Genomic DNA, 57671 nt, shown 5'->3' on the forward strand with positions numbered 1-57671 from the left:
CAAAATTGCGTCCGGCATAATTCACCAGCTCCAGCTCCAGCGGCGACAGCCCCTCTGTCTCCACCCACACTGCTGTAACACGGCCATCATTCTCATAGAGGGGAAGCCAGAGATAACCCTCATGAATGACCGGCAGTTCCTGATCCTTATCCGTACCTATGCCAAAAAGTGAAGCGGAATGCTGTCTCCCCAGCTGCTTGATTCCGGTCCTCTTTCCGGTGAGTTGCTCCAATTTTTGACGCAAACCCTCACTATCCATCATCACCATTCTCCACCACTTTTGCTTTTTTCGCTTATTTTATCATATTTTGCTGTAAAATGCGGAATTTGCGCTTATGAGCATACTTGTATCATGTATCAAAATACAAAAAAGGCCACCACCCTAAAGTGATGACCGTTTGACTTAAGATGAGCCATGAAGGACTCGAACCTTCGACACCCTGATTAAAAGTCAGGTGCTCTACCAACTGAGCTAATGGCTCCTAAAAAGGGATGGAGGCTGATGGATTCGAACCACCGAACACGTACGTGAGCAGATTTACAGTCTGATGCGTTTGGCCACTTCGCTAAGCCTCCATGATGGTGGCGCGGGAGGGAATCGAACCCCCGACACAAGGATTTTCAGTCCTTTGCTCTACCGACTGAGCTACCGAGCCATAAAAAAAACCTAAAAAACAAAAAAATGGCGGAACAGGGCGGGATACTCTTCACTCCGTTACGAGATTGCGAAGTATTCCTTACGATGCCTATGCTTCAACGAACCCAGGGAATTCTCATCCCTTAAGCCATTAAAAATGGCGGAACCGACGGGATTCGAACCCGCGATCTCCTGCGTGACAGGCAGGCATGTTAGGCCAACTACACCACGGTTCCACAATTTATTGTAAAAAATGGTGCCGGCGAGAGGACTTGAACCCCCAACCTACTGATTACAAGTCAGTTGCTCTACCAGTTGAGCTACACCGGCACGGTGTAAGGCAATACAATTCGAACATAAAAATGGTGGAGGCTGAGGGGTTCGAACCCCCGACCCTCTGCTTGTAAGGCAGATGCTCTCCCAGCTGAGCTAAGCCTCCGGGTATGTATGGTAGCGGCAGAGGGGATCGAACCCCCGACCTCACGGGTATGAACCGTACGCTCTAGCCAGCTGAGCTACGCCGCCACACTACAAGTATTGGATTTATAATGGCGGAGAGAGAGGGATTCGAACCCTCGCACCGCTTACGCAGTCTAACCCCTTAGCAGAGGGTCCCCTTATAGCCACTTGGGTATCTCTCCAAATTAATGGTAGCCATGTAAATCCGCACAGGAAATTGATTCCTGAAAACTGAATCCGAAACGAATCTGCGTTGTAGCATTTTTGGATAAGCCCTCGACCGATTAGTATTGGTCAGCTCCATGCATTGCTGCACTTCCACCTCCAACCTATCTACCTCGTCGTCTTCAAGGGGTCTTACTAATTGGGAAATCTCATCTTGAGGGGGGCTTCACGCTTAGATGCTTTCAGCGCTTATCCCGTCCGTACGTAGCTACTCAGCCATGCTCCTGGCGGAACAACTGATGCACCAGCGGTACGTCCATCCCGGTCCTCTCGTACTAAGGACAGCTCCTCTCAAATTTCCTGCGCCCACGACAGATAGGGACCGAACTGTCTCACGACGTTCTGAACCCAGCTCGCGTACCGCTTTAATGGGCGAACAGCCCAACCCTTGGGACCTACTTCAGCCCCAGGATGCGATGAGCCGACATCGAGGTGCCAAACCTCCCCGTCGATGTGGACTCTTGGGGGAGATAAGCCTGTTATCCCCAGGGTAGCTTTTATCCGTTGAGCGATGGCCCTTCCATGCGGTACCACCGGATCACTAAGTCCGACTTTCGTCCCTGCTCGACTTGTAGGTCTCGCAGTCAAGCTCCCTTATGCCTTTGCACTCTGCGAATGATTTCCAACCATTCTGAGGGAACCTTTGAACGCCTCCGTTACTCTTTAGGAGGCGACCGCCCCAGTCAAACTGCCCGCCTGACACGGTCCCCGTACCCGCTAAGGGCACTAGGTTAGAACCTAGATACGATCAGGGTGGTATCCCAACGGCGCCTCCGCAGAAGCTTGCGCTCCTGCCTCACCGGCTCCCACCTATCCTGTACAGATCGTACCCAAATTCAATATCAAGCTGCAGTAAAGCTCCATGGGGTCTTTCCGTCTTGTCGCGGGTAACCTGCATCTTCACAGGTATTAAAATTTCACCGGATCTCTCGTTGAGACAGCGCCCAAGTCGTTACGCCATTCGTGCGGGTCAGAATTTACCTGACAAGGAATTTCGCTACCTTAGGACCGTTATAGTTACGGCCGCCGTTTACTGGGGCTTCGGTTCACAGCTTCGGGTTACCCCTAACCGCTCCCCTTAACCTTCCAGCACCGGGCAGGCGTCAGCCCGTATACTTCGCCTTGCGGCTTCGCACAGACCTGTGTTTTTGCTAAACAGTCGCTTGGGCCTTTTCACTGCGGCCCCCTCGGGCTATTCACCCTACCGAGGCACCCCTTCTCCCGAAGTTACGGGGTCATTTTGCCGAGTTCCTTAACGAGAGTTCTTCCGCGCGCCTTAGAATTCTCTTCTCGCCTACCTGTGTCGGTTTGCGGTACGGGCACCTTCTCCTGACTAGAGGCTTTTCTTGGCAGTGTGAGATCATGACCTTCGCTACTATAATTTTCGCTCCCCATCACAGCCCAGCCTTACGATGTGCGGATTTGCCTACACACCAGCCTCACTGCTTAGACGGACATCCATCAGTCCGCGTCACTACCCTCCTGCGTCACCCCATCGCTCATAGCGGATTACGGTGGTACAGTAATTTCAAACTGTTGTCCTTCGACTACGCCTGTCGGCCTCGCCTTAGGTCCCGACTTACCCTGAGCGGACGAGCCTTCCTCAGGAAACCTTGGGCTTTCGGCGGATCAGATTCTCACTGATCTTTTCGTTACTCATACCGGCATTCTCACTTGTATACTCTCCAGCGCTCCTTACGGTACACCTTCAACGTATATACAACGCTCCCCTACCCCAGATACATACGTATCTAGCCATAGCTTCGGTGGTGTGTTTAGCCCCGTTACATTTTCGGCGCAGAGTCACTCGACCAGTGAGCTATTACGCACTCTTTCAATGGTGGCTGCTTCTAAGCCAACATCCTGGTTGTCTGTGCAACTCCACATCCTTTCCCACTTAACACACACTTGGGGACCTTAGCTGATGGTCTGGGCTGTTTCCCTTTTGACAATGGATCTTAGCACTCACTGTCTGACTCCCGGCAAGAAGTAAATGGCATTCGGAGTTTGACTGAGCTTGGTAACCCTTGCGGGCCCCGCACCCAATCAGTGCTCTACCTCCACCACTCCATTCACCGAGGCTAGCCCTAAAGCTATTTCGGGGAGAACCAGCTATCTCCGAGTTCGATTGGAATTTCTCCGCTACCCCCACCTCATCCCCGCATTTTTCAACATGCGTGGGTTCGGGCCTCCAGTGCGTGTTACCGCACCTTCACCCTGGACAGGGGTAGATCACACGGTTTCGGGTCTACGTCCACATACTCAGTCGCCCTATTCAGACTCGCTTTCGCTGCGGCTCCGGCTTCTCACCTTAACCTTGCATGTTAAACGTAACTCGCCGGTTCATTCTACAAAAGGCACGCCATCACCCATAAAGAGGGCTCTGACTTTTTGTAAGCACACGGTTTCAGGTTCTATTTCACTCCCCTTCCGGGGTGCTTTTCACCTTTCCCTCACGGTACTGTTTCACTATCGGTCGCCAGGTAGTATTTAGCCTTAGCAGATGGTCCTGCTGGATTCATACGGGGTTTCACGTGCCCCGCACTACTCGGGATCCGTCTCGGAGAGAACACAGTTTGGGCTACAGGGCTTTTACCTCTATCGCGGGCCTTTCCAGACCTCTTCACCTACTCTATTCCTTTGTAACTCCATGTGAGACGTCCCACAACCCCAAGAGGCAAGCCCCTTGGTTTAGGCTGTTCCGCGTTCGCTCGCCGCTACTGACGGAATCACTATTGTTTTCTCTTCCTCAGGGTACTTAGATGTTTCAGTTCCCCTGGTCTGCCTCTGCGTATCCTATGTATTCAGATACGAGTAACTGCGAATTACCACAGCTGGGTTTCCCCATTCGGACACCCCCGGATCAAAGCTTGCTTACAGCTCCCCGAGGCAGTTTCGTTGTTCGCCACGTCCTTCGTCGGCTCCTGGCGCCTAGGCATCCTCCGTGTGCTCTTAGTAGCTTAACCAATGCGTTTTCCCTAAGGAAAACCGCTTAGCATCGCCATTAATTCAAAACTTGTTTACACAAGTTCAGCTTAAAGGAATGTTCTAAAACGCAAATTCGTTTCGGTATCCAGTTTTCAAGGATCAAGTTGCTGTTATTATGAAACAATCACGACTGTGATGTTCGGAATAACAGACGATGTGCATATACTGTTGTAAAGAAGTTTTGGTGGAGCCAAGCGGGATCGAACCGCTGACCTCCTGCTTGCAAGGCAGGCGCTCTCCCAGCTGAGCTATGGCCCCATATAATCACCCCAAAAAGTGAGGTGTAGCTTCGAGGTTAATTCCGATTACTTTTCGGGGACCCCGGTACTTACTATTCAATTTCAGATTGTTATATGGTGGGCCTTGGTGGACTCGAACCACCGACCTCACCCTTATCAGAGGTGCGCTCTAACCAACTGAGCTAAAAGCCCATATAACAAAACTTACAGTAGTGAAGCAATCAATGAATTGATTGTCCGCTTGGCGGCGTCCTACTCTCCCAGGACCCTTCGGTCCAAGTACCATCGGCGCTGGAGGGCTTAACGGTCGTGTTCGGGATGGGTACGTGTGGAACCCCTCCGCTATCGCCACCAAACGCATACGAAAGAGACTTGCTCTTTCAAAACTGAACACGAGTGAGTGTCCGAACCCGAAGGTTCTATTGTGGAAGCGAAGCTTCCGATTTGAATGTCCTCATTGCAGAAGACGATTCTCCATAGAAAGGAGGTGATCCAGCCGCACCTTCCGATACGGCTACCTTGTTACGACTTCACCCCAATCATCTACCCCACCTTCGGCGGCTGGCTCCCTTGCGGGTTACCCCACCGACTTCGGGTGTTGTAAACTCTCGTGGTGTGACGGGCGGTGTGTACAAGACCCGGGAACGTATTCACCGCGGCATGCTGATCCGCGATTACTAGCAATTCCGACTTCATGCAGGCGAGTTGCAGCCTGCAATCCGAACTGAGACCGGCTTTGCTGGGATTGGCTCCACCTCGCGGCTTCGCTTCCCGTTGTACCGGCCATTGTAGTACGTGTGTAGCCCAGGTCATAAGGGGCATGATGATTTGACGTCATCCCCACCTTCCTCCGGTTTGTCACCGGCAGTCACTCTAGAGTGCCCAGCCTTACCTGCTGGCAACTAAAGTCAAGGGTTGCGCTCGTTGCGGGACTTAACCCAACATCTCACGACACGAGCTGACGACAACCATGCACCACCTGTCTCAACTTTCCCCGAAGGGCACCTGATGCATCTCTGCTTCGTTAGTTGGATGTCAAGACCTGGTAAGGTTCTTCGCGTTGCTTCGAATTAAACCACATACTCCACTGCTTGTGCGGGTCCCCGTCAATTCCTTTGAGTTTCAGTCTTGCGACCGTACTCCCCAGGCGGAGTGCTTACTGTGTTAACTTCGGCACCAAGGGTATCGAAACCCCTAACACCTAGCACTCATCGTTTACGGCGTGGACTACCAGGGTATCTAATCCTGTTTGCTCCCCACGCTTTCGCGCCTCAGCGTCAGTTACAGCCCAGAAAGTCGCCTTCGCCACTGGTGTTCCTCCACATATCTACGCATTTCACCGCTACACGTGGAATTCCACTTTCCTCTTCTGTACTCAAGTCACCCAGTTTCCAGTGCGACCTCAGGTTGAGCCCAAGGTTTAAACACCAGACTTAAATAACCGCCTGCGCGCGCTTTACGCCCAATAATTCCGGACAACGCTTGCCCCCTACGTATTACCGCGGCTGCTGGCACGTAGTTAGCCGGGGCTTTCTTCTCAGGTACCGTCACTCCGGTAGCAGTTACTCTACCGGACGTTCTTCCCTGGCAACAGAGCTTTACGATCCGAAAACCTTCATCACTCACGCGGCGTTGCTCCGTCAGGCTTGCGCCCATTGCGGAAGATTCCCTACTGCTGCCTCCCGTAGGAGTCTGGGCCGTGTCTCAGTCCCAGTGTGGCCGTTCACCCTCTCAGGTCGGCTACGCATCGTCGCCTTGGTGGGCCGTTACCCCACCAACTAGCTAATGCGCCGCAGGCCCATCCCCAAGCAGCAGATTGCTCCGCCTTTCATTCTCTCCTCAGGAGAAGAAAGAAATTATCCGGTATTAGCTACCGTTTCCGGTAGTTATCCCAGGCTTGAGGGCAGGTTGCCTACGTGTTACTCACCCGTCCGCCGCTAAGTTTGAAAGAAAGCAAGCTTCCTTTCAAACTCCGCTCGACTTGCATGTATTAGGCACGCCGCCAGCGTTCGTCCTGAGCCAGGATCAAACTCTCCAAATTGGTATTTAGAAAGAGCGATTGCTCATTTTGAAACATCTGACGAGAATTTACATTCTCTCATTTTGGATCTCACCGAAGTGATTTCCCACTCACTCGTTGTTCAGTTTTCAAAGATCAATGTCTCATCTTTTGTCGTTGATGTTTGTCTCAGCAGCGACCTTTATAATATATCACAGCACCCTTGTTTCAGTCAAGCGTTTTTTTAATTTCTTTTTTCGCTTTAGCTTCCAGCAAGTGATCCGAAGATCTCCTGTCCAAAGGGCCGAGACTTAATGTATCATGAATCAGGAGCCTTCGTCAACCTCTAAAACAAAGTTAATTTTAATCCCAATAACAGCGCCACTCCCGGCAGCCCAAGAATGGTTACAGCACCTATGGTTGTAGGGTTAAGCGGAATGTGCAGATCACTTACAACTCCTGAGAAATTAACGATATAAATCCCGAGCGCCGCCAATATAAGATGGGTTCCAAATACGCTCAGCCATGCCCAGCCCAGTCTTTTCCTGAATACAATCAGGACCAGCAGCGCTGCAGATATAATCAGCACACCCATTGCAACAGTTCTTAGCATCGTTCTCCTCCTCGCTGACTCAGTCTGTTCATACTTGCAGCTGGCTCCGGTTAAGCCCCAGCCGCTTGGCATCCTTAAGGTGTATCTGATATTTACGCTCAGCCGCCTCCAGGATATAGATCGCATAGTCAATCTGATCCTGGCCGAGAGCCTCATCAAACATCAGATAGGCCCGCTCCCATTCAGACTGGGCTTTACGCACCTCATGGTACACCGCGCCCCATTCCTCTTCCATCTCCACTGCCTTTTCCTTCCCCGTATTTCCGCTCAGCCATTTGGCACTCCACCAACCCATTGCAATCCCTCCCAAGAGATATGAATAACTGCAGATGCAACCGGTGATTCACACCCGTTAATCTCATACATATCGGAATAGGGACAAACTTAGAACCGGGAGAGGGGACTTAGCACAACTTTTAGCAGAATATCAGCGGCTCTCCGGGAAACAAAAAAGGAGCCCGAGGGCTCCCTACACTTATAATACAACAACACAACACTCAGAACAGCTCACGACGGCCTTCCAGCGCCTTCGACAGGGTTACCTCATCCGCATACTCAAGATCGCCGCCTACAGGCAAGCCATGGGCTATCCTGGTGATCTTGATCTCAAAGGGACGGACAAGACGCGAGATATACATGGCGGTGGCTTCCCCTTCAATGTTGGGGTTGGTAGCCATAATCAGCTCCTTCACCCGCTCATCGCTGAGTCTGGTCAGCAGCTCCTTCAGCCTTATATCATCCGGCCCTATGCCTTCCATAGGCGAAATTGCACCCTGGAGCACATGATAATAGCCGTCAAATTCCTTGGTTCGTTCGATAGCCACCAGATCCTTCGAGTCCTGAACCACACAGATTACCGAAGCATCGCGGGTTTTGTCCTGGCAGATCCGGCACGGGTCGGTATCCGTTATATTGCAGCAGACCGAGCAATAATGAAGATTACGCTTGACGCTGACCAGGGCTTTGGCGAAATCAATCACCTCGTCCTCCTTCATGTTCAGTACATGAAAGGCCAGCCGGGCAGCTGTCTTCGGACCAATCCCGGGCAAACGTGTAAAAGCTTCTATTAGCTTGGCTAGCGGTTCTGGATAATACAAAGTATCGGTTCTCCTTTGGCAGGGAGTGGAGTAAGCCTAGAACAAGCCAGGAATCTTCATTCCGCCTGTGAATTTACCCATATCGTTGTTCGCCAACTCTTCTGCCTGGGTAAGAGCATCATTAACAGCAGTAATCACCAGATCCTGCAGCATTTCGATATCCTCCGGATCAACAACCTCCGGTTTAATCTGAATGGACAGCAATTTCTTGTGTCCGTTCACCTGAACGGTAACCACGCCGCCGCCGGAAGAACCTTCAATCGTCTTGCTGCCCAGCTCTTCCTGGGCTTTGAGCATCTGCTCCTGCATTTTTTTAACCTGCTTCATCATTTGGTTCATATTATTCATAGATCATCTCTCCTTTGGGATGCGCTTGTTCGCGCTGATAGCTGAATCCTTATTCTTTTATGACAACAAGGTCTTCTCCAAAGAGCTGGATCGCCTCATCAATCCATGGTTCGGACTTGCCTTCGCCGCTCTCGTGCTCATGCTCCAGACGCAGCTCCTCTGTTCCGGCCGAAGCCGCGGATTTCGTCGCAGCTTCATTCCAGTCGCGCATCATCATCGTTACCAGCCGGAATGGCTTACCCAGCTTGGCATTCATTACGTTCTCGATGACCTGCCGGTTCGCAGGCTTCTCGGTAGTATCCCGGTGAATGGTATTCTTGAAGGCAACCAGCACGGCATCTTCCATCACCGCCACCGGCTCACCGTCCACAAACCACGCATGTACCGTGACCTTCTCTTCCTTCACACCCTGAAGAACAAGACTCCACTGCTTATAGACCGCGTTAAAATCAGGACTGTCCTTACCCGCAATAAACTTATCCAGCTGCGGGGGAAGCTTAGAGGCCGAGGATACGCGCGGAGCGCTTGGCGGGGCAGTGCGCTGCGGCGCCTGCTCCCGTCCGCCGCCGGCAACCCCGCCAGCTTGAATAGCCTGCTCCAGCTTCTTCTCCAGCGCGGTAATCTGCGCTCTGAGCTGATCCAGCTCACCAGACTGTACCTGCGGAGAACCATTCGCAGCTGCAGGTGCGGCTGCATTCACTGCCGGATCGCCTACAGACGGAGCAGCAGCCTCCTGCGGACCGCTGCACAGCTTCATCAGCGCTACCTCGAATATGGTCTGCGGATGTGTAGCATACTTCATCTCTCCCAGATAACGGCTCAGCGTCTCCACAATCAGGAATAAGCGGTCTCGGGTAAAGGCCTTAGCCATATCGCGGAAATCTGCCGGATTCAGCACGCGGTCCGTTAGCTGATCCGCTCCAGGCACCATCTTGATCATCAGTAAATCGCGGAAGTAATACAAAAGATTCTCAAGGCACTTATCTGCGCTCTTACCCTCATGCATCATCTGCTCCACAAGCTCCAGCAGCTGCCCCATGTCACTCTCAAGAATAGCGTTCGCCAGACGCGCGAACTGCTCGGAGGGGATGCCCCCGGTCATTCCCAGCACCTGCTGATAGGTCACATTCCCATCTGTAAAGGATGAGATCTGATCCAGGATGCTGAGCGCATCCCGCATTCCCCCGTCAGACAGGCGGGCGATATACTGGAGAGCATCTGCATCTGCTGTAATGCCTTCCTTCTGGCAGATCTCGGTCAGGCGGCCCGTCTGTTCCTCCAGTGAGACCCGGCGGAAGTCAAACCGCTGGCAACGCGAGATAATCGTAGCCGGCAGCTTGTGCGGCTCGGTAGTCGCCAGTATAAACATCACATGCTGCGGAGGCTCTTCGAGCGTCTTCAGCAGGGCATTGAAAGCCTCTGTTGTCAGCATATGCACTTCATCAATAATATACACTTTACGGCGTACTTCGGTAGGTGCATATTTCACCTTATCCCGCAGATCGCGAATCTCTTCAACGCCCCGGTTGGATGCCGCATCTATCTCCTGAACGTCCATGATGTTGCCTGCCGTAATCCGCAGGCAGGACGGACACTCATTGCAGGGCTCAGGACCCGGGCCCCGCTCGCAGTTGACTGCCTTGGCCAATACCTTGGCCGCACTCGTCTTACCGGTTCCCCGCGGTCCGCTGAACAGATAGGCATGCGAAACCCGCTGTTCACGGATCGCATTCTGCAGCGTCTGGATAATATGCTGCTGCCCTACCATATCTTGAAACGACTGCGGCCGCCAGGCACGGTACAGCGCGATATGTTCCACTATGCATTACCCTCTCTCAGGCTGCCGCTTTCCGGCATTTGTCGCTAATTTATTATACTATATTCCCAAGTCTTTGACCAAGCAGAAGCGGCTCACCGTCCGAAAGGTGAGGATATGAGCCAGAGCGGGAATAATATCTCATTGCCTGGGATACGCAGAAAAACAAAAAGCATCTTTGCTTGTAGCAAAGACGCTATCATCATCCTTATTTAAACCGTGCACCTGTTATTGATGGCTGCGATCCAAGCGGTAACCCTACAAAACTGCTCGGGCTAGGCCACCCTCCGGCACAAGAGCAAACTCGCTTATGGCTGCTTCCTTCCGGACCTGACCAGGTTCACAAGCACTCATTGCGGAGGACCCAACCGTCAACACAGCCCATAGGAACCAAGGCCTCACATCGACAGCACCTCTAACAGGAATTCAACCTCGCTACAGCGGATTGCGAGTTACAGGGCACCGCTACCTCCCCGTCTAGCACGGCGAAGATAAGTATAGCTTACGGACAGGCAAAAATCAACTATGCAATATTAGACACCGTATTTCTTCTTGAATCTGTCCACACGGCCGCCGGCATCCAGGAACTTCTGCTTACCGGTGAAGAACGGGTGACAGCTTGAGCAAATTTCGACGCGAAGCTCCTGAACTGTCGAACCGGCTTCAAACGTGTTGCCGCAAGCGCAGGTTACCTTCGTTACATTGTACTTGGGTTGAATGGTTGTTTGCATATGAAATCTCACCTCTCACGCCCTAAGCCTCATGCGGGCCTAGAGTTATATGATTACGCAAGCTACATTCTAGCATGTGAAGCCCAGGCTCTGCAATAGGCCAGCCGTTCTTAAAAAACCTAAGGCCTAGAGCTGCACTCCGCGCCGCTTGGCACGGGCAAGCTCAGCAGGGGGAACATGGGTGAAGGAGCCGATCACAACCTCCGGAAGCTCCTCACGGAAGATCTCGAGCATGGTCTTCATGCCAAGGATCTCTCCCCGTGCAGGGGGAATAAGCTCTAGATAGCTCTCCGGGTCAATATTGAGATTACGCATCTGAATGAGCTTAAGATCTGTACGTCTCACGAACTCCACCATTGCTTCAATCTCTTCCTCACGGTCTGTAACCCCCGGGAAAATCAAATAGTTAATGGAGGTGTATACGCCTTGTGAGGCAGCGTACTTCAGCGACTTCTCCACGTTAGCCAGCGTATACCCGCGAGGCTTGTAATAGGCGTTATAATGGTCATCCAGTGCGCTGATGGTGCTAACCCGCATCAGATCAAGACCGGCATCGACAATGCCGCGGATATGATCGCTTAAGCCGGCATTGGTGTTGATATTGATATAGCCCATATCGGTAATGGACCGGACCTCACGGATAGATTCAATAATCAGCTTCGCCTGCGTAGAAGGCTCACCTTCACAGCCCTGTCCAAAGCTGACAATGGATTCCGGCGTCTTCAGGTGCTCCAGCATCACTTGCGATACTTCGTTCACTGCCGGACGGAAGTTCATCCGTGTCTGCGGGGACACAAACCCGCTGTCATCGGGCTGTTCAGAGATACAACCGAAGCAACCGGCGTTGCAGGAGTAGGAGACAGGAACAGCGCCTTCCCAGCGGCCGAGGAAGGTATTGGACGAGGTTAAGCATTCATACTCCAGCGCGCAGTTGGACAAGTGATTATACAGACGGTTCTCCGGGTACTTGGCAGTCAGTTCGCCCACACCGGTCTTCACATCGTCCCGGTCACAGTTAAGCGGGTTCCACTGCTCCGGATCATCCGTAAGATCAGCCGCCACATAGAATCCGCCGTCCTTCCATACTACAGCGGAATATCCGAAGAGCGGAAGCTTGTAGGTCTTGTCTGTCTTGACGTAACCGGGAAGGCACAGGCGGGTGTATCCCTGCGGCAGCAAGGCTCCGACAGCCTGCGAACCTGCCGGCAGGGGCAGCATCTCGCCGGTCTCCGGATTCATCCCAATCGCCCGGGTGCTCGGGAGCCCGACCAGCGTGGCCCCCTCAGGCAGCGGAACCAGCTCTTCCTCCAGTATCTCAACGATCATATCGCCACTGCGGGCCAGGGCATACAGCTCGGGATGATCATATACGTTTCCTTGTTCGTCGGCATATACCAAATACATGTTATTCTCCTCTTGTTATCTATTCTCAGGTAGTCGGCACAGAAGGCGCCTTGGGACGCGTGGTGCGGCGGGCGGACGAGCCGCTGTTCGAGGTGCCGCCTTTGCTGGCCGTACCGCTTGCTGACGAGGAATCCTTGCCTCCGGCTACATCGAAGGAGGCCAGGAACTCCGCATTCGTCTTGCTGTCACGCAGCTTCTTCAGGAATCCTTCGACGAAGTCATAGGATTCATTCATATTTTTACGGATCGACCAGATGGTATCCAGCTCTTCCTTACTAAGCAATACTTCTTCACGGCGTGTACCCGAACGGCGGATATCAATTGCCGGGAAGATCCGGCGTTCAGCCAGCTTACGGTCCAGATGGAGCTCCATGTTCCCTGTACCCTTGAATTCCTCATAAATAATATCATCCATCCGTGATCCGGTATCAATCAGTGCGGTAGCAAGAATCGTTAAGCTGCCGCCCTCCTCCACGTTACGTGCGGAACCGAAGAAACGCTTAGGCCGATGGAACGCAGCAGGGTCAATCCCTCCGCTAAGTGTCCGGCCGGATGGCGGAACTACGAGATTGTAGGCGCGGGCAAGACGGGTGATACTGTCCAGCAGAATAACGACATCCTTCTTGTGCTCTACCAGACGCAGCGCGCGCTGCAAGACAAGCTCTGCCACTTTAATATGGTTCTCCGGCAGCTCGTCAAATGTCGAAGCCACTACCTCACCTTTAACCGAACGCTGCATATCCGTTACTTCCTCGGGACGTTCATCGATCAGCAGAACAAACAGTGCAATCTCGGGATTGTTCGTAGAGATACTGTTGGCAATTTCTTTGAGGAGGAGCGTCTTCCCTGCTTTGGGAGGTGCTACAATCAAACCGCGCTGCCCCAGTCCTACAGGAGCAAGCAAATCCATGATACGGGTCGATAAATGGGTTGGGGATGTTTCGAGCGGCAGCTTATCTTGCGGATAAAGCGGCGTAAGCGCCGGAAAATGTAACCGTTCAGCTGCAGTTGCCGGATTCTCGCCGTTGACGGCATTCACCTGCAAGAGTCCGAAATAGCGTTCGTTCTCCTTCGGCGTCCGGCATTTCCCGGAGACCAGGTCACCGCTTCTAAGGTCGAACTTGCGGATCTGCGATGCGGAGATATAGATATCCTCTGCACTAGGCAAGTAGTTAATCGGCCGAAGGAAGCCATAGCCTTCCGGCAGAATCTCAAGCACGCCTTCCATAAACATTAGACCGCTCTGCTCTGCCTGTGCTCTAAGAATAGCGAAGATTAACTCCCGCTTCTTAAGCGTTCCGTAATAAGGAATCTGGTATTTCTTGGCAAGCTTATACAGATCGGTAAGCTTCATTTCTTCCAGATCGGAAATTTGAAGATCCATGTGCTATAACCACCTATTCAATTTGTGTATGATGAGTTCTAAACTATGAGTCTATGAAAATGCTTATTAGGATAGGATTACCCGAATTGGAAGGAGATATGCATTTAACAGCCAATTTCTGCCCTTGCCAATCCGGGTATTCTCATTATTCGTTCTCGCGCCAGACATCGGCTCCCAAACTGCGAAGATTACTTACGAGGTTGTCATAACCGCGGTCAATATACTCTACACCTGTCACTTCGGTGATGCCTTCTTCAACAGTCAGACCGGCAATCACCAGCGCTGCGCCTGCACGGAGGTCGGCAGCCTTCACCTTAGCTGCATTGAGCGGGCCGCCTTCAATGATTGCGGAACGTCCCTCTACACGAATCTTAGCGCCCATGCGGACCAATTCAGGAACATGCTTGAACCGGTTGCTGTAGACGAAATCGCTCAGGACGCTAACGCCTTCAGCCTGAGTCAGCATGCTCGTCATTGGCGATTGCAGATCAGTCGCGAAACCGGGATAGATCAGCGCCTTGACATCCGCGTGCTGGTACTTGGCCTTGCCGATCACCCGGATACTCTCATCCAGTTCTTCTATGTCAACTCCCATTTCCAGCAGCTTGGCAGTGAGCGCCTCCAGATGCTTGGGAATCACGTTATCAATTAAGACATTGCCCCGCGTAGCCGCTGCGGCAATCATGTAAGTTCCAGCCTGAATACGGTCAGGAATGATCGAATGGCGGCAGCCGTGCATTTCGTCTACGCCTTCAATCCGGATTGTTTCGGTTCCGGCACCCTTAATAACAGCGCCCATGGAGTTGAGTAGGGTAGCTACATCTATAATCTCAGGCTCTTTAGCCGCATTTTCAATAATTGTAGAGCCTTTGGCACGGGAGGCCGCGAGCATAATGTTAATAGTGGCGCCGACACTGGATACATCCAGATAGATCTTGGCACCGCGCAGTTCTTTGGCATACAGGTGAATCGAGCCATGGTCATTGGTAACAGTCGCACCAAGCGCCTCAAAGCCTTTGATATGCTGGTCAATCGGACGGGGCTCAAAATTACAGCCGCCGGGTAATCCAATGGTCGCTTCCTTAAACCGGCCCAAAAGTGCGCCCATCATATAATAAGAGGCCCGGAGCTTCTTCACCGGTCCGTTAGGCATGGGAATGGATACGATACGGGAGGGATTAATTCTCATTTGGCTGCCTGTCCAAGACACGCTCGCGCCAAGCTCCTCCAGAATTTCGGAGTAAACGGCAACATCACTAAGCGCAGGCAAATTATCCAGCACAACTTCAGACTCCGCCAAAATTGCTGCAGGAATAAGCGCAATGGCGCTATTCTTTGCTCCGCTGATGGTAACAACGCCCTCTAGCGGACGTCCGCCGCCAATCATTAATTTTTCCATAAATTTATCTGGTTCCCCCTACGTGTATTGCAGCTTGTTGTGGCAATACCAGTTGTGGCTTAAGGTGACATAAGGACTGCTTGTGATTGGTGATTAGAAGAAGAAACGGCTGCGCCGTCCTTACCTGAAGGACGGCACCCGTTTCTGAGGAAAACGAAATAGCTTGTGCGGAAAAAACGTTATGCGGCAGGGTAATAATTAGGCTTTGTTGCTGGATCCGAATTCGCGGATTTTGCCGATAACAGTCTGCTTGATAGCATCGCGGCCTGGTGCGATGAATGTACGCGGATCGTAAGCATCCGGCTTAGCAGCAAGAACTTCGCGGACAACCTTAGCGAACGCGATTTGGTTCTCAGTGTTAACGTTGATCTTGGAAGTACCCAGGGAGATGGATTTCTGAATGTCATGTACCGGGATACCAGTTCCGCCGTGAAGTACAAGCGGAAGGTTAACTGCATCGCGGATTTCTTCCATTTCCTTGAATCCAAGGTTTGGTTCGCCCAGGTAAGGACCGTGTACGGAACCCAGTGCAGGAGCCAGAGTGTCAATGCCTGTTTCTTTAACAATGCGTACGCATTCGTTAAGGTCAGCGTATTGGATGCCGCCGATAACGTCATCTTCCTGTCCGCCTACAGTACCAACTTCTGCTTCTACAGAAACACCTTTAGCGTGAGCATAGTCAACAACCTTCTTGGTCATCTCAATGTTATGATCAATCGGGTGGTGGGAGCCGTCGATCATTACGGAAGTAAATCCGGCATCGATAGCTTCTTTACATTTGTCAAAGCTTGAACCGTGGTCCAAGTGGATGGCTACAGGAACGGTGATTTTCATGTCATGAATAAGACCTTCAACCATCTTAACTACTGTGTAAAAGCCGCCCATGTGACGGGCTGCGCCTTCGGATACGCCAAGGATTACCGGTGACTTCTCTTCTTCTGCTGCACCAAGAATCGCTTGCGTCCACTCCAGGTTATTGATGTTGAACTGGCCAACTGCATATTTTCCTTCAAGTGCTTTGGTCAACATGTCTGTCATAGATACTAATGGCATGGTTTCAATCCTCCTAAAATATTGGGTTGCTTATATAAGCCGACATCACATACAGGCCTATTATAGCACATCCTGTGTTAAATACTAAATAGGATACACAAAAAAATGTCCCGGTGGGACGATATTCAGCCAACCCTTTGCCGGCGGACTATTTTCTCATTTAGCGTATCCATAACAGGACGTCCCCAAACTATAAACTTCTAAGCTAGCTGCATTGGTCAATCGACTTGTTGTGCAGATGCATATTGACGGCAACGCGCATCTCATCAATATCAAACGGCTTGGTAAAATGCATCAGGGCCCCCAGCTTGGTCGCTTCCTTAATCATGTCCAGCTCTCCGTAGGCCGTCATCATAATGACCTTGATCGCCGGATTAAGCTCCTTCAGATGCTTGAGAATCTCGAGTCCGTCCATCCCCGGAATTTTCATATCCAGCAAAACCATATCCGGCGATTCGTTCCTGACAATGTCCAGCGCCAATTTCCCGTTAGCTGCCTGAAAGGTGGCATAACCTTCACTATTGAATACTTCCATGAGAAGAATCCGGATTCCATTCTGATCGTCGACGATTAACACTTTTTTCTTTTCCATACGTTACCCTCCCAGAGTTTAAGGCAGATTGTCCATACCGCGCCCTCTCAACAGCTAACGGCCCCGCTTCAACTTAGTCTATACGAAACCTATTATTCGTGCTTTGCAGCCAAAATCCTGCTAATTGGCTAAAATGCGTAAATCTATGCCATATAAAGGAGGAATTCCGGTGAAAAAGCGGGAATACAGTCCCCTTGCATTCCGGGAGCTATTGTGCAAAGGAGGTTTTGTCAAAAAGAAAGCCCCCGAACCGGGAGCTCCCACAGGCCTGTCTGGCCTATTCATTCTATAGTTACATTTGCTCGGAATGTGTAAGCGAGGCTTTGACAAATTCACGGAACAGCGGCTGCGGACGGTTCGGACGGGAGGTGAATTCCGGGTGAAATTGCACGGACAGGAACCACGGGTGACCCGGCAGCTCGACAATCTCCACCAGACGACCGTCAGGGGAGGTTCCGGAAATAACCAGACCTGCCTTCTCCATCTCATCACGGTAAGCATTGTTGAACTCATACCGGTGACGGTGACGCTCATAGACCAGCTCATCGTCATAGCAGGACATAGCCAGGGAATCCGGCAAAAGCTTGCAAGGATACAGGCCGAGGCGCATCGTGCCGCCCATATCTTCGATATCCTTCTGCTCTGGCAGAAGGTCAATCAGCGGATGCGGAGTCGCAGGATCGATCTCGGAGCTGTTCGCTCCTGCCAGTCCCAGCATGGAACGGCCGTACTCGATGACAGACACCTGCATTCCCAGGCAAATGCCGAAGAACGGAATGGACTGCTCCCGCGCATAGCGGATGGCCGAGATCTTGCCTTCGATTCCCCGGTCACCGAAACCGCCTGGAACCAGAATGCCCCCGATGCCGCCCAGCAGCTCATCCACATTCTCATCCGTCACCAGCTCTGCATCGACCCACCGGAGCTTCACTTCGGCATTGGAGGCAAATCCGGCATGGGACAAGGATTCGACCACGCTCAGGTAAGCATCGTGCAGCGCCACATACTTGCCGACGATGGCAATCTCAACGGTACGCTCCAGCTTCTGAATCCGCTCCAGCATGCTCTCCCATTCGCGCATATCCGGTGCAGGAGTGGTCAGCTTCAAATGATTGACGACAATCTCATCCAGACCTTCGTCGCGCAGATTCAGCGGCACTTCATAGAGCGTCGCGGCATCGCGGCATTCCACAACGGCGTTCGCATCGATATCACAGAACAGAGCCAGCTTGGCTTTCATATCGTCGGTGAGCGGATATTCCGTACGGCATACGATCACATTGGGCTGAATCCCGATGCTGCGCAGCTCCTTGACACTGTGCTGGGTCGGCTTTGTTTTCACTTCTCCGGCTGCTTTGATATAAGGAATCAGGGTTACGTGAATGTACATGACATTCTCCCGGCCGATGTCGCTCTTGATCTGGCGGATGGCTTCCATGAACGGCAGACTCTCGATGTCGCCCACGGTGCCGCCGATTTCGGTAATGACTACATCGGAGCCGGTCTCACGGCCTGCACGGAAGACGCGTTCCTTGATTTCGTTCGTAATATGCGGGATAACCTGTACAGTTCCCCCTAAGTATTCCCCGCGGCGTTCTTTGCTGATGACCGAGGAATAGATTTTGCCTGTGGTTACGTTGCTGTTCTTGGACAGGTTAATGTCAATAAACCGCTCGTAATGCCCAAGATCGAGGTCGGTCTCCGCACCGTCATCGGTTACGAATACTTCCCCGTGCTGATAAGGACTCATTGTTCCCGGGTCCACGTTAATGTAAGGATCGAATTTCTGGATCGTTACCTTGAGACCTCTGTTCTTGAGCAGTCTGCCCAGCGAAGCAGCGGTAATGCCTTTGCCAAGGGAAGACACAACGCCACCCGTTACGAAAATATACTTTGTCACTCTAAAACCCTCCTAAATAAAGTCCAGAAATTCAGGGGACGCTTGATGCTTATCGTATCCCTTTTTTCCATCATCCAACCGGGGAACCCGAAAGTTGCTTCCACCCGCCAAAATTCAAGGCCGGCAGCCTGGGAATTGCGGAAAACCGCAGCTTCTTGGCATACAAATGAAGCGAAGCCTATTCCTTCTTATCTTGTAAAAAAACAAAAAAGTGACACCCGTAGACCCGGGGCACTTTTTATTTTCGAAAACAATATTAACTTTCATTATAAGCCCATGCAATAGTTTACTCTGAGCGTCCCGCCCCTGTCAAGGGAGGAATTGCGCGCTGCAAAGACTGTTCTAATATTTATCTTCCTCGTCCTCATCGTCGGCATCGTCTTCTTCGCCGTCTTCGGAATCTTCATCATCCGATTCGTCTTCGTCAATGTCGTCTTCATCGATGACTACATCTTCGTCAACTTCCTCTTCGCTGTCGTCGTCGGAATAGAGGTCGTCGCGATCTTCGTCAATCGCATCGAAATCCTCTTCCTCGGCAGCATAATTCTCTTCTTCATCGGTGAAGTCGTCATCTTCCAGATCGTCGTCTTCGTCGTTGATAATCCGCACCCGCTTGGTGTTGCCGACAGGGTCATCGGAGCGTTCGAGCGGGTACCAGCGCTTCAACCCCCACAGGTTGGTTCCGACACAGGCAAAACGTCCGTCAATATTAATCTCGGTATATAGCTGGGCGATCGTATCTTGGCTCTCTTGATCGGTCAACCCGCGCAGCTTGGCAACCTCCACCATCAGATCACGGTAATAGTAAGGCGTATTGGCTGCCTTAAGCACCAGGAAGGCCAGGTCTACCATCGGCATTTCTTTTACTTTCTCAGGGTCCAGCTTTAAATTGAGTGGCGTACTCACTAAAGGACACTTCCTCTCACGCATTGTTCACATTCAATCATGCTTCATTCATGATATCCATTAACAAAACTAAGTAAAACCTATTTGCGGGTAAATTGCAAGTCTATTGCAGCAAGATCAGGGAAACAGGATTGGCGGTGCTTCCGCATGAAGAAGGCTTGTCCACCTGGACAGGGCAATAAATGGGATGAGCATGGACGGGCTTTTCATTCCAAAAAGGCGGAGGGGTTACCCCTCCGCGCATGACTGTATCCACGCCAAGGATCGGCTCCTTACGGGATGTTGCAGGGCGCCTCGCGGTTCCCTCTGTTTATTTTATGTAAACTCCAGCCTTTTGACACGATGGGCAGCCTATTTCGTTAAAAAAGGGCAAGTTCCCATTCGGACGCCATCCCCCTTTCATACAATATGGCAGCACGGCACCGAGGAGGGGACGGCGTAACCTATGGATTATTACGGATTTTGGCAGATGCTGCTTGAAGAAATGAAGGCTGCCTCCAAAAGTGCACCACGGCACATTGTGACCTTCAACGACCCCCGCATGTATGCCGGCGCATTGTCGCAGTGGAAATCTCTGAAGAGTAAAAAGCCTGGCCTGAGGCAGGTTCAGGTCTCTACGCTGATCCGGGCTTTTTTCGTGCCCGCCGCCGGAGCAGAGCGGCTGATGGACCGTTATGCGGATTCCCTCTGTATAGAAGAAGACCACCGGATTAAGGTTCACTCGCCCCTGGCGGACAAAAGCGGTTCCGCCCTGATGCCCTGGGGGATCAGGGCCATCCGCGCTCCGCAGGCCTGGTCCAGATCGACCGGCGTTCATGTGAAGATCGGCGTCATCGATACGGGCGTTGATTTCCGCCATCCTGATCTCAGGCATTCCCTGGCCTCCGGGGTCAACCTGCTGAACCGCGGCATGATGCCGCTGGATGACAACGGCCACGGCACGCATATTGCCGGCACCCTGGCGGCGGCCGGGGGCGCGCGCAACATGATGGGCGTAGCCCCCCGGGCGCTGCTCTATCCGGTCAAGGCCTTCGACCACAACGGCTCCGCTTATGTGTCGGATATTGTCCTTGGCATCGATTGGTGCGTGCAGAACAAAATCGATATCATTAACATGAGCTTCGGGATGAGGAACCGGAGCAAGGCTCTGCATGATGTGGTAATCAAGGCCTACCGGGCCGGGATTGCCATCATCGCTTCCGCCGGCAACGACGGCAAGCGCGGCGGGGATTACCCCGCGCGCTATCCGGAGACGATTGCCGTAGGCGCTCTTGACAGAAGGCAGCGCGTCGCGGCCTTCAGCAACCGCGGACCGTACATCGATGTGTACGGTCCGGGCGAGGGCATCCCCTCCTGCTGGCTGCGGGAGGGGTACAAGGAAATGAGCGGCACCTCCATGGCGACCTCCCATGTCACCGGTGCCGCGGCCCTGCTGCTCGCGCTGCGGCCGGGGCTGTCGCCCCGCGAGCTGAAGCTGCTCTTGCGCCGCACCGCCTCGCCGGTGCGGCTGCGCAAGGGCCAGCGCCGCGCATCGCTGGGCGGCGGTGCGGCCGATGCGCTGCGGCTGCTGCGCGTAGGCATCCGGGCCCGGCGCGCCAGCAGCGGGGCTGGCGGCAGCGCAGCCGGTGGCAGCGGCGCTGGCAGCGGAAGCAGCAGCGGGGCGAAGGCCGCTGCGGCGGCAAAGGCGTAAGGTACAGCGGCATGGCAAGACCAAAAAACGCCGCCCCCAGAAAATAGGGGCGGCGCTTTCCAAGTATAGTTACATCCGGTCCGGTGCGGTAACACCAACCAGCCGCAGGACATTGGCAATGGCCGTCCGTGCAGCGCCCAGCAGGGCAAGGCGGGCTACCGTCTGAGCAGCATCCTCAGTGATTACGCGCTCTGCCTTGTAGTAGCTGTGGAACAGCGAAGCCAGGTCGTATACATAGCGGACCAGCCGGTGCGGCGCATAGCCCTCGGCGGCAATGGTAATCTCCGCAGGCAGTTCACCGATTTTGCGGAGCAGATCATATTCATGTGCGGCAGTCAGCTTGCTGTAATCAATCTGGGCTGCATCCGGCACTACAATCCCCTGCTCCTCCGCTTGGCGGAATATGCTGCAAATCCGCGCATGTGCGTACTGTACATAGAATACAGGGTTCTCATTGGATGTCGAAATCGCCAGATCCATGTCAAAGTCCAGATGCGAATCCATGCTGCGCATGGTGAAGAAGTAACGGATCGCGTCGATTCCGACTTCCTCCATCAGGTCTTCCATCGTCACGGCTTTGCCGGTACGCTTGGACATCTTGACCTTCTCGCCATCCTGGAACAGGCTGACCATCTGGGCGATCAGCACCACGAGCTTCTCGGGATCATTGCCGAGCGCCGCCATAGCCGCCTTCATCCGTGGAATATAGCCGTGGTGGTCGGCTCCCCAGATGTTGATCATCGTGTCGTAGCCGCGGCCGTATTTGTCGCTGTGATAGGCGATGTCCGGTGTGAGGTACGTATACGTGCCATCGTTCTTTATCAGCACGCGGTCTTTATCATCGCCGTATTTGGTGGTCGCAAGCCAGGTGGCGCCTTCCTTCTCATAGACTTCTCCGCGCTCGCGGAGCTCATCCAGCGAACGCAGCACTTCTCCGTTCTCATAGAGGGAGGTTTCACTGAACCAGATATCGAAGTTGACCCGGAACCGGCTGAGGTCACGTTTGATTTTGTCGAGCTCCTTGGCAAGCCCGTAGGTACGGAAGAATGCCGCCCGGTCGCCCGGTGTCATAGCCAGCAGAGAGTCGCCCTTCTCCGCCACCAGCTCCTTGGCGAAGCCCTTGATATCCTCTCCATGATAACCGTCCTCCGGCATCTCGGCCGGCTGGCCCAGCTCCTGCAGGTACCGGGTCTCGATGGATAAGCACAGATTGGCGACCTGGTTGCCGGCATCATTAATGTAGTATTCCCGGGTCACGTTGTAACCGGCATAATCCAGCACGTTGCACAGGGCATCGCCGACCGCAGCGCCGCGGGCATGTCCCAGATGAAGGCTGCCGGTAGGGTTTGCGCTTACGAACTCCATTTCCACACGCTTGCCCTGGCCTATGTTCACACGGCCATAACCTTCACCCTGCTCGGCCACAAGTGCGATCACGGGGTAGAGATAGCTTTTGGACAAAGTGAAGTTAATGAAGCCCGGTCCGGCAATCTCCGCCTTCTCAATAGAAGCGCGGCCCGTATCCAGATGCTCTATAATCGCCTCGGCGATCTGCCGGGGGTTACGCTTAGCAATCTTGGTCAGCTGCATCGCAGCATTCGTGGCCATATCTCCATGGGCCTTGTCCTTCGGTACTTCCAGCACAATGGCCGGCAGCTCTTCGCGGGACACCAGACCTGCGGCTACTACCGCATCGGCGATGGCCTCCTTCACCCGTTCATGGGCAAGCTGGAGCGGATTTAAAGATTGTGTCATGATTGTGGTTCCTCCTGTATATTCAAACTTATAGCGAACTGTCCTGATATTTCCCCGTATACGTAGAGATCATATTCCCATGAAACGGCAAGCGATCTTCCTTCGCGCTTGATGTCCAGTGTCTTCGTGTCTGTGGTGAGATTGAACTGTGTATAAGGCGAGCGGTAGAATCCGGGCAGCGGTTGCCCCGGCTCAAAGGACTGCTCCGACTGGACAGCGCCATGGCGGATCAGCTTGATTCTGCCCTCTGAAATCTTCAGTGTGTTGCGTACCACAACTGCTGCGCCTTCGGGTGCGGTCTGCTGCTCTTCATAAATGATGTACAGCGACTGCCCCTTGGCAATAGCCTCTCCTGCAGCATGTACCACACTGCGCTCTGTGCCCTGCACACTCTCCAGCGTTACCGAAACGCCGTATTTGCCTTGCGGTCCTTCAGTCATCACACGTTCCCCGCTTATTCGTACTTGTAATCATAGAGGTCATATTCGCTTTCCCATTGTACACTATATCCAGATCAGGAGGGCATTTCAATCGCTTTTTCATCTGCCCTGGCCCTCACAGCGGCAATAACGCCACACGCTCCCTGCTGCGAAGCTGGCTGATCATCGATGTCCAGGCTTCCGGCTTGCCCTCCAGCACGGCGTAATAACGGGTCAGGAAATCGGCCACCAGCGGCGCCGCGATGCTCTCCTGCTCCTCATCTCCGGGCATGAAGCAGAGGTCCAGACCGGACACCGCCTCGCCATCTCCCTGCCAGGAAGGGTGGACGTAGGGAATATCTATCCTTTTATAGCCCAAATGCGACAGAACTTCACGGCGGACGTACGGGTCCATCGGCTTAATTCCGCCAAAATCATACCCCACACGGTACGGATCATAGATCTCAGCGAACATCCCCAGCAGCTCCGTGTGATTCTCAGCCGCCAGCTTCTCCAGGTCCTTCAAGCGTTGACGCGCCAGAAAACGGCCAATGCCCAGCCCTTCCCGGCCAATGATGGTGAAATCAGTCATCGCTACATTCCAGTCGGCATAGTAACGGTATTCCGTAGTGCCTACAACCTTCCCTTCATGCACCGCAGCGAACACGCGTATTCCAGGATCGGCAAGCGGCTCCTTCCACAAACTGTATTCCAGCACTTCCTCAGGCGGAAATACATCCGACAACAGCTGATGCACCTCTCTGAACAACGGGTCGGCAATATCTGTAATTCTTCTATATTCCATAGTCAAGGGATCTCCTCCAAGCGATAGGCTGTATTCATTTATTGAAAAGGATTCCGCCATTCCATCAGCGCTGCGTAATTCCCTGATTCCTCGTCCTCCAGATAACCCGCGACCACACGAACCGGAGACCGGCCGCACCGCAGCAGAAAAGTAATCACCGGATCAGACCAGCTTCCGGCGATAACCCCGGCCAGATACTCTTCCGCTGTCATCTGCCCGGCCACCCGGTGATAGCCCGGCATCCGGCCCGCTCCCAGCAGCCGCTCCAGCTTCTGCTGCACGACCACATGGTATAACGACTGGACCAGCTCCTTGCCCAGACCCAGCTTGCGGTACCCGGGACGGACACACAAATCCGCGATATACAGTGTGTTCCCGCCCGGCTGATGCGTAGTGAGATAACCGTCTGCCGTAACCTCTGACCACGTATGATGATGCGCCTGCGCCTCCGGGTCGAAATTCATCAGAAGTCCGGTAACCGATCCGGCCAGCTCCCCGGCCACCTCTACACATAAGGCCCCTTCCGGAAAAAGTGTCACGTGATTCAGCAGCTGCTCCCGGTTCCACCACAGCTCCGCAGGATAAGGCGGCGGGAACGCCTCGGACTGAATCGTGATCAGCTCGGTGAAGTCAGCTTCCGTATAGGAACGGATTACCGCAGGCACCGGCGTCTTGCCGTCCAGAGCGTAGAACTTCTTATAATACATCCGTTAGTCTCCCCCTTACGTCCAGTCGGTGTACAGATCGGTGCGGCGGTCACGCCACGTAGTTACAGACCCGTGTTCCCGGACGCGGTACAGCAGCTCCAGATCCAGATCGGCGGTGATGATCATATCGTTGTTGATCTCTCCTTCGGCCAGCAGACCCTGCGGAGGGAACGGAATATCATTGGGTGTGATAATCGCCGCCTGGCCGAAGTTGGCCCGCATCAGATCAACCGTAGGCAGTGAGCCTACGGTGCCGGTCAGCACCACGTAGACTTGATTCTCGATAGCCCGCGCGTGGCTTGTATACCGTACCCGGTGGAAGCCGTGGCGGTCATCCGTGCAGGACGGGCAGAAGATCACATCTGCACCCTTGGCCCGGGCCATGCGCACAATCTCAGGGAATTCAATGTCATAGCAGGTCAGCATGGCAATGGTTCCATGGTCTGTCTGGAATACCTGAAGCTCCTCACCCGCCCCCATATTCCAGCCCTCTACCTCAGCAGGGGTAATATGCAGCTTGGCCTGCTCGGCAATTCTTCCGTCCGGATAAAACAGATGGGCCACATTATACAGCTTGCCGCCGCGCCGCAGCACATGGGTCCCCCCAATAATATGTACCGCATACTTCCCCGCGTACCCGGAGAACATCTCCAGGTAACGGTCTGTGAACTGCGGCAGATCCTCTATCCCCAGCGCCTCCCCGTCCTCGCCTCCAATCGACATCAGCTGTGTCGTAAGAAATTCAGGGAAGAGGATAAATTCGGCCCCGTACTCTCCGGCCGTCTTGATATAGTGCTCACACTCGGCAGCAAACTCCCCGAAGGAAGAGATGGTGTGCAGATGATATTGTACAGCAGATACGCGAAAAGCCATGGCGGCAGTCCTCCCGGGCATGATAGTTACATGCATTTTCATAAGTATCTAAAATTTTACCATAACCGTTCACAAAATCACACAAGTCGCAGCGGGCGCATACTCCCCGGTATCCCGCCGGGTCGGGCAAGTTCCGCTTTCTCTGATAATGGTGAATATCTCCTCTCATCCTTTCCCATAATGAGGAATACAAGCCGCGGCAGCCCTCATGGGGCCAGCCTGTGTTACTGCTTGAATTCGAAGGAGCCTGATACCATGACGCGCGATTCTGCCACACCCAAAGTCCGCAAACGCCGCTTCCGCCTGCTCTTTCGGCTGCTGGCCGTCTCCGCCCTGCTGTTCCTGCTGGCAGCCGGCGCTCTGCTTGGATACCTATATCAGAAGCCGCTCCCCCCGCTCGGGGATGATGTCCGCTCCAGACTGCTTGACGCCAGGGGCAATGTGATGACCACCTTCACTACAGACGGCCGCAGCCGCGAGCCTGTTGAGCTTAACCGGATCTCCCCGCTGCTCATCAAGGCCACGCTGGCTGTGGAGGACCGGAAATTCTATAATCATATCGGCTTTGATCTGAAAGGTATGGGGAGAGCGGTACTCGCCAATCTGGAGGCGGGCAGACGCACGCAAGGGGCCAGCACCTTAACCCAGCAGCTCGCCCGCAATCTGTACCTGACCCATGAGAAGACCTGGACCCGCAAGGCCAAGGAAGCGCTATATACTCTGCAGCTGGAAATGAAATATTCTAAGGATGAAATTCTGAATATGTATTTAAATGAAATCTACTACGGACACGGGGCTTACGGAATCGAGGCTGCGGCCCGGATGTATTTCGGTAAAGCTGCCGCAGATCTGGATCTGGCGGAGAGCGCCCTGCTTGCCGGAGTGCCCAAGGGACCCACCTATTATTCTCCTTATAATCATCTGGACAGCGCCTTGAAGCGTCAAGGCATTATCCTGGCCGCCATGGTTGATACGGGGGATATTACCGAGTCGCAGGCACAGGAGGCTGCTAAGGAGCAGCTGAAGCTGAGTCCTCAGGGTCAAAAGGATACCACGGTGGCTGCACCCTATTTCCGCGATTATGTGCGCAGTCTTGTGATCGACAGCCTGCATATCAGCAGTGACGAGCTGGACCGGGGCGGGCTGAATGTCTATACAACGCTTGACCCGGATATGCAGCAGGCTGCGGAAGCGGCGGTGGATCAGGGGATGGACCACAGCAGCGAGCTGGAGACGGCCCTGGTCTCCGTTGATCCCCGCACCGGCTATGTGAAGGCTATGGTCGGGGGCACGAATTACCGGACCAGCTCCTTCAACCATGCGCTGGCGAAGACGCGCCAGCCCGGCTCTTCCTTTAAGCCGATTATGTATTTGGCGGCGCTGTCGACCAAAGAAATGACCGGCTTGTCCGTCTTCAACAGCCAGCCGACGCTGTTCCATTATGATAACAACCGCAAGACGTACCAGCCCCGGAATTTCGGGGATAAATATCTGGGAGAGATTAATATGCGGCAGGCCATTGCCGCGTCCGACAATATCTATGCAGTGAATACTATTATGAAGATCGGGGCAGATAAGGTCGCCGCTATGGCGGCCGCCATGGGGATTAACAGCCCGCTGCAGAGCGTTCCTTCGCTGGCGCTGGGAACCTCGCCTGTCAGCCCGCTGGAGATGGCCTCAGCCTTCGCAGTGATTGCCAGTGGCGGAGTGAAGCAGCCGGTCACTGCGGTCCTGAAGATCACGGATGCGGGCGGACATCTTCTATATGAAGCTCCGCAGCCAGAGGGTCAGCCCGTGGTTGAGCCGGCAGCGGCTTATGTGTTAACCCGGCTGATGGAGGGGGTCTTCGAGAGCGGAGGCACCGGGAACCGGGTGGCCTCGATGATCAAGCGTCCGGTTGCCGGCAAGACCGGCACCACAGATACCGACGGATGGATGGTCGGCTTCACGCCTGAGCTCTCAACCGCCGTCTGGGTCGGATACGATAAGGGCCGCGATATTGCGACCACCGACGGCAGACGGGCAGCACCTATCTTCGCCGGATTCACGGAAAAAGCACTGGAGAATGTGCCGCCGAAGATTTTCCCCATTCCCGATGGCGTAGTCAGCGTATATGTCGATCCGCTGTCCGGCATGCTGGCTACAGCAGACTGTCCGGAGAAAAAGCTGGAGACCTTCATCAGCGGCACAGAGCCAACCGGATATTGTGACCAGCATAGCTCCGGTGAACCCGGTGCTTCCGGAAGCACCGATCCTTCCGCTCCAGCCGATCCGGTCAAGGAAGATCATTCCCTATGGAACAATATCAAGCGCTGGTGGATGAACTAACTAACCGGGGATTGCCGCTCCCCGCTGTCTGCGTTACGATGGGGAGACTGGCAGAGGCGTACGCCCGCCTAACTCCGCCGCAGGAAGGTGTGTCATCCATTCATGAAGCCGAATCATTCCGGCAGCCTTGAGCCGGACGCGCCACAGCTGCTGCAGCCTGAGCTCTATAAGCTCGCGGCAGTTGAAGCAGCGCCGCGCCTTCTTGGCCAGCATCTGGTCCGCCGCACAGAAGACGGGGACATCCGCTGCCGTATTGTGGAGACAGAGAGCTATGGAGGCGCTGAGGATAAAGGCAGCCATGCGTATGGCAGCCGCCGGACCGCCCGTACAGAGGTCATGTTCAGCGCCGGAGGCGCAGTGTATATATACCTGATCTACGGCATGTACCATTGCCTGAATGTCGTAACTGCTGCACAGGACGAGCCTCATGCCGTTCTGATCCGGGCAGTAGAGCCGCTTACGGAGAGGGATGCCGAGCTTATGACGGCATACAGGGGAGTTGCCGTGAGGAAGCCCTCGGACCTCTCCGGCGGGCCGGGCAAGCTGTGCCGGGCGCTGCGGATTGACAAGAGCCTTAACCATTCCAGATTCGATCTGCCGGAAGGCCCGCTGAGCATCGAGCAGGGGGAAGAGCCGGCGTTCCTGGATATTGTCCAGGCCCCGCGCATCAATATTCCTTATGCGGGAGAGTATGCCGGGCTCCCCTGGCGCTTCTATCTCCGGGGCAATCCTTATGTATCGGTCAGCGATCCGCAGGCGCAGCCCCACAGGCTGGCCTAAAGGCCTATAGCGCTGTTTCGGCTGTGGTATATTGGGTATTAATAAGAGAACCCTAATCAGCCTCTCCCTTGGACTTTCCAGGCGGAGAGGTTTTTTGTGTGATCTTGTCCTCTTCATTTTAAAACGCCATAAAATGATAAAACCTCCCATAAAATGACAATAAATAGCCCAATTTGTATACGCTTCCCCCGTTCTCTTAGCTTACAATTACTGTTATAATCATATATATCTACAAAAAATATAAAGATGTAAATGAGGGACATGGGATGAAAGATACAGGCATGATCCGAAGCTTGGACAGTCTCGGAAGAATTGTGGTTCCCGTAGAAATCCGCATGACACGTAATATTGACATTGGGGATCCTATCGAATTTTTTATACTGGATGAGGATATCATCGTCCTCCGAAAGTACACCTCCACAGAATGCACTTTTTGCAGAAGTCTTGATCATGTGACCTACTATAAGGATCAGTTCATTTGCAACACCTGTCTGAAGGAGCTTAGTGACCCCGACCGCGGATCAGAACCCATCCATGTCTCCCCAAGTTCAGCAGAAGAGCATCCCGAGCCAGCCCGCGGGGGCCGGAGAAGCAAGACCGAAGAAATGAGTCTGCGTCTTATGAAAGCGATCGAAGATCATCCCTATGCCAACCAGAAGGAGCTTGCCGAGGTTCTCGGCATCAGCCAAGCCAGAGTCAGCCAACTCAAGCGCAAGCTGAACACTCCCGGCAGAACAGATCCGCAGTAACCGTTATCCATTCATCCCTGCTTAGACATCAGATAAGGCTTGGCCCCGACGGGGCCAAGCCTTAATTTTTGGGCGAAGCATATAACCTGATCTTCTATTCCGATAGCGCAGCTTTCAGCTCCTCAGGCGAAGCGGCCCACCACTCTTCATTATGGGCCATCAGCAGTGATTTCAGCGCTGCCCGCTCAGTGCTTCCAAGTCCATCCAGAATAAGCTTGCGCTTCAAGGCCGCATCCAGCTTATTGACATGATCCGCAAGAATCTTCCAGCCGCGGCGCGCTTCGGTGTCAATCCACATCTCACAGGCGGTAATCCCGCCGTAGAACTGTCCCTCCGGGGTACGGTCCACAGCCACCCATACGACCCATACCTGTCTTCCCGCCGGAACATCCTCACGGTTCATAGAGAACTTGATTCCCTTCTCCACTTTGCTCTTGGCATGCATGGCACCGATATCGATAACGGCGATACCCTGATCAATAATGACAGGCGATACATTGTTCAGATCAATCGAGCCTGCACCGAAGCCCTTATGCTTGGCTCTGGCGTTCACAATATTCAAGGCAATTTGTTTTTTGCCCTCCGGTTGTACGTTATCCACATGTGCACATCCTTTCCATTCACTAATTATTTAATTTTAGCTAATAATGCGGCGATTGCAAACATATACATCCCGTAGATGCTTGTCACGGGAGGAATCATAGTATGAAGCCACATTCATTAAGGTATACCCTCATCTTCGCAGTCCTGGCTGTCCTCACCTTGCTTGGAGGCGGAATATGGTTTCTGTCAGGGCATAGCCCTGCCGTATGGACTGCCTCTGTTCCAAAAGAGGCCAAGTCCCCCGCCATTATCCCCCGTCAGCAGCCCGTGCAGTCCGATCTTTCAGATACGATCTACACATCGGAGACAGAGGCTTTAAGCCAGCGCGTGGTTGAATATCACATGGATGTGGAGCTCCTGCCGGGTGCGGAGACCCTGGTCGCCTCCGAGACGCTGACCTGGACCCATCCGGGCGCAAAGCCGGTCCAGGAGCTCTACTTTCATCTGTATCCCAATGCATTCTCATCCGCCGGCACCACCTTCATGAAGGAATCCGGGGGCACGCTTCGCGGTGATACCATGCCTGCAGGGGGTTACGGGAGCATTACCCTGACAGATTTGCGGACCTCCGAGGGCATTTCGCTGATGCAGCGCACCCAATATGTGCAGCCGGACGACGGCAATGTCAATGACAGAACACTGCTCAAGGTCCATCTGCCGCAGCCGGTGAACGGCGGTGAGAGCGTTACGGTACGGCTTAAATTCGAGGTCAAGCTGCCGAAAATTTTCGCCCGGATGGGAACCGCTGACGACTTCGTGATGGCCGGACAGTGGTTTCCGAAGATTAGCGTCTATGAGCCTGCCGGCAGAAGAGGACTGAAGGAAGAAGGCTGGAACCTGCATCAATATCACGGCAACTCCGAGTTCTACAGTGATTTTGGAATTTACAATGTATCGATTTCTGTCCCGCCCGAGTATAAGGTCGCCGCAACCGGGTTTCCGGTGAGAGACGCCAAGGTTGTCAAGGGGCGCAAGATCTATCAGTTCTATGCAGATGACGTCCACGACTTCGCCTGGGCGGCCTCGCCTGATTTCGTGGTTGCCGAGAAGGCCTTCTCCGCGCCGCAGGTGCCCGGGGTGAAGATTAAGCTCTATCTGGACCCGCTGCATAAGCATCTCCAGGAGCGTTACTTCCAGGCGGCTGAGGCTGCACTGATGGCATTCAGCAAGTGGTATGGCCCTTATCCCTACTCCACCTTATCAATTGTTGTCCCGCCGGAGTCCGGCAACGGGGCCGGAGGCATGGAGTATCCGACCCTGATTACCGCCTTCGGTGCCACGGACACTTCACCGGGCACCTCCCTGGAGCGCACGATCATCCACGAGATCGGGCACCAATATTTCTACGGCCTGGTGGCCAGCAATGAATTCGAAGAAGCCTGGCTGGATGAGAGCTTCACCTCTTATGCCGAAGACCGGCTGATGGAACAGGAATACGGTGTGGTCTCCAGCCTCCCGCTGCAGTCCAGCCTGGTCTCCTCTTCACAGCCGCTTAAGCTGGAGACCTGGAAATACACCGGAGATGATGCCTACACGCGCAATGTATACATCCGGGGCAAGCTGGTGCTGAAGGATATCGAACGCATCGCCGGGACCAAGAATATGGACGCCATCCTCGCCGCCTATGCCCGCAAATACCGCTTCCAGCATCCAACCACCGCCGACTTCCAGAAGGTTGTGGAGAAAGTGACCAAGCAATCCTGGCAGACGTATTTTGAGCGGTATGTCTATAGCGGGGGGGCACCCGACTTCGCAGTTGACGATATCAGGCTTACGGTTAAACAGGACAACAGCGACAGCGGGGGGAGCCGCTATAGCGCTGTGGTCGATGTAAGCAATAAGGGCAGCCTGTACCCCGATGTTCCCGTGAAATTCACCTTCGCAGACGGGTACACGGTGCAGCAATACTGGAATGGCGAGGGTAAGGCTACCTCCTTTGAATTAACGTATAAAGCGCCGCTGGTCTCCGCAGAGATCGATCCGGGGCATTCCATTCTGCTGGAGAGCAGGCATCTTAATAATTTCAGAATGGCGGAGCTTGAGCCGCGTACACTCTCCCGCTGGACGCTTAGTGCATCAACTCTGCTTGAAACCCTGCTCGGAACTCTTGTCTGGTGAGGTGAAGGAATGGTGAAAAGCTCAATTGCCCGCGGTTGGATCAGCATGAAAGAGCAGTTCTATATATTGATCCTGCTATTTATCTACCGGCTGTTCTGGGGATATTTCCTGTACAAATTCATTAAAAGCGCGGTTGTCCCCGTCCTGCTCCGCTACCCGGATGCGAACGCCGGCGGCAGCGGAATAGGCAGGCTGCTGTATTATATCGAGGGGCAGACCGCGCTGCGCACCGACCCCGCCGTCCAGCACTGGCTGTGGATGCTGCTTGCGCTGACAGTGCTAAGGCTGCTGGTGACTCCCTTTATCCGTGCAGGGCTGCTGCACGAGCTTCACCAGGAGCGCGCCGGAGCGCGGGGACTGTTCTTTTTTCCCGGAATGAGAAAATATGGGCTGCCGGTGCTGGTGTTCAGCCTCGTTGAATGGGCGCTAACCCTCCTGCCGCTCTATTGGCTGCTTCCGCGTATGTACCGTCATCTGCTCAGCGGCGTTCTCGATGTACAGCTCCTGCTCAAGCTGGTGCCTTATGTACTGGGCTGGCTGCTCTATCTCTTCCTTGTCCGGAAGCTTCTGCTCTATATGCAGTTCGGCTATACCGCAGGTACCGGTATGTTCTCCTCGCTGCTGATCTGCCTGAAGGTGCTGCTGCCTTCCATTGGTATATCCATCGTTCTGGGGGCGGGAAGCCTGGCCGTCATTCTGCTCTGCAGCGCCTCTGCTCTGTTCTATCCCGGTTTGCCGGCCCTTATGCTCCGCCAGGCAGCTCCGCTGCCCTCCACGCTGTTCAATATGTGGGGGATCGCTGCCCAGTACCACCTCTGGTCCAGTAAATCATTTCCACAATAATAAGCTGCTGAAGCGGCATACTAAAGAGAGTCACAGCCCCTCTATCCGGGAGCAGGACTCTTTTTTGCTTGAACGGAGGACAAAAGCATTTGCAAAAGGCTAAATCCTCTGATACAATGATGGCTGTACCAGTAGTAACAAAGTTGTAATCTTTCAAGCAAAATCTTCCGTAACTATTGCAATTTAAGCTATGCCGATAAGTCACTGTTCTGGTGCACAAAACGCCGAATTCCCTGCACCGGGAAGTGGGGGAACCATATTTTGGGTGAATTGATCTCGCTTTAGAGGGGTCATAGGGGAACCTTCTACCGAATCCTTAAGCTAACCTCGCAGGCCCTGGAAGGAGTACATCTTTTGATTAGTCAGAATTTCAAGAAAAAATGCACCGCAGCAGCGCTGGGTCTTGTGATGGTATTCACACTCGGAGCGGGCAGTGCCTTCGCAGATTCCAAAATGGATACTGTGATTTCAAAAACCATTGGAACGTCGTATAAAACCGGGGGCACAACCACCAGCGGCTTCGACTGTTCCGGATTTACCAAGTATGTGTTCAAGAATGTCGGGCTTACCTTGCCCCGCACCTCCAAAGCACAGTACAAAGTTGGAACAAGTGTATCCAAGAGCAATCTGCGTTCAGGTGATCTCGTGTTCTTCAATACTCTGGGTAACGGAGTGTCACATGTCGGTATTTATGTTGGAAACGGGAAGTTCGCACAGTCCTCAAGTTCACGTGGTGTAACCATCAGTTCGATGAGCCAGTCCTACTGGGCCAACCGCTACGTTGGCGCCAAACGAGTAATGAGCACAACAGCCTACCAAGCTGTCGCTTACGATTGAACCCTTGAAGCATACCCCGAATATTTCAGCCTCTAACAACTAAATGTAACTTATACGAGCCCGGGATGATTATTGCCGTAATCATTTCCGGGTTTTTCCTTTTCCTTATTCTACCTTTTACACCGAATCCGCCGCCTTGAAACAGCATTTTCTTGCAAAAATAAAGAAATTATCATATAAATTAACCCCTGCGCATAGATATGAGTCTTTCGAAAGGGCTATAACTCTAAAAAACAGCAAAAAAGATGCATTAATATGTTATAAGTGATTGCCAAGCGCCTTAGTCTTTGTTACAATTATCGCAGTGATCTTTTAGTAACATTTTTGTAATTATTGAATCGCTTTTAACAAAGGTTTTGTCATGTATTGAATGAACCGCTAATCCTAATCAACAGTCGTGCCGAGTTCCCTAATGAATTAGGGAAACGGGGGAACCACTTTGGGTGAATTGACCTCCTATTCTAAGAGGGGTCATAGGGGACCTTCAACCGAACCCTTAAGCTAACCTCGTAGGCATTGGAAGGGGTATTTACTTTTGAAGAAGAAGCTAGCAGCCGCAGTACTAAGCTTGTCCATTATCTTCACCATCGGAGCAGGAAGCGCTTTCGCGGATTCCAAAATGGATAAAGTGATCGACAAAGCCATCGGAACCAAATACGTGTCCGGCGGTACATCAACTAACGGGTTTGATTGCTCCGGATTTACAATGTATGTTTTTGATAAGATCGGCATTAACCTGCCCCATCAATCCGGCTCCCAATATCAGATGGGCTCTGCTGTATCCCGTGACGAGATGAGACCGGGCGATCTTGTATTCTTCAATACAAGCGGTAAGGGCGTATCCCATGTCGGTATTTATGTTGGTGACGGCGAATTCGCCCATGCCTCTTCCTCACGTGGTGTAACCATCAGTTCGCTGAGTGACAGTTATTACGTCAACCGCTACGTTGGCGCCAAGCGAATCATGAGTACAGATGCCTACAAGACTGTAGCTTCGGATTCCCAAGACAACGATGATGTACAATAATCCTTTGTAACCTAACGCTCTTTTCCGAGATTTTTGCCGAAATCTTGGAGAAGGGCTTTTTTTGTCTATAAAATTACTTACCCGTCTCTATATTTGTAAAACACCGATTCTGCACTTTCGGAAAATATATTTTGGCGTTTGTCAAGTTTCTGTATTTCCGCAAGGAATGTGCGTCGAAACTCGCTGTTTTTGTATATAATTAATATAAAGAATGATAAGAATAAATTGAATTCCCCTGGAAGGAGGCCTCCCCTAATGATTAGCTCCCCGCTAACCTTTTACGTGGTGCCTATGGAGCCGCAGCATGCCGCTGAGATCTGTGAGTGGAGCTACAAGCCTCCGTATAATATTTACGGCTGGATGTCCTGGGAGCAGATGCAGGCGCTGGGCGTGGAGTTCGGAGACCCGCAGCTGCGCAGCGAGCAATATGTGTCGGTAGTGAACGGACAGGGCGTTCTGTGCGGCTTCGCCCAGCTCTTTCCGATGGAGGGGGTAGTCCGGCTTGGAGTCGGAATGCGGCCCGATCTGTGCGGTCATGGAATGGGGCATCTGTTCATGAAGGCTATTGTGCAGGCAGCACAGGCCCGTTACCCGGAACGCGAGATCGATCTGGAGGTGCTGACCTGGAACCAGCGCGCCATCCGCGCCTATCAGAAATGCGGGTTCACCATAACAGATACCTATGAGCGCCGTACCCCGACGGGCAATAAGCCTTTTTATTGCATGGTCTATGAGGAATAGCACCGGAGAATGAGGTGTTTTCAAAAAAATGGATCATTTGTGTTCATTTTTTTGACACACATACTATGATAACGCTTCACCATCCGCTATAATGGAGTCAGCAGCTTACATGGAGGGACGGATGCAGATGCAGAAATGGATCATGAGCGGTTTGTTTTTTGCCGCCTGTGCCTTTGCAGTAATCTTAATGTTTACCTTACCCGGGAAATCCGAGGTGGCGGAACAGAACAAACCGACCATGCCGGAGGTTGTGCTGGACGCTGCGGGCGCAGAAGCCACAGTGAAGGCCAATTGTATCTCCTGCCACGGTGACCAGCTTCAGGGCGGGGCGGGGCCCAGCCTGCAGCAGGAAGGCGCTTCGCATGACGCAGCTCAGATCTACAGCATAGTCACCAAGGGCCGCGGACAGATGCCCCCCTTCAAAGACAGGCTGGCCCCTGAAGAGATTGCGAATGTAGCCCTATGGCTGGCCGAGAAGAAATAATCCGCAACCTGTACTCACACCATGCTCCTTATTCTAAATGTATAATGCCCGTGACGAGGATAACGAATGATCCTTGCACGGGCATTTTCTATTGATCAGATATTCCTGTTGTCTCCATAGGGGCCTTGTCCTCTAGCGGGTCTTCTCGAATGCCTCATTAAATTCATGCGCCTGGCGGAGATCAAGCTTCTCCACATCTGCAGCCAGCCGCAGAACAACCGTCTTGTAATCAATGGTGATATGCGGGTGATGGTCAAAGGCCTCCGAAATTGCCGCTACCTCATCCACAAAGGCAATTCCCTTCATATATTCACTGAACATATATTTGCGCACCAGCCTATCCCTCTCCAGCTTCCAGCCCTCAAGCTTGCCGATCTGCTCCTGCAGTTGTTCCTCAGTTAATTGCAATTCGTTTCCTCCCTTGCTAAGTTAACGGTTCCTTCAGCCTGCTCTTCTTCTTCAAATAAAACATCCCTCAGCTTCTGAAAGTCCAAGGGATGTGCCAGGCCAAAGATTTTTGATTAAATGTATTCTGACATCCCGGAAATTAGTACTCCACTTCCAATTTTAACATGGCCGGATGCCCGGGACAAACCCGCTGCCGCATTTTCCCCCTGCTTTATACAAGAACGACCGAAGCCAGATCCTCATCACCCAGCAGAATATTAATGCGGTGTGTTTCTTTATCGTACATCACAACTCCGCTGCCCACCTGAATGACCGGCTCGTTGCCCAGCGCGTAGAACAGGTCTTCCGCAAGCGCCTCCCAGACCTCCTGCCTCGATTCCTCCGGCAGATTCGTCCACTCTTCAGGCTCCATTTCAAAAAAAATGTACCCGTCTGCAATCCGTCCAACGGCTCCTGTCAGTTCAACCAGAATTTCACCGTAATCCCTGCCATGCTTAACTCCCACATCAATCACTCCGTTTTCTTCGCTGATGAATAATAACCTACCTTATCTATTATAGCCGAAAAAATCACTTCACAAAAAAGGGAATGATGTCGATAAAGAAGAATATACGTGATTTGGTTACGAACAGAGTGTTCTCCCGCGGTTCAAGGACGAATTAGCGGTTAGTCGATCACTTCTTAATTCTCATGGACGAGGTGCATAAATGGAAATCTCAACAATTCTAGGCCTGGTGTTTGGTCTGATCGCAGTAATCTGGGGGATGATACTCAAGCATGCTCCGCTTGCAAGCTTGAACAACCCCGCTGCCTATGTCATTATTTTTCTTGGCACGGCTGCCTCTATCTTCATGGCCTTTCCGATGTCGGAAGTCAAGAATTTCCCTAAGCTGTTGAAGATCCTGTTTACGAAGAAAAAGATGGTCGGTAAGCCCGAACTGATTACCATGTTCATGGAATGGGCATCCATTACCCGCCGCGAAGGGCTGCTCGCTCTGGAGTCCAATGTCGATGAAATTGAAGATAACTTCCTCCGTAACGGCATGCGGATGATTATTGACGGCAATGATCAGGAGTTCGTCCGTGATGTATTAATGGAAGATATTCATGCCACTGAAGACAGACATAAAGCCGGAGCCTTGATCTTCTCCCAGGCCGGGATGTATGCCCCTACACTAGGGGTTCTCGGGGCTGTTATCGGGCTGATCGCCGCCTTGGGGGATATGAGTAACATGGACGTCCTGGCCCACGCGATTGCCGGTGCCTTCATTGCAACCCTGCTCGGGATATTCACCGGTTATGTCATGTGGCATCCTATGGCGAACAAGCTGAAGCGGATATCCAAACGCGAGATTGAAGTCCGCCTGATGATGGTCGAGGGTCTGCTCTCCATTCAGTCCGGGGTGTCTACCATTGCCATTAACCAGAAGCTGTCCGTCTTCCTGACTCCGTCCGAGCGTGCCAAGCTGAGCGAGAAGGAGGGGGCTTCCAGTGAGCAAAAAGACTAGGCATGAGGAACATGAAGAGCATGCCGATGAATCCTGGCTGCTTCCCTATTCTGATCTGATGACCCTGCTTGTTGCTCTGTTCCTGGTTATGTACGCCATGAGCGCTACGGACGCCGTGAAGTTCCAGCAAATGGCTGAAGCCTTTAATTCAGCGCTCAGCGGCGGCGGCGGCGTCCTGGAGTACCGGTCGGATTCCCCGACCAGCACCCAGCTGGACCAGGGCAAGCAGGATAAAATGAACAATGTGATTGCCAAGAACACCGGCACCTCCGATCTGTCCAAGCTCCGTGCCAAGGAGCAGGAGGATCTGGAGAAGCTGAAGAAGCAGTTCGACCAGTACATCAAGAACAACGGGATGACTGACTTGCTTAGCACGAAGCTGAATCAGTCCCAGCTGATGATTACGATTAGTGACAATGCCCTGTTCGCTTCGGGACAGGCTATAGTGAAGGACGAATCCCGCCAGCTGGCCAAGTCGATCTCTAACATGCTGCAGCAATTTCCCGATTATGAAGTATTGGTGCAGGGGCATACCGATAATGTTCCGATCTCCAACAGCACGTACTCCTCGAACTGGGATCTTAGCGTAGATCGCGCCCTTGAGTTCATGAAGATTCTACTGCTCAATCCCAACCTGGACCCGACGAAGTTCAGCCCGACCGGCTCTGGCGAATACCACCCCATCGCTACCAATGCTACGGCTGCCGGGCGGGCCAAGAACCGCCGGGTAGAAGTATCCATCCTGCGTAAATATAAGAACGCTGCTGCGGAGACCACGGATGTCTCTAATGTAACAGCTCCCTGAATAGTAATGAAACAAATAAGAGCTGCTTCGAACGGCCCTACCAGGGTCTATCGGAGCAGCTCTTATTATAGGTATGGGCATTATAAGCTTATTGCAGCTGATAGTTCAGCATAGCCCCCAGCTCTTGCTTCTCTTCCTGGGACAGCTCCCGCCATTCTCCGGTCTTCAGTGCGCCAAGTCGGATATTCATGACCCGGATGCGCTGCAGCCGCCGGACTTCATAACCGAAGGCGCTGCACATGCGGCGAATTTGCCGGTTCTTGCCCTCAGTCAGCACGATACGGAATACCCGCTCACTAATACGCGTAATTTCACAGGGAAGTGTCTTGCTGCCCAGAATTTTCACGCCGGTTGACATACCGGTCAGAAAAGAAGGCGTGACGGGTCGATCTACTGTGACCACATATTCCTTCTCATGCTTGCCTTCTGCGCGTAATATTTTGTTAACAATGTCACCGTCATTGGTCAGCAGAATCAATCCCTCTGAATCCTTGTCGAGCCGCCCGATCGGGAATATCCGCTCCTCATGCCCTATGAAATCGACAATATTGCCTTGAATATGCGCTTCTGTAGTAGAGGTAATGCCAACCGGCTTATGAAGCGCAATATACACGATCCTGCTGCCCGTCTGAAGCGGCTGGCCGTCAATCAGTACAATGTCCCCGGCCTCGGCTTGGCTGCCCAGCATAGCAGGCTCACCGTTGATGGTGACCCGCCCTCCCTCGACCAGCTTGTCTGCTTCACGGCGTGAACAATAGCCTGTCTCACTGATGAATTTATTGATTCTCATGTTCGTCTTCACTCCGTTCTATATTCATAACGGCCGGTGGCACTGGCTCCTTCGCTTCAGGCAGCTTGATAATTACCTGTGCCCCCCGGCCATACTCGCTTCTTATCTCCAGGCTGCCCTTATGGGCTTGAATAATCCGCTGGCTGACCATCAAGCCGAGACCGGTTCCGGACTCTTTGTTCGTAAAGAACGGCTCTCCCAGCTTGGGCAGCATATCCTCAGGGACGCCTCCGCCCTCATCCGTGATCACAACAACCACAGAATCATCCTGCTCCTGCTGCTCCACGGTAATCGTCCCCCCGTCCGGCATCGCTTCGATCGCATTTTTGATTACATTGATAAATACCTGCTTCAGCTGATTCTCCTCACAGTGCACCATGGCGGGTAATCCCGAGAAATGCGTTGTGAATTCAATGCCGAACAGGTGGGCCTGACTGTCCAGCAGGGAGATGACATCGCCGACAATATGCCGCAGATCCCTTTGCTGGAAATGAACAGCCTGCGGCTTCGCCAGAATCAGGAACTCACTGACAATCATATTGATCCGGTCCAGCTCCGAGAGCATCAGATCAATATGCAGCGGAACGAGAACCTTCTTCTCCTGCTGAAGCTGCAGGAAGCCCCGCAGGGTGGTCAAGGGATTACGGATCTCATGGGCAACGCCTGCGGCAAGCTGGCCGACTGTAGTCAGCTTCTCCGAGCGTCTGAGCAGCTCCTCGATCCGGTTCCGCTCGGTCATGTCACGGGATACATGGACAACCGACTGCGGCTGGCCCTCTTCATCCCGGATAACCGAGCTGCTGACGCTGACCTCTACCAGGGAGCCGTCACGCTTCAGCCTGACGGTCTCCACAGGCGGCAGAGATACCCCATCCTTAAGCTGTTGCAATCGTATACTCTCCTGCTCCTGCACAGTGGCCGGAACCAGATAAGGCGGCTTGACCAGAGCATCCGCAGCGCCCCATCCATAGAGATCCTCGAACGCTCTGTTCGTACTGATGATCCGCCCCTCCATATCCACCGTGTGGATGGCATCCGAAGTGCCGTTAATGACCGACTCCAGATGCTCCTTAACCGCACGGTTCTCCTCCAGTGTCTGCCCCAGCCGGTTCGTGTGCTGCAGCAGATGTGAGGTCATCGCATTGATGCGCTGGGCCAGCTGTCCAAGCTCATCGCGGCTGGATACATTAAGCGGGGGCTCGAACTTGCCCTTGGCCACATCATTGACCTTAGCCAGTATATCCTGAATCGGACGTGTAACTACACCGGCCAGCACATAACTGGCCAGAAGAAAGATAATAAGCAGCAGCACCGAGGTGGTGATATTATTGAACAGCTGCTCGCGGATGACTGAGGAGATCGCCTGATAGTCCATGACTACACTGATCACATAATCTGCGGCTCCCGGCCGCTCAATCGGAATGAAGCTTTTGAGCACTCTTTTACCCAATGCCTTCGTATCCAGCGTTACCGGCTCGCCCTTGTTCAATGCTTCACGGATTGCCGCCTTGTCCTCTGCAATATTGCCGTAGGAATAAGTACCGTACTGAATAGGGCGGTTCCGCAGCTTCGTGTTCTTGGGATCTGCACCGTCAGGCAGCATGCTTGAGGCCCCGAAGGTCTTCGGATTGATTCCCGTAATCTCCAGAATTCCGGGATTTACAGCTTTGGATTCCTGGATGATCTCATCGGGACTCATAATTTTGACATAATCGCTTACCGCTGTGCTCCGGACGAACGGATCTATGATATAATTGCGGGCCCCGTCATAATAATAGCCCCATTTATCAATATACTCCGGATTGGAGGTTGAATATTCAAACGGCCCGGACCAAAAATTCTCCAGGGACTGCCCCTGATCGACAGATACCCGCTGGCCTGCAAACAGCTCCAGAAAAGCCACATACCAAAAACCCATGCCTCTGGTCGAAAGTCCAATCTCTGCAGGATCTGAAGATTTGGCTACGATAATATCATCCGCAGTCTTCACCAGCAGCGAGATATTCGACACCCCCAGCTTGGTGGATAGCGCCTTCAATTGTTGATTGGTAATATTCCTGATATCCGGGTCCAGCTCATAGGACGCCAGAATGGCGGTCAAGCGCAGGTTCTGGGCAATTTTATCCTGCACGTAATTCGAGCTGTAGCCGCTCTGCTCCACCGATACGGCAACCTGCTTCGCAGTGATCTTCATGTTGCTTACACTCTCATTACGCAGATTATTCCGGGCAGCATACAGATTGAGTGTAAGATTAAGCATCAAGATTAGGAGCACCGAGCCAAATATAATCGCTGATAATTTCGTTTTTATGGACAAGCGTATTGTTCACCTCTTATCCGCTGGTAAATCCTAGCGGGCATTCAACATAATCATACCTTTTGCCCTCCCATTTGAAAAGGCCTTTCCCCACAGCCGGGTGCTGGCAGATATTGAATTATCGGGGCAGTTTCTCTACAATAGGTAAGAAACCATCCACAGGTTATGCACATATAAACATTTTGCCAAATCGCGATGTGCACAATTTTGTGTATAAGTCGGTCGTTATCCACAGAGTTGTCCACAATTTGTTAAGAACGAATATTTGTTCGTTGTACAATGGGCATAGAAGAAGGGAAGATGCATTTGAATACCAGGCTTGAAGAACTGCCGGCGGAGGAGCGGGCCATTCATGAACATTGGATGACAGAAGCGATAGGAGAAGCCCGCAAGGCCGAGGCCTTGGGCGAAGTGCCGATTGGTGCCGTGGTCGTCCACGAAGGCCAAATTATAGGCCGCGGATATAATCTGCGTGAGACGACACTTGACTCCACTGCCCATGCGGAGATGGTAGCGATCCGGGAAGCCAGTACAGCCCTGGGCTCCTGGCGTTTGCTCGATTGCCAGCTCTATGTTACTCTGGAGCCTTGTCCTATGTGTGCAGGAGCGATGGTACAGTCCAGGGTGCCGCTCACCGTGTATGGCACTCCAGACCCCAAGGCCGGCTGTGCAGGAACCTTGATGAACCTGCTGGAGGAATCTCGCTTTAATCACCGTACAGAGGTCATCCAGGGCGTGCTGCAGGAGGAATGCGCGGAGCTGCTAACCTCCTTCTTCCGCAAGCTGCGGAAGCGGCCTGCGAAGCTCTGAACGCCCATCAACACTTATTATGCTCATAAGGAGAATGCCAGATGTCCTACAAGCTGTATAACAACGCACAGGGGATCTATCTCTCGCTGCTGGAGCTTACGGATGCTGAGGAGCTGCTATGCCTCCGTCTGCGTAACCGCATCGCCCACCAGCAATTCGAACCCCTGCGCAGTGAAGACTACTTCACCCTGGAGAGCCAGCGGCAGCTGATTAACCAGCGTATCCTGGATGCGCAGCAGGACAGCGCGTATATGTTCGGGATTTATCTGCTCAGCGGCGAGCTGATCGGCCAGATTACGATCTCCAATGTAGTGCGGGGAGTCGGACAATTCTGCGATATCGGCTATATGATCGATCATGAGCAGCAGGGGCAAGGCTATACCAGTGCCGCCGTACACCTGATCCTCGGGTATGCCTTCCGCTCTCTGGGCCTTCACCGGGTACAGGCTGCCATCCTGCCTCATAATACCGGTTCACGCAGAGTGCTGGAAAAGAACGGCTTCCAGGCCGAAGGACTCGCGCGCCGTTTCATCCGGATCAACGGCGAATGGCAGGATCACCGTACCTACGCCATTCTGGCTGAGGAGTTCCTGCCAGAGGGACAGGAATCCCCTTAAACTTCATATGTCCACACAAAAACCCGTATGAGCGCAATTTGCTCATACGGGTTTTTGGCTTGCGGAACTATGGTATTAATAAGTACCCGTACCTGTGCTTCCGAACTGCTGCTGCAGCTCTTCCAGAGTGATGACATCATCGCCTTGCGGAATGCCGATCTTGAAGGTCTGCTTCTCATTGATCTTGCTGTATTGGTTGCTTGCATTCATAGATAAGGTAACATTCTCACCCTTGTCAGGATCATTAACCTTGATGTTCATGAGCATATCCTGATATACCGGATAATCATCTTTGTTGACTGCGGTATTCAGATGGAACTGGTTAATAGTGAGATACTTGTTCAGATCAGCCAGGCTCTTGTCGAACTCTGCACGGGCTTCACTGGATTGAAGCTGTTCCTTGGCTTCGGCCAGCTTGGCAGGCTCAATCTGCAGCAGATCCTTGTATTCTTCTTTGCCCAGAATATCAATAATCTTAGGCATAGCGTTGTTCACCAGAATGGTGAGTGCCTCTTTGACGTTATCGTTGGTAACCTGGAACTGAACTACCTGCTTGGCTTCTACGCCTTCAGGCAGGCCGGCATCCTTCGGTTTGATATTATTGAAGTACTTGGCTTCATCATATTCACCCAGCAAGGTATTCATCACTTCATTCGACAGCTTCTGCACCTTCTGTGCATCCATCTGTGCAGGATTGAATTCAGCACCCTGCTCTTCCGCCAGCTGCTTCAGATCCAGCTCTACGAATTTGTTCACGATCGTCTCAGGAATCGGCAGGAACGGAATTGAAGGTACTTTGACATACAGCTTCTGTCCGGTCATTACCATTGGAACCGTGAAGGACATGGCCATGTCCCCCTTCAGATTCAGAACGGTTGTCATTTCTGTCTGCATTGGCTCTGCCTGGTAGACTCCATCGATGGTAAGCTCGGCGTTCTTAAGCATGCTGAGCATCTGTCCCGTTGAAGCATCCGCTTCATTGGTGCCTGTGTCTATCGACAGATCATTAATAACTAATTTGGTCTTCATTTCGTAAGATGTCATAGCTGTAGCTTTGGCTGCAGCTGAAGTCAGAGCCTCCTTCGGCTCCTCTTTCTTTGCACATCCCGGCAGAATTACTGCAGCAGTTAATAGTAACGCGGCAGCGGATAACCCCCACTTTTTGTTCATTATTTTTCTCCTCTCCCATGTAAAAAACTTTTTCCCCTCCCTAATGATAAACCATTTGGCAATTATGAGAAACATTTCTCAGTAATTTCGTTCCATTAGCCTATCAGCCCTGAGGATTATTGTGGTCCACATGGTTGGCCTGTTTCACCTTTTTAGACCCGGACAACGGCTCAGGACCCGATGAATGATGCTCCTTGCGGGGCTCCTGATTATCCTGCTGTACGCCGGGTACAGGCATGCTCTTGGGTTTGCTCACTTCGATTACCTCCTATGGATTAGTTAAGCCCTGAAGGGCCTGTGCGCACTCATGAATCTGTCTCGTATACTGCTGCGCCAACAGCTGAACAGCATCTAACTGCTCATCCGCGTGTACCCCGGCCTGTTCGGCGTCAAGCAAATCTACTGCAACCTCGCGGCTATCCACATAGGTGCAGCGGAAATCCAGAGAATACCCCTGCCGTCCCGCTGCATTGAAATGGATGAGCAGACTGTTCTGGTTCGCCGCATCCCCCTGCACACTGAAGCTGTCCCCATTGTCCATCAGTTCCGGCAGCCGCTCCTGCCAGGCAGACACCAGACTCTGCTGATCTACTTGCAATTGTCGGTCCATCTTTATTATCAGCCTCCTTCTCTAATACATTGCGGAGAAAGCCGGCTTTTTATTCCCGCTTAAACAGCTTCTGTGAAAAAGAGGCCTTAGCAAGTGGAAACGGCATTGCCGTCCTTTACAAGGACGGTACCGTTTCGGCGAGAAATAGAAGGATAATTTATAGCGTGAGACATATAAATTCTTATATTTCAAACAAAAAAACCGCCCTCCTGAGAGAACGGCTTCTATCTGCACTTATTTAGATGTAAAGGAATGGCGGAGAGGATGGGATTCGAACCCATGTGGGCTTGCACCCTAACGGTTTTCAAGACCGCCCCGTTATGACCGCTTCGGTACCTCTCCAATGCATCGAAATTTCACATGCATTAGGAATTATACCACGCCCCACAAATAATATGCAACTATTATTATTGAGCTGTTTTGGCGGAAATGGATTTCACATTACGCATATACGGCTGCAGGCATTCCGGAATCAGCACACTTCCGTCCTCCTGCTGGTAATTCTCCAGAATAGCTGCTACCGTACGTCCTACAGCCAGGGCAGAGCCATTCAGCGTATGCACGAATTCAGGCTTCGCCTTCGGCTCCTTGCGGTAACGGATATTGGCCCGGCGCGCCTGGAAGTCCTCAGTGTTGGAGCATGAGGAGATCTCGCGGTACATGCCGCTCTCAGGCAGCCACACCTCAAGGTCATACGTCTTGGCAGAGGTGAAGCCCATATCTGCCGTACAGAGCAGCAGGACGCGGTAGGGCAGTCCCAGAAGCTGCAGGACGCGCTCAGCATCGGCTGTCATCTTCTCCAGCTCCTCATAGGAGCTCTCCGGGCTGGCCAGCTTCACCAGTTCCACCTTGTTGAACTGATGCTGACGGATCAGACCACGGGTATCGCGTCCGGCAGAACCGGCTTCCGAGCGGAAGCAAGAGCTATAGGCCACATGATACTTCGGCAGATCGCCAGCCGTCATAATCTCTTCACGGTAATAGTTCGTCACAGGCACTTCCGCCGTAGGAATCAGATAATACTCTGTATCCCGCAGCTTGAACAGATCCTCTTCGAATTTGGGCAGCTGTCCCGTTCCATAGAGGCTGTCCTTATTAACAATATAAGGCGGCAGCATCTCTTCATAGTTATGCTCCCCGCTGTGCAGGTCCATCATGAAATTGATCAGGGCACGTTCCAGTCTGGCACCTAGTCCTTTATAGAAGACAAACCGGGAACCCGTAACCTTCGCCGCTGCCTCAAAATCAATGATATCCAGCTGCTGCGCCAGCTCCCAGTGGGATTTCGGAGTGAAACCAAGCTCTGTAGGCTCTGACCAGCGGCGCACTTCGACATTGTCTGCCTCAGAGGTACCTACCGGCACCGATTCATGCGGAATATTTGGGATGCTCATCGTCAGCTCGTCAATCTTGACCTCAAGCTCACGCACCTCGTCATCCAATTCCTTAATCCGGTCAGATACCGTGCGCATTTCTGCGATCAGATCATCAGCCGGTTCCCCGTTCTTCTTCTTCTTGGCTACGTCTCCGGATACAGTGTTCCGGCGGTTCTTGAGCCCTTCCGTTTCCTGAAGCAGCTCACGGCGGCGCTGATCCAGCGCCGGGAAGCCGGCAATCAAATCCAGCGACTTTCCTCTTTTATTCAGTGCCTCTTCTACTCTTGCATAATCGCTACGCAATACTTTAACATCTAACACAAAGTTTCCCTCCTGAAAACAGCCCAAACTCTTTCAAAATGCTGTTTTGTTTGCAGCTTTGAAAGAGTCAAAGTGTCCTTATATGCGGTTCTATAGATTGGCTGCCATACTGTCCTCTACCATGCCGGCAAAATATTGATGCAGCCTGTAATCATCAGTCAATTCCGGGTGAAACGAGCAGGCCAGCAGATTACCCTGGCGCGCGGTTACAATCTCATCCTTATAGAGCGTAAGCACCTCAACATCAGGACCCACCTCTTCAATAAGCGGAGCGCGGATAAATACCGCCCGCACAGGCTCAGCAATCCCCTTAACCTCCAGATCACATTCAAAGCTTTCCCGCTGGCGGCCAAAGGCATTCCTGGCCACGGTAATATCCATCAGCTCCAGATGACCGGCTTCGTCTCCGGCAATCCGCTTCGCCAGCACGATCATACCGGCGCATGTGCCGAAAATAGGCTTGTCTTGAACCGCGAACTCACGAACAGCCTCAATAAAGCCGTATTTGCGCATCAATTTGCCAATCGTCGTACTCTCACCGCCGGGAATGATCAGACCATCTACCCCGTCTAGCTCCTCTATACGCTTAATAGGCAGGCCCTGTGCGCCAGTCTTCTCAATACTGATAATATGCTCTGTAACAGCGCCTTGAAGCGCTAACACTCCAATTCTCATCCGGAAGCCTTCTCTCTATTATCGGCCGCGTTCCGACATGCGTTCAGCCGGGGACAATGTGGCGATATCAATCCCCTTCATCGGAGCGCCCAGATTCTTGGATACTTCAGCAATCAGCTTGTAGTCCGTGAAGTGGGTTGTTGCTTCGACGATGGCACGGGCGAACTTCTCAGGATTGTCCGATTTGAAAATCCCGGAGCCGACAAACACCCCATCAGCACCCAGATGCATCATGAGCGCGGCATCGGAAGGCGTAGCTACACCACCGGCAGCGAAGTTAACGACAGGCAGCTTGCCCAGCTCGTGAACCTCCAGCAGCAGCTCATACGGAACACCCAGCGTCTTCGCTTCATGATATAGCTCATCAAGCGAGAGGCCGGTCACCTTACGGATCTGGCTGTTGATATGGCGCATATGGCGGACAGCCTCCACGATGTTGCCGGTACCCGGCTCACCCTTGGTGCGGATCATGGAGGCTCCTTCGCTAATCCGGCGCAGCGCTTCCCCCAGATCCTTGGCTCCGCATACAAAAGGAACCGTGAATTCGCGTTTGTTGATATGGAACACTTCATCGGCAGGAGTTAGTACTTCGCTCTCATCGAGATAGTCTACACCCAGAGATTCAAGAACCTTGGCTTCCACATAGTGACCGATCCGCGCTTTGGCCATTACAGGGATACTCACTACCTTGATAACCTCTTCTACAATAGTAGGATCAGCCATACGTGCGACACCACCCGCTGCGCGGATATCGGAAGGTACACGCTCCAGGGCCATTACGGCTACTGCGCCTGCGGCCTCGGCAATTTTCGCCTGCTCTGCATTCATGACGTCCATAATGACGCCGCCTTTTTGCATTTCTGCCATGCCTCTTTTGACTCGCGAAGTTCCTGTTTCCATATCTACGCCTCCCGTTAGATCTAACCTAATCTAACATTTAATTCTACCGTAAGGCTGTAATATATACAACCTATTTACTGGGATTTTGCCGTGAAGCTAGTACCTGTGCACCTGTTAAGGTTAGAACAGATTTTTAATTCCTTTGAACAGATCACCGAAAAAATCACCGATAGCTCTCAGCAGCAGCTTGAACCAGCCCGCCTTCTCTGCTTCCTCGGCAGTAATCAGGTTCACCGTCTTCTCTTGCGTCTGATTCATTCCTTCAATCTTATAGGAATACGTGACCTTACCTACCTTGCTGGCTCCGGCAATCGGTGCGACCAGCGTAGCCGGATCATTCGTGACCACAGTGGTCTTGATCTGCGGCGATACAGTACCCTTAGGAACCATGAACGTTACTCCGGCTTCGGTAACCACGGGCACTTCTTTATTCTTGCCCTTCAGCACAGGCACGGTTTCAGTTCCCTCAATCACGGCCTTAGGTGCAACTACCTGCTTAATCTCGAAATTATTGAAGCCAAAATCCAGCACCTTCTTCGTTTCAGTGAAACGGTGGGCCTCAGAGTCCGCTCCCATAACTACGCTGATTAGACGCATGCCGTCACGCACCGCAGTACCCGTAAAGCAATTACCGGCGTTAGTGGTATGTCCTGTCTTCAGTCCGTCCAGGCCCGGATAAGCGTATGCCTTGAAATTGGGGATATTCTTGTTGGCTTCCAGCATCCAGTTGTAGTTAATCATCGGCTTCGAATCACGCTCGCGGAATTTATACGACTGAATTGTCGTAAAATCTGTAAACTCCGGATGATCGGTGACAATATATTTGGCCAGAATCGCCGCATCCATCGCAGACATTACTGTTTCGCCTTCACCCTCCGGGCGGAATTTGGCAGGCATGTCCTTACGGTCAAGCCCGGTCGGATTAATGAAATGGGCCGTCTTCATCCCCATCTTCTTCGCCGTTTCATTCATCATAGTGACGAACTGCTGCTCTGAACCGGCTACCAGTTCAGCCAAGGCAACCGTAGCATCATTAGCTGAGCCTACCGCCATCGCTATGTAGAGTTCTTTAACTGTATGTTCATCACCCGCAGCCAGAAAAATCCGTGAACCAATCTGCTTGGACGCATTCTCTTGGACAATGACTTTCTGGTCCCAGGAGATCTTGCCGCTATTTACAGCTTCGGTTACAAGATATTCTGTCATCATCTTCGTCATACTCGCCGGAGGCATCGCCTGGTCTGCATTAAGTGAGAGCAGAACCTCCCCTGTAGTAGGCTCAATCAGCACTGCAGATTTCACATTCAGTCCCAGAGATTCCACGCTTGGAATCTTCGCTGCTGCCGTTTTGGCAGGGGTAGCTGCTGCTTTGGTTCCCGCCTCGGTTGTAGCCGGTTTATTTACTGCCTCTGCCATCGCAGAAGCCGCAGGAAATGCTAGCATATTTAGAAGCAGACCTGCTGCCACTGTCTTAATCACAATTTGTTTACTGCTAAGTTTCCGCTTGTACTTCAATGATTACTACTCTCCTTTAATCCTCAGATCAGTGCTTGTTCTATTCTAACACAGGGGTATCTGCAAAAAAAGACAGACAGGACGAATTCGTCCCGTCTGTCGGCAAAATAAGTGATTCTCTCCGGTTTATAGAGAATAGTTCGGGGCTTCCTTGGTGATCTGGACATCATGGGGATGACTCTCACGCAGGCCTGCCCCAGTGATACGGATGAACGAGGTATCATTGCGCAGCTCTTCTAATGTCTTCGTTCCGCAATAGCCCATACCGGAGCGCAGTCCGCCGATCAATTGGTGAACCGTGTCAGACAATGGCCCTTTAAAAGCGACTCGGCCCTCAATGCCTTCCGGCACCAGCTTCTTATCATCATCCTGGAAATAACGGTCTTTACTGCCCTGCTTCATGGCGCTCATGCTGCCCATGCCGCGGTATACCTTGTATTTACGTCCCTGGTAGATTTCCGACTCTCCCGGGCTCTCTTCCGTACCGGCGAACAGGCTTCCCATCATGACTGCAGCAGCACCGGCAGCGATGGCCTTGGTAATCTCTCCGGAGTACTTAATTCCTCCGTCTGCAATCACCGGAATGCCGTATTCACGGGCTACTGTCGCACAATCGTAGATCGCGGTAACCTGCGGAACGCCTATACCGGCAATTACGCGGGTAGTACAGATAGAGCCAGGACCAATACCCACCTTGATTACCGAGGCTCCTGCTTCAATCAATTCGCGGGTAGCTTCGCCTGTAGCCACATTACCGGCTACGATGGTTAGGTCAGGATAAGTCTCGCGCAGCTTACGCACTGCATCGATAATATTGATGTGATGGCCATGTGCGGAATCCACGGTAATCAGGTCCACACCGGCTTTTACCAGTGCTTCCGTCCGTTCCAGCGTGTCCTTGGAGATCCCGATTGCCGCTCCAACCAGCAGACGTCCATGAGCATCCTTGGCACCGTTGGGGAACTGGATAGCTTTCTCTATATCTTTAATAGTAATGAGACCTTTGAGAATATTATGCTCGTCTACCAGCGGCAGCTTCTCAATCTTGTGGCGCTGCAGAATGCCTTTCGCTTCCTGAAGAGTGGTTCCTACAGCAGCTGTAACGAGATTCTCATGAGTCATCACTTCTTTGATCTGAATATTGAAATCATGGATGAAACGCAAGTCGCGGTTCGTAAGAATACCGACAAGCTTGCCCTCTTCATCTACGATAGGCACACCCGAAATGCGGTATTTGCCCATCAGAACTTCAGCATCGGATACCCAGTGGTCGGGCGTAAGTGAGAATGGATTGGTAATAACCCCGCTCTCCGAGCGCTTCACACGGTCTACCTCTTCTGCCTGCTGCTCCACGGACATATTCTTATGAATGATGCCGATCCCGCCCTCACGGGCGATAGCAATCGCCATAGCGGCTTCTGTGACTGTGTCCATACCTGCACTCATCAAAGGGATATTCAGCTTCACATTCTTGCTGAGTACAGTGGTTAAGTCCACTTCCTTAGGCAATACCTCGGATTTACGCGGAACCAGCAGCACATCATCAAAAGTGAATCCCTCTTTACCAAACTTATCTTCCCACACCTGGGTCATTCCTCCTCTAAATTCTTTTCTCTACCCGCCCGCCAACTTATGAATAAAGAAACTCCTGCGTCAAGTCCATACCCGATAGACAGCGGTAGAGGCCTGGGAGTTATACATAATTGTGTCTTCTGTTAAGGTTTGAGAGGCTTGTCCAAAAATATATTATTGTCCATCTTAGCAAAGGGCATTTGGCCTGTCAAGAATATTACACCGCTCTGTGAAGGGATTAGGCAATCCGCCCTCCGGTAAGCGAATTCTTGGACTAAAGTCCGTCTCCAGTGGACAATAGAACAAATTTCGGCGGCATCCCCGGATATACAAAAAGACCACTGTCTGAGAATCAACAGTGGTCTTGTGTGCTTGGCAACGTCCTACTCTCCCAGGACCCTTCGGTCCAAGTACCATCGGCGCTGGAGGGCTTAACGGTCGTGTTCGGGATGGGTACGTGTGGAACCCCTCCGCTATCGCCACCAAACATGATTTTTCGAAGCTTCCGCTTCTCGAAATCGCTGCGAGAAAATATCCGTCCCCAGAAAGGACCTGCAGCTTAAGGTGTACCAGGCTTGATCGCCTGAAAACTGAATCCGAAACGAATTTGTGTATTAGTGTGTTTGGATAAGCCCTCGACCGATTAGTATTGGTCAGCTCCATGCATTGCTGCACTTCCACCTCCAACCTATCTACCTCGTCGTCTTCAAGGGGTCTTACTAATTGGGAAATCTCATCTTGAGGGGGGCTTCACGCTTAGATGCTTTCAGCGCTTATCCCGTCCGTACGTAGCTACTCAGCCATGCTCCTGGCGGAACAACTGATGCACCAGCGGTACGTCCATCCCGGTCCTCTCGTACTAAGGACAGCTCCTCTCAAATTTCCTGCGCCCACGACAGATAGGGACCGAACTGTCTCACGACGTTCTGAACCCAGCTCGCGTACCGCTTTAATGGGCGAACAGCCCAACCCTTGGGACCTACTTCAGCCCCAGGATGCGATGAGCCGACATCGAGGTGCCAAACCTCCCCGTCGATGTGGACTCTTGGGGGAGATAAGCCTGTTATCCCCAGGGTAGCTTTTATCCGTTGAGCGATGGCCCTTCCATGCGGTACCACCGGATCACTAAGTCCGACTTTCGTCCCTGCTCGACTTGTAGGTCTCGCAGTCAAGCTCCCTTATGCCTTTGCACTCTGCGAATGATTTCCAACCATTCTGAGGGAACCTTTGAACGCCTCCGTTACTCTTTAGGAGGCGACCGCCCCAGTCAAACTGCCCGCCTGACACGGTCCCCGTACCCGCTAAGGGCACTAGGTTAGAACCTAGATACGATCAGGGTGGTATCCCAACGGCGCCTCCGCAGAAGCTTGCGCTCCTGCCTCACCGGCTCCCACCTATCCTGTACAGATCGTACCCAAATTCAATATCAAGCTGCAGTAAAGCTCCATGGGGTCTTTCCGTCTTGTCGCGGGTAACCTGCATCTTCACAGGTATTAAAATTTCACCGGATCTCTCGTTGAGACAGCGCCCAAGTCGTTACGCCATTCGTGCGGGTCAGAATTTACCTGACAAGGAATTTCGCTACCTTAGGACCGTTATAGTTACGGCCGCCGTTTACTGGGGCTTCGGTTCACAGCTTCGGGTTACCCCTAACCGCTCCCCTTAACCTTCCAGCACCGGGCAGGCGTCAGCCCGTATACTTCGCCTTGCGGCTTCGCACAGACCTGTGTTTTTGCTAAACAGTCGCTTGGGCCTTTTCACTGCGGCCCCCTCGGGCTATTCACCCTACCGAGGCACCCCTTCTCCCGAAGTTACGGGGTCATTTTGCCGAGTTCCTTAACGAGAGTTCTTCCGCGCGCCTTAGAATTCTCTTCTCGCCTACCTGTGTCGGTTTGCGGTACGGGCACCTTCTCCTGACTAGAGGCTTTTCTTGGCAGTGTGAGATCATGACCTTCGCTACTATAATTTTCGCTCCCCATCACAGCCCAGCCTTACGATGTGCGGATTTGCCTACACACCAGCCTCACTGCTTAGACGGACATCCATCAGTCCGCGTCACTACCCTCCTGCGTCACCCCATCGCTCATAGCGGATTACGGTGGTACAGTAATTTCAAACTGTTGTCCTTCGACTACGCCTGTCGGCCTCGCCTTAGGTCCCGACTTACCCTGAGCGGACGAGCCTTCCTCAGGAAACCTTGGGCTTTCGGCGGATCAGATTCTCACTGATCTTTTCGTTACTCATACCGGCATTCTCACTTGTGTAGTGTCCAGCGCTCCTTACGGTACACCTTCAACCCCTACACAACGCTCCCCTACCCCAGATACAAAGTATCTAGCCATAGCTTCGGTGGTGTGTTTAGCCCCGTTACATTTTCGGCGCAGAGTCACTCGACCAGTGAGCTATTACGCACTCTTTCAATGGTGGCTGCTTCTAAGCCAACATCCTGGTTGTCTGTGCAACTCCACATCCTTTCCCACTTAACACACACTTGGGGACCTTAGCTGATGGTCTGGGCTGTTTCCCTTTTGACAATGGATCTTAGCACTCACTGTCTGACTCCCGGCAAGAAGTAAATGGCATTCGGAGTTTGACTGAGCTTGGTAACCCTTGCGGGCCCCGCACCCAATCAGTGCTCTACCTCCACCACTCCATTCACCGAGGCTAGCCCTAAAGCTATTTCGGGGAGAACCAGCTATCTCCGAGTTCGATTGGAATTTCTCCGCTACCCCCACCTCATCCCCGCATTTTTCAACATGCGTGGGTTCGGGCCTCCAGTGCGTGTTACCGCACCTTCACCCTGGACAGGGGTAGATCACACGGTTTCGGGTCTACGTCCACATACTCAGTCGCCCTATTCAGACTCGCTTTCGCTGCGGCTCCGGCTTCTCACCTTAACCTTGCATGTTAAACGTAACTCGCCGGTTCATTCTACAAAAGGCACGCCATCACCCATAAAGAGGGCTCTGACTTTTTGTAAGCACACGGTTTCAGGTTCTATTTCACTCCCCTTCCGGGGTGCTTTTCACCTTTCCCTCACGGTACTGTTTCACTATCGGTCGCCAGGTAGTATTTAGCCTTAGCAGATGGTCCTGCTGGATTCATACGGGGTTTCACGTGCCCCGCACTACTCGGGATCCGTCTCGGAGAGAACACAGTTTGGGCTACAGGGCTTTTACCTCTATCGCGGGCCTTTCCAGACCTCTTCACCTACTCTATTCCTTTGTAACTCCATGTGAGACGTCCCACAACCCCAAGAGGCAAGCCTCTTGGTTTAGGCTGTTCCGCGTTCGCTCGCCGCTACTGACGGAATCACTATTGTTTTCTCTTCCTCAGGGTACTTAGATGTTTCAGTTCCCCTGGTCTGCCTCTGCGTATCCTATGTATTCAGATACGAGTAACTGCGAATTACCACAGCTGGGTTTCCCCATTCGGACACCCCCGGATCAAAGCTTGCTTACAGCTCCCCGAGGCAGTTTCGTTGTTCGCCACGTCCTTCGTCGGCTCCTGGCGCCTAGGCATCCTCCGTGTGCTCTTAGTAGCTTAACCAATGCGTTTTCCCTAAGGAAAACCGCTTAGCATCGCCATTCATTCAAAACTTGTTTACACAAGTTCAGCTTAAAGGAATGTTCTAAAACGCAAATTCGTTTCGGTATCCAGTTTTCAAGGATCAAGTTGAGAGCTTAAACTCTCAAAACTGACCAACGAGTGAGTAACTAGCCGACCGGCTAGATTTAAGATTTGAATGTCTTCATTGCAGAAGACGATTCTCCATAGAAAGGAGGTGATCCAGCCGCACCTTCCGATACGGCTACCTTGTTACGACTTCACCCCAATCATCTACCCCACCTTCGGCGGCTGGCTCCCTTGCGGGTTACCCCACCGACTTCGGGTGTTGTAAACTCTCGTGGTGTGACGGGCGGTGTGTACAAGACCCGGGAACGTATTCACCGCGGCATGCTGATCCGCGATTACTAGCAATTCCGACTTCATGCAGGCGAGTTGCAGCCTGCAATCCGAACTGAGACCGGCTTTGCTGGGATTGGCTCCACCTCGCGGCTTCGCTTCCCGTTGTACCGGCCATTGTAGTACGTGTGTAGCCCAGGTCATAAGGGGCATGATGATTTGACGTCATCCCCACCTTCCTCCGGTTTGTCACCGGCAGTCACTCTAGAGTGCCCAGCTTTACCTGCTGGCAACTAAAGTCAAGGGTTGCGCTCGTTGCGGGACTTAACCCAACATCTCACGACACGAGCTGACGACAACCATGCACCACCTGTCTCAACTTTCCCCGAAGGGCACCTGATGCATCTCTGCTTCGTTAGTTGGATGTCAAGACCTGGTAAGGTTCTTCGCGTTGCTTCGAATTAAACCACATACTCCACTGCTTGTGCGGGTCCCCGTCAATTCCTTTGAGTTTCAGTCTTGCGACCGTACTCCCCAGGCGGAGTGCTTACTGTGTTAACTTCGGCACCAAGGGTATCGAAACCCCTAACACCTAGCACTCATCGTTTACGGCGTGGACTACCAGGGTATCTAATCCTGTTTGCTCCCCACGCTTTCGCGCCTCAGCGTCAGTTACAGCCCAGAAAGTCGCCTTCGCCACTGGTGTTCCTCCACATATCTACGCATTTCACCGCTACACGTGGAATTCCACTTTCCTCTTCTGTACTCAAGTCACCCAGTTTCCAGTGCGACCTCAGGTTGAGCCCAAGGTTTAAACACCAGACTTAAATAACCGCCTGCGCGCGCTTTACGCCCAATAATTCCGGACAACGCTTGCCCCCTACGTATTACCGCGGCTGCTGGCACGTAGTTAGCCGGGGCTTTCTTCTCAGGTACCGTCACTCCGGTAGCAGTTACTCTACCGGACGTTCTTCCCTGGCAACAGAGCTTTACGATCCGAAAACCTTCATCACTCACGCGGCGTTGCTCCGTCAGGCTTGCGCCCATTGCGGAAGATTCCCTACTGCTGCCTCCCGTAGGAGTCTGGGCCGTGTCTCAGTCCCAGTGTGGCCGTTCACCCTCTCAGGTCGGCTACGCATCGTCGCCTTGGTGGGCCGTTACCCCACCAACTAGCTAATGCGCCGCAGGCCCATCCCCAAGCAGCAGATTGCTCCGCCTTTCATTCTCTCCTCAGGAGAAAAAAGAAATTATCCGGTATTAGCTACCGTTTCCGGTAGTTATCCCAGGCTTGAGGGCAGGTTGCCTACGTGTTACTCACCCGTCCGCCGCTAAGTCTGAAAGGAAGCAAGCTTCCTCTCAAACTCCGCTCGACTTGCATGTATTAGGCACGCCGCCAGCGTTCGTCCTGAGCCAGGATCAAACTCTCCAAATTGGTATTTAGAAAGAGCGATTGCTCATTTTGAAACATCTGACGAGAATTTACATTCTCTCATTTTGGATCTCACCGAAGTGATCTCCAGATACTCACTCGTTGTTCAGTTTTCAAAGATCAAGCTCGTTGTTAGCGGCGATGTTATCGTCACCAGCAACTCTTATAATATATCACATCCAGCCGATCAATGCAAGCTCTTTTTTTAACTTCTTGTTCGAGCTCGGCGTTGATGTTTCGCGTCCAGAAATAGAATATATCACGGATAGAGATTCATTGCAAGTATTTTTTCTGAATCCTTTGACCAGAGTATTCAATCCCCGATGCCAAGAGAACTGCCTGAGCAGTTCCCTTGGTTACCCGGGTCTGGAATCAGAGAAATCCTCAGTCTTT

The 57671-nt window shown here is 52.6% G+C and carries 49 protein-coding genes, 11 tRNA genes, 6 rRNA genes, 1 other RNA gene and 2 riboswitches (2 of these 69 running past the window's edge); of the genes, 16 read left to right on the top strand and 51 right to left on the bottom strand.

Annotated elements, in window-relative coordinates:
- The 27 genes from MKY96_RS28135 to MKY96_RS28265 all read right to left on the bottom strand — a co-directional run.
- Positions 1-244, bottom strand: partial view of a PucR family transcriptional regulator gene (locus tag MKY96_RS28135; protein WP_340945648.1) — the beginning only. It extends 839 nt beyond the left edge of the window; the window shows 244 of its 1083 coding nt (coding positions 1-244); its start codon is at positions 242-244; the stop codon falls past the left edge of the window.
- Positions 245-409: 165 nt separating this feature from the next.
- Positions 410-482 (bottom strand) — tRNA-Lys (locus tag MKY96_RS28140).
- Between the two features lie 11 nt (positions 483-493).
- Positions 494-576, bottom strand: a tRNA-Tyr gene (locus MKY96_RS28145).
- 4 nt (positions 577-580) lie between these two features.
- A tRNA-Phe gene (locus MKY96_RS28150) sits at positions 581-656 on the bottom strand.
- Positions 657-795: 139 nt separating this feature from the next.
- Positions 796-873 (bottom strand) — tRNA-Asp (locus tag MKY96_RS28155).
- A gap of 18 nt (positions 874-891) precedes the next feature.
- A tRNA-Thr gene (locus MKY96_RS28160) sits at positions 892-967 on the bottom strand.
- A 33-nt stretch (positions 968-1000) separates the two neighbouring features.
- Positions 1001-1076: transfer RNA gene (locus tag MKY96_RS28165), tRNA-Val, on the bottom strand.
- Between the two features lie 9 nt (positions 1077-1085).
- Positions 1086-1162: transfer RNA gene (locus MKY96_RS28170), tRNA-Met, on the bottom strand.
- 24 nt (positions 1163-1186) lie between these two features.
- A tRNA-Ser gene (locus MKY96_RS28175) sits at positions 1187-1278 on the bottom strand.
- Positions 1279-1360: 82 nt separating this feature from the next.
- A 23S ribosomal RNA gene (locus MKY96_RS28180) occupies positions 1361-4287 on the bottom strand.
- A 204-nt stretch (positions 4288-4491) separates the two neighbouring features.
- Positions 4492-4567 (bottom strand) — tRNA-Ala (locus tag MKY96_RS28185).
- 96 nt (positions 4568-4663) lie between these two features.
- Positions 4664-4740: transfer RNA gene (locus tag MKY96_RS28190), tRNA-Ile, on the bottom strand.
- A gap of 47 nt (positions 4741-4787) precedes the next feature.
- A 5S ribosomal RNA gene (gene rrf / locus MKY96_RS28195) occupies positions 4788-4904 on the bottom strand.
- A gap of 124 nt (positions 4905-5028) precedes the next feature.
- Positions 5029-6589: ribosomal RNA gene (locus MKY96_RS28200) — 16S ribosomal RNA — on the bottom strand.
- The 16S, 23S and 5S rRNA genes sit together here with 10 tRNA genes alongside, the layout of an rRNA operon.
- A 304-nt stretch (positions 6590-6893) precedes the next feature.
- Positions 6894-7160 carry a pro-sigmaK processing inhibitor BofA family protein gene (locus MKY96_RS28205; protein ID WP_076084856.1) on the bottom strand — a complete coding sequence of 89 codons (267 nt, stop codon included), beginning with the start codon at positions 7158-7160 and terminating at the stop codon, positions 6894-6896.
- 28 nt (positions 7161-7188) lie between these two features.
- On the bottom strand, positions 7189-7395 hold the full coding sequence (locus MKY96_RS28210) for a DUF2508 family protein (protein ID WP_445322093.1): 207 nt from the start codon (positions 7393-7395) through the stop codon (positions 7189-7191).
- 262 nt (positions 7396-7657) lie between these two features.
- Positions 7658-8257 carry a recombination mediator RecR gene (gene recR / locus MKY96_RS28215; protein WP_036698882.1) on the bottom strand — a complete coding sequence of 200 codons (600 nt, stop codon included), beginning with the start codon at positions 8255-8257 and terminating at the stop codon, positions 7658-7660.
- A 36-nt stretch (positions 8258-8293) separates the two neighbouring features.
- A complete protein-coding gene (locus tag MKY96_RS28220; RefSeq protein WP_036698884.1) occupies positions 8294-8605 on the bottom strand; it encodes a YbaB/EbfC family nucleoid-associated protein in 312 nt (103 codons plus the stop codon).
- A gap of 49 nt (positions 8606-8654) precedes the next feature.
- Positions 8655-10373 (bottom strand): DNA polymerase III subunit gamma/tau, encoded by a 1719-nt coding sequence (gene dnaX, locus MKY96_RS28225; RefSeq protein ID WP_445671509.1) that lies wholly within the window; start codon positions 10371-10373, stop codon positions 8655-8657.
- 265 nt (positions 10374-10638) lie between these two features.
- Positions 10639-10907: signal recognition particle sRNA large type (gene ffs, locus MKY96_RS28230), an RNA gene on the bottom strand.
- A 47-nt stretch (positions 10908-10954) separates the two neighbouring features.
- The gene (gene rpmE / locus MKY96_RS28235; RefSeq protein ID WP_036724459.1) at positions 10955-11152 is read right to left on the bottom strand and encodes a 50S ribosomal protein L31; all 198 of its coding nucleotides are present in this window, start codon (positions 11150-11152) and stop codon (positions 10955-10957) included.
- Positions 11153-11278: 126 nt separating this feature from the next.
- Positions 11279-12556: a radical SAM protein gene (locus tag MKY96_RS28240; RefSeq protein ID WP_340945653.1), complete on the bottom strand. Its 1278-nt coding sequence runs from the start codon at positions 12554-12556 to the stop codon at positions 11279-11281.
- 25 nt (positions 12557-12581) lie between these two features.
- Positions 12582-13940 carry a transcription termination factor Rho gene (rho, locus tag MKY96_RS28245; RefSeq protein ID WP_076162080.1) on the bottom strand — a complete coding sequence of 453 codons (1359 nt, stop codon included), beginning with the start codon at positions 13938-13940 and terminating at the stop codon, positions 12582-12584.
- 145 nt (positions 13941-14085) lie between these two features.
- Positions 14086-15339, bottom strand: coding sequence for a UDP-N-acetylglucosamine 1-carboxyvinyltransferase (locus tag MKY96_RS28250; protein ID WP_340945656.1), 1254 nt, complete (start codon positions 15337-15339; stop codon positions 14086-14088).
- Between the two features lie 198 nt (positions 15340-15537).
- On the bottom strand, positions 15538-16392 hold the full coding sequence (gene fba / locus MKY96_RS28255) for a class II fructose-1,6-bisphosphate aldolase (RefSeq protein WP_036724454.1): 855 nt from the start codon (positions 16390-16392) through the stop codon (positions 15538-15540).
- 205 nt (positions 16393-16597) lie between these two features.
- Positions 16598-16984: a response regulator gene (locus MKY96_RS28260; RefSeq protein WP_340945658.1), complete on the bottom strand. Its 387-nt coding sequence runs from the start codon at positions 16982-16984 to the stop codon at positions 16598-16600.
- Between the two features lie 292 nt (positions 16985-17276).
- On the bottom strand, positions 17277-18884 hold the full coding sequence (locus tag MKY96_RS28265) for a CTP synthase (RefSeq protein WP_340945661.1): 1608 nt from the start codon (positions 18882-18884) through the stop codon (positions 17277-17279).
- 45 nt (positions 18885-18929) lie between these two features.
- Between MKY96_RS28265 and MKY96_RS28270 the strand changes: the two genes are divergently transcribed.
- Positions 18930-19169: a hypothetical protein gene (locus MKY96_RS28270; RefSeq protein WP_340945662.1), complete on the top strand. Its 240-nt coding sequence runs from the start codon at positions 18930-18932 to the stop codon at positions 19167-19169.
- A 57-nt stretch (positions 19170-19226) separates the two neighbouring features.
- Here the strand turns inward: MKY96_RS28270 and rpoE are convergent, their stop codons facing one another.
- Complete coding sequence (rpoE, locus tag MKY96_RS28275; protein ID WP_339312211.1) at positions 19227-19790, bottom strand: DNA-directed RNA polymerase subunit delta; 564 nt, start codon at positions 19788-19790, stop codon at positions 19227-19229.
- Between the two features lie 445 nt (positions 19791-20235).
- On the opposite strand from rpoE, the gene MKY96_RS28280 reads away from it, so the two are divergent.
- A complete protein-coding gene (locus tag MKY96_RS28280) occupies positions 20236-21480 on the top strand; it encodes a S8 family peptidase (protein WP_340945663.1) in 1245 nt (414 codons plus the stop codon).
- Between the two features lie 69 nt (positions 21481-21549).
- Here the strand turns inward: MKY96_RS28280 and argS are convergent, their stop codons facing one another.
- The 5 genes from argS to MKY96_RS28305 all read right to left on the bottom strand — a co-directional run bounded on the left by argS (position 21550) and on the right by MKY96_RS28305 (position 26039).
- Positions 21550-23235, bottom strand: coding sequence for an arginine--tRNA ligase (gene argS, locus MKY96_RS28285; protein ID WP_340945665.1), 1686 nt, complete (start codon positions 23233-23235; stop codon positions 21550-21552).
- Positions 23232-23675, bottom strand: coding sequence for a DUF1934 domain-containing protein (locus tag MKY96_RS28290; RefSeq protein ID WP_076084844.1), 444 nt, complete (start codon positions 23673-23675; stop codon positions 23232-23234). Before MKY96_RS28290 ends, argS begins: the two co-directional genes overlap by 4 nt.
- Before the next feature lie 115 nt (positions 23676-23790).
- Positions 23791-24459, bottom strand: a complete 669-nt coding sequence (locus tag MKY96_RS28295) for a GNAT family N-acetyltransferase (protein WP_340945668.1) — start codon at positions 24457-24459, stop codon at positions 23791-23793.
- Between the two features lie 38 nt (positions 24460-24497).
- Positions 24498-25166, bottom strand: coding sequence for a GNAT family N-acetyltransferase (locus MKY96_RS28300; protein WP_340945670.1), 669 nt, complete (start codon positions 25164-25166; stop codon positions 24498-24500).
- Between the two features lie 15 nt (positions 25167-25181).
- Positions 25182-26039, bottom strand: coding sequence for a carbon-nitrogen hydrolase family protein (locus tag MKY96_RS28305; RefSeq protein ID WP_340945672.1), 858 nt, complete (start codon positions 26037-26039; stop codon positions 25182-25184).
- A gap of 255 nt (positions 26040-26294) precedes the next feature.
- On the opposite strand from MKY96_RS28305, the gene MKY96_RS28310 reads away from it, so the two are divergent.
- The 4 genes from MKY96_RS28310 to MKY96_RS28325 all read left to right on the top strand — a co-directional run bounded on the left by MKY96_RS28310 (position 26295) and on the right by MKY96_RS28325 (position 29896).
- On the top strand, positions 26295-28367 hold the full coding sequence (locus MKY96_RS28310) for a transglycosylase domain-containing protein (protein WP_340945675.1): 2073 nt from the start codon (positions 26295-26297) through the stop codon (positions 28365-28367).
- Positions 28334-28498, top strand: a complete 165-nt coding sequence (locus MKY96_RS28315) for a hypothetical protein (protein WP_340945678.1) — start codon at positions 28334-28336, stop codon at positions 28496-28498. Before MKY96_RS28310 ends, MKY96_RS28315 begins: the two co-directional genes overlap by 34 nt.
- Positions 28470-29147: a DNA-3-methyladenine glycosylase gene (locus MKY96_RS28320; protein ID WP_340945681.1), complete on the top strand. Its 678-nt coding sequence runs from the start codon at positions 28470-28472 to the stop codon at positions 29145-29147. The genes MKY96_RS28315 and MKY96_RS28320 overlap by 29 nt, the downstream gene beginning before the upstream one ends.
- Before the next feature lie 266 nt (positions 29148-29413).
- Positions 29414-29896, top strand: coding sequence for an AbrB/MazE/SpoVT family DNA-binding domain-containing protein (locus tag MKY96_RS28325; RefSeq protein ID WP_340945684.1), 483 nt, complete (start codon positions 29414-29416; stop codon positions 29894-29896).
- A 94-nt stretch (positions 29897-29990) separates the two neighbouring features.
- Here the strand turns inward: MKY96_RS28325 and MKY96_RS28330 are convergent, their stop codons facing one another.
- Positions 29991-30497, bottom strand: coding sequence for a YwhD family protein (locus MKY96_RS28330; protein WP_340945686.1), 507 nt, complete (start codon positions 30495-30497; stop codon positions 29991-29993).
- 104 nt (positions 30498-30601) lie between these two features.
- Between MKY96_RS28330 and MKY96_RS28335 the strand changes: the two genes are divergently transcribed.
- From MKY96_RS28335 to MKY96_RS28360, 6 genes are all read left to right on the top strand, one after another.
- Positions 30602-32617, top strand: coding sequence for a M1 family aminopeptidase (locus MKY96_RS28335; protein ID WP_340945688.1), 2016 nt, complete (start codon positions 30602-30604; stop codon positions 32615-32617).
- 9 nt (positions 32618-32626) lie between these two features.
- Positions 32627-33460, top strand: coding sequence for a hypothetical protein (locus MKY96_RS28340; RefSeq protein WP_340945690.1), 834 nt, complete (start codon positions 32627-32629; stop codon positions 33458-33460).
- Positions 33461-33672: 212 nt separating this feature from the next.
- Positions 33673-33811: riboswitch (cyclic di-AMP (ydaO/yuaA leader) on the top strand.
- A gap of 57 nt (positions 33812-33868) precedes the next feature.
- Positions 33869-34297 (top strand): C40 family peptidase, encoded by a 429-nt coding sequence (locus tag MKY96_RS28345; protein WP_340946785.1) that lies wholly within the window; start codon positions 33869-33871, stop codon positions 34295-34297.
- 388 nt (positions 34298-34685) lie between these two features.
- Positions 34686-34828, top strand: a riboswitch (cyclic di-AMP (ydaO/yuaA leader).
- A 4-nt stretch (positions 34829-34832) separates the two neighbouring features.
- Entirely contained in the window at positions 34833-35324 is a 492-nt protein-coding gene (locus tag MKY96_RS28350; protein WP_340945692.1) for a C40 family peptidase, read from the top strand.
- Positions 35325-35579: 255 nt separating this feature from the next.
- Positions 35580-36065, top strand: coding sequence for a GNAT family N-acetyltransferase (locus tag MKY96_RS28355; RefSeq protein ID WP_340945695.1), 486 nt, complete (start codon positions 35580-35582; stop codon positions 36063-36065).
- 127 nt (positions 36066-36192) lie between these two features.
- A complete protein-coding gene (locus MKY96_RS28360; protein ID WP_076084861.1) occupies positions 36193-36549 on the top strand; it encodes a c-type cytochrome in 357 nt (118 codons plus the stop codon).
- 132 nt (positions 36550-36681) lie between these two features.
- On the opposite strand, the gene MKY96_RS28365 is transcribed toward MKY96_RS28360, so the two are convergent.
- On the bottom strand, positions 36682-36957 hold the full coding sequence (locus tag MKY96_RS28365) for a 4a-hydroxytetrahydrobiopterin dehydratase (protein WP_036698917.1): 276 nt from the start codon (positions 36955-36957) through the stop codon (positions 36682-36684).
- Positions 36958-37168: 211 nt separating this feature from the next.
- Positions 37169-37462: a hypothetical protein gene (locus MKY96_RS28370; RefSeq protein ID WP_036698940.1), complete on the bottom strand. Its 294-nt coding sequence runs from the start codon at positions 37460-37462 to the stop codon at positions 37169-37171.
- Positions 37463-37664: 202 nt separating this feature from the next.
- Between MKY96_RS28370 and motA the strand changes: the two genes are divergently transcribed.
- Positions 37665-38465, top strand: a complete 801-nt coding sequence (motA, locus tag MKY96_RS28375) for a flagellar motor stator protein MotA (protein WP_036724422.1) — start codon at positions 37665-37667, stop codon at positions 38463-38465.
- Complete coding sequence (motB, locus tag MKY96_RS28380; RefSeq protein ID WP_340945700.1) at positions 38449-39270, top strand: flagellar motor protein MotB; 822 nt, start codon at positions 38449-38451, stop codon at positions 39268-39270. The genes motA and motB overlap by 17 nt, the downstream gene beginning before the upstream one ends.
- Positions 39271-39358: 88 nt before the next feature.
- Here the strand turns inward: motB and MKY96_RS28385 are convergent, their stop codons facing one another.
- Positions 39359-40060: a pseudouridine synthase gene (locus MKY96_RS28385; RefSeq protein ID WP_209879523.1), complete on the bottom strand. Its 702-nt coding sequence runs from the start codon at positions 40058-40060 to the stop codon at positions 39359-39361.
- Positions 40047-42254, bottom strand: coding sequence for an ATP-binding protein (locus tag MKY96_RS28390; RefSeq protein ID WP_340945704.1), 2208 nt, complete (start codon positions 42252-42254; stop codon positions 40047-40049). Before MKY96_RS28390 ends, MKY96_RS28385 begins: the two co-directional genes overlap by 14 nt.
- Positions 42255-42683: 429 nt before the next feature.
- On the opposite strand from MKY96_RS28390, the gene tadA reads away from it, so the two are divergent.
- Positions 42684-43187, top strand: coding sequence for a tRNA adenosine(34) deaminase TadA (tadA, locus tag MKY96_RS28395; protein WP_268748444.1), 504 nt, complete (start codon positions 42684-42686; stop codon positions 43185-43187).
- Positions 43188-43228: 41 nt separating this feature from the next.
- Entirely contained in the window at positions 43229-43804 is a 576-nt protein-coding gene (locus MKY96_RS28400) for a GNAT family N-acetyltransferase (RefSeq protein ID WP_340945706.1), read from the top strand.
- A gap of 75 nt (positions 43805-43879) precedes the next feature.
- On the opposite strand, the gene MKY96_RS28405 is transcribed toward MKY96_RS28400, so the two are convergent.
- The 13 genes from MKY96_RS28405 to lysS form a co-directional block, all read right to left on the bottom strand.
- Positions 43880-44974 carry a DUF6612 family protein gene (locus tag MKY96_RS28405; RefSeq protein WP_340945707.1) on the bottom strand — a complete coding sequence of 365 codons (1095 nt, stop codon included), beginning with the start codon at positions 44972-44974 and terminating at the stop codon, positions 43880-43882.
- Positions 44975-45077: 103 nt separating this feature from the next.
- Positions 45078-45230, bottom strand: a complete 153-nt coding sequence (locus MKY96_RS28410) for a small acid-soluble spore protein P (protein WP_076084811.1) — start codon at positions 45228-45230, stop codon at positions 45078-45080.
- A 12-nt stretch (positions 45231-45242) separates the two neighbouring features.
- A complete protein-coding gene (locus tag MKY96_RS28415) occupies positions 45243-45584 on the bottom strand; it encodes a hypothetical protein (RefSeq protein ID WP_036698930.1) in 342 nt (113 codons plus the stop codon).
- 253 nt (positions 45585-45837) lie between these two features.
- A tRNA-Ser gene (locus MKY96_RS28420) sits at positions 45838-45926 on the bottom strand.
- Positions 45927-45991: 65 nt separating this feature from the next.
- Positions 45992-47281: a serine--tRNA ligase gene (serS, locus tag MKY96_RS28425; protein ID WP_340750422.1), complete on the bottom strand. Its 1290-nt coding sequence runs from the start codon at positions 47279-47281 to the stop codon at positions 45992-45994.
- Between the two features lie 90 nt (positions 47282-47371).
- Positions 47372-47956 (bottom strand): pyridoxal 5'-phosphate synthase glutaminase subunit PdxT, encoded by a 585-nt coding sequence (gene pdxT / locus MKY96_RS28430; RefSeq protein ID WP_340945709.1) that lies wholly within the window; start codon positions 47954-47956, stop codon positions 47372-47374.
- A gap of 18 nt (positions 47957-47974) precedes the next feature.
- Entirely contained in the window at positions 47975-48856 is an 882-nt protein-coding gene (pdxS, locus tag MKY96_RS28435; RefSeq protein WP_340945713.1) for a pyridoxal 5'-phosphate synthase lyase subunit PdxS, read from the bottom strand.
- Positions 48857-48976: 120 nt separating this feature from the next.
- A complete protein-coding gene (locus MKY96_RS28440) occupies positions 48977-50371 on the bottom strand; it encodes a D-alanyl-D-alanine carboxypeptidase family protein (protein WP_340995203.1) in 1395 nt (464 codons plus the stop codon).
- A 126-nt stretch (positions 50372-50497) separates the two neighbouring features.
- Complete coding sequence (guaB, locus tag MKY96_RS28445) at positions 50498-51955, bottom strand: IMP dehydrogenase (protein ID WP_076084859.1); 1458 nt, start codon at positions 51953-51955, stop codon at positions 50498-50500.
- Positions 51956-52313: 358 nt separating this feature from the next.
- A 5S ribosomal RNA gene (rrf, locus tag MKY96_RS28450) occupies positions 52314-52430 on the bottom strand.
- A gap of 136 nt (positions 52431-52566) precedes the next feature.
- A 23S ribosomal RNA gene (locus MKY96_RS28455) occupies positions 52567-55492 on the bottom strand.
- A gap of 228 nt (positions 55493-55720) precedes the next feature.
- Positions 55721-57281, bottom strand: a 16S ribosomal RNA gene (locus tag MKY96_RS28460).
- Positions 57282-57662: 381 nt separating this feature from the next.
- A protein-coding gene (gene lysS / locus MKY96_RS28465; protein ID WP_340945716.1) for a lysine--tRNA ligase crosses the window boundary here: on the bottom strand, positions 57663-57671 show its 3' end. 1506 nt of this gene lie beyond the right edge of the window; 9 of the gene's 1515 nt are visible here — the last part of the coding sequence; its start codon lies beyond the right edge, outside the window — the gene reads right to left on this strand; the stop codon is at positions 57663-57665.

This window comes from Paenibacillus sp. FSL R7-0302 (genome assembly GCF_038006885.1).
Taxonomy (GTDB): Bacteria; Bacillota; Bacilli; order Paenibacillales; family Paenibacillaceae; genus Paenibacillus_AQ.

What these genes read in the sequence shown, in the direction of transcription:
- MKY96_RS28310 (WP_340945675.1), top strand. Translation starts at nt 26,295, where the DNA reads ATGACGCGCGATTCTGCCACACCCAAAGTCCGCAAACGCCGCTTCCGC.
- MKY96_RS28205 (WP_076084856.1), bottom strand. Translation starts at nt 7,160, where the DNA reads ATGCTAAGAACTGTTGCAATGGGTGTGCTGATTATATCTGCAGCGCTG.
- rho (WP_076162080.1), bottom strand. Translation starts at nt 13,940, where the DNA reads ATGGATCTTCAAATTTCCGATCTGGAAGAAATGAAGCTTACCGATCTG.
- rpmE (WP_036724459.1), bottom strand. Translation starts at nt 11,152, where the DNA reads ATGCAAACAACCATTCAACCCAAGTACAATGTAACGAAGGTAACCTGC.
- MKY96_RS28340 (WP_340945690.1), top strand. Translation starts at nt 32,627, where the DNA reads ATGGTGAAAAGCTCAATTGCCCGCGGTTGGATCAGCATGAAAGAGCAG.
- MKY96_RS28270 (WP_340945662.1), top strand. Translation starts at nt 18,930, where the DNA reads ATGCTTATCGTATCCCTTTTTTCCATCATCCAACCGGGGAACCCGAAA.
- MKY96_RS28260 (WP_340945658.1), bottom strand. Translation starts at nt 16,984, where the DNA reads ATGGAAAAGAAAAAAGTGTTAATCGTCGACGATCAGAATGGAATCCGG.
- MKY96_RS28405 (WP_340945707.1), bottom strand. Translation starts at nt 44,974, where the DNA reads ATGAACAAAAAGTGGGGGTTATCCGCTGCCGCGTTACTATTAACTGCT.
- MKY96_RS28355 (WP_340945695.1), top strand. Translation starts at nt 35,580, where the DNA reads ATGATTAGCTCCCCGCTAACCTTTTACGTGGTGCCTATGGAGCCGCAG.
- MKY96_RS28315 (WP_340945678.1), top strand. Translation starts at nt 28,334, where the DNA reads ATGGAACAATATCAAGCGCTGGTGGATGAACTAACTAACCGGGGATTG.
- MKY96_RS28385 (WP_209879523.1), bottom strand. Translation starts at nt 40,060, where the DNA reads ATGAGAATCAATAAATTCATCAGTGAGACAGGCTATTGTTCACGCCGT.
- MKY96_RS28210 (WP_445322093.1), bottom strand. Translation starts at nt 7,395, where the DNA reads ATGGAAGAGGAATGGGGCGCGGTGTACCATGAGGTGCGTAAAGCCCAG.
- MKY96_RS28290 (WP_076084844.1), bottom strand. Translation starts at nt 23,675, where the DNA reads ATGACTGAAGGACCGCAAGGCAAATACGGCGTTTCGGTAACGCTGGAG.
- MKY96_RS28220 (WP_036698884.1), bottom strand. Translation starts at nt 8,605, where the DNA reads ATGAATAATATGAACCAAATGATGAAGCAGGTTAAAAAAATGCAGGAG.
- pdxS (WP_340945713.1), bottom strand. Translation starts at nt 48,856, where the DNA reads ATGGAAACAGGAACTTCGCGAGTCAAAAGAGGCATGGCAGAAATGCAA.
- MKY96_RS28360 (WP_076084861.1), top strand. Translation starts at nt 36,193, where the DNA reads ATGCAGAAATGGATCATGAGCGGTTTGTTTTTTGCCGCCTGTGCCTTT.
- MKY96_RS28400 (WP_340945706.1), top strand. Translation starts at nt 43,229, where the DNA reads ATGTCCTACAAGCTGTATAACAACGCACAGGGGATCTATCTCTCGCTG.
- motA (WP_036724422.1), top strand. Translation starts at nt 37,665, where the DNA reads ATGGAAATCTCAACAATTCTAGGCCTGGTGTTTGGTCTGATCGCAGTA.
- pdxT (WP_340945709.1), bottom strand. Translation starts at nt 47,956, where the DNA reads ATGAGAATTGGAGTGTTAGCGCTTCAAGGCGCTGTTACAGAGCATATT.
- MKY96_RS28415 (WP_036698930.1), bottom strand. Translation starts at nt 45,584, where the DNA reads ATGGACCGACAATTGCAAGTAGATCAGCAGAGTCTGGTGTCTGCCTGG.
- MKY96_RS28320 (WP_340945681.1), top strand. Translation starts at nt 28,470, where the DNA reads ATGAAGCCGAATCATTCCGGCAGCCTTGAGCCGGACGCGCCACAGCTG.
- MKY96_RS28345 (WP_340946785.1), top strand. Translation starts at nt 33,869, where the DNA reads ATGGTATTCACACTCGGAGCGGGCAGTGCCTTCGCAGATTCCAAAATG.
- MKY96_RS28390 (WP_340945704.1), bottom strand. Translation starts at nt 42,254, where the DNA reads ATGAAGATCACTGCGAAGCAGGTTGCCGTATCGGTGGAGCAGAGCGGC.
- MKY96_RS28325 (WP_340945684.1), top strand. Translation starts at nt 29,414, where the DNA reads ATGAAAGATACAGGCATGATCCGAAGCTTGGACAGTCTCGGAAGAATT.
- MKY96_RS28240 (WP_340945653.1), bottom strand. Translation starts at nt 12,556, where the DNA reads ATGTATTTGGTATATGCCGACGAACAAGGAAACGTATATGATCATCCC.
- MKY96_RS28250 (WP_340945656.1), bottom strand. Translation starts at nt 15,339, where the DNA reads ATGGAAAAATTAATGATTGGCGGCGGACGTCCGCTAGAGGGCGTTGTT.
- argS (WP_340945665.1), bottom strand. Translation starts at nt 23,235, where the DNA reads ATGACACAATCTTTAAATCCGCTCCAGCTTGCCCATGAACGGGTGAAG.
- MKY96_RS28305 (WP_340945672.1), bottom strand. Translation starts at nt 26,039, where the DNA reads ATGGCTTTTCGCGTATCTGCTGTACAATATCATCTGCACACCATCTCT.
- MKY96_RS28295 (WP_340945668.1), bottom strand. Translation starts at nt 24,459, where the DNA reads ATGGAATATAGAAGAATTACAGATATTGCCGACCCGTTGTTCAGAGAG.
- MKY96_RS28335 (WP_340945688.1), top strand. Translation starts at nt 30,602, where the DNA reads ATGAAGCCACATTCATTAAGGTATACCCTCATCTTCGCAGTCCTGGCT.
- dnaX (WP_445671509.1), bottom strand. Translation starts at nt 10,373, where the DNA reads ATGGTAGGGCAGCAGCATATTATCCAGACGCTGCAGAATGCGATCCGT.
- MKY96_RS28280 (WP_340945663.1), top strand. Translation starts at nt 20,236, where the DNA reads ATGGATTATTACGGATTTTGGCAGATGCTGCTTGAAGAAATGAAGGCT.
- MKY96_RS28300 (WP_340945670.1), bottom strand. Translation starts at nt 25,166, where the DNA reads ATGTATTATAAGAAGTTCTACGCTCTGGACGGCAAGACGCCGGTGCCT.
- fba (WP_036724454.1), bottom strand. Translation starts at nt 16,392, where the DNA reads ATGCCATTAGTATCTATGACAGACATGTTGACCAAAGCACTTGAAGGA.